Origin of the sequence: Sphingomonas trueperi, from assembly GCF_011927635.1 — a bacterium.
GTDB classification, from domain to species: domain Bacteria; phylum Pseudomonadota; class Alphaproteobacteria; order Sphingomonadales; family Sphingomonadaceae; genus Sphingomonas; species Sphingomonas trueperi.
In genome coordinates this window covers 1-54350 of record NZ_JAATJB010000006.1, presented here as the reverse complement: position 1 = coordinate 54350, position 54350 = coordinate 1, and the positions used below count along the sequence as shown (strand labels likewise).

General features: G+C 67.7%; 53 protein-coding genes, 1 other RNA gene and 1 pseudogene. 29 read left to right on the top strand and 26 right to left on the bottom strand.

Annotation, left to right across the window (positions count from 1 at the left end):
- Nucleotides 1-88: 88 nt before the first annotated feature.
- The gene (locus GGR89_RS11440) at nt 89-466 is read right to left on the bottom strand and encodes a response regulator (RefSeq protein WP_125976886.1); all 378 of its coding nucleotides are present in this window, start codon (nt 464-466) and stop codon (nt 89-91) included.
- 33 nt (nt 467-499) lie between these two features.
- Here GGR89_RS11440 and GGR89_RS11435 point away from each other — a divergent pair, with 33 nt between their 5' ends.
- The 4 genes from GGR89_RS11435 to GGR89_RS11420 all read left to right on the top strand — a co-directional run bounded on the left by GGR89_RS11435 (nt 500) and on the right by GGR89_RS11420 (nt 2893).
- A complete protein-coding gene (locus GGR89_RS11435) occupies nt 500-766 on the top strand; it encodes a DUF3572 family protein (RefSeq protein ID WP_125976887.1) in 267 nt (88 codons plus the stop codon).
- A complete protein-coding gene (locus GGR89_RS11430) occupies nt 763-1374 on the top strand; it encodes an HAD family hydrolase (protein WP_125976888.1) in 612 nt (203 codons plus the stop codon). Before GGR89_RS11435 ends, GGR89_RS11430 begins: the two co-directional genes overlap by 4 nt.
- Before the next feature lie 42 nt (nt 1375-1416).
- Nucleotides 1417-1881, top strand: coding sequence for a RidA family protein (locus GGR89_RS11425; RefSeq protein WP_125976889.1), 465 nt, complete (start codon nt 1417-1419; stop codon nt 1879-1881).
- 232 nt (nt 1882-2113) lie between these two features.
- Nucleotides 2114-2893 carry a TorF family putative porin gene (locus GGR89_RS11420; RefSeq protein WP_125976890.1) on the top strand — a complete coding sequence of 260 codons (780 nt, stop codon included), beginning with the start codon at nt 2114-2116 and terminating at the stop codon, nt 2891-2893.
- A gap of 110 nt (nt 2894-3003) precedes the next feature.
- Here the strand turns inward: GGR89_RS11420 and GGR89_RS11415 are convergent, their stop codons facing one another.
- The 7 genes from GGR89_RS11415 to GGR89_RS11385 all read right to left on the bottom strand — a co-directional run bounded on the left by GGR89_RS11415 (nt 3004) and on the right by GGR89_RS11385 (nt 12499).
- Nucleotides 3004-3417 carry a DUF3035 domain-containing protein gene (locus tag GGR89_RS11415; protein WP_125976891.1) on the bottom strand — a complete coding sequence of 138 codons (414 nt, stop codon included), beginning with the start codon at nt 3415-3417 and terminating at the stop codon, nt 3004-3006.
- On the bottom strand, nt 3410-3931 hold the full coding sequence (gene lspA, locus GGR89_RS11410; RefSeq protein WP_125976892.1) for a signal peptidase II: 522 nt from the start codon (nt 3929-3931) through the stop codon (nt 3410-3412). The genes GGR89_RS11415 and lspA overlap by 8 nt, the downstream gene beginning before the upstream one ends.
- On the bottom strand, nt 3931-6837 hold the full coding sequence (gene ileS, locus GGR89_RS11405) for an isoleucine--tRNA ligase (RefSeq protein WP_125976893.1): 2907 nt from the start codon (nt 6835-6837) through the stop codon (nt 3931-3933). Before ileS ends, lspA begins: the two co-directional genes overlap by 1 nt.
- Before the next feature lie 212 nt (nt 6838-7049).
- Nucleotides 7050-7817, bottom strand: a complete 768-nt coding sequence (locus GGR89_RS11400) for a class I SAM-dependent methyltransferase (protein ID WP_125976894.1) — start codon at nt 7815-7817, stop codon at nt 7050-7052.
- A 2-nt stretch (nt 7818-7819) separates the two neighbouring features.
- On the bottom strand, nt 7820-8947 hold the full coding sequence (prfB, locus tag GGR89_RS11395; protein WP_125976895.1) for a peptide chain release factor 2: 1128 nt from the start codon (nt 8945-8947) through the stop codon (nt 7820-7822).
- An 81-nt stretch (nt 8948-9028) separates the two neighbouring features.
- Nucleotides 9029-11527, bottom strand: coding sequence for a penicillin-binding protein 1A (locus GGR89_RS11390; RefSeq protein WP_125976896.1), 2499 nt, complete (start codon nt 11525-11527; stop codon nt 9029-9031).
- Nucleotides 11528-11605: 78 nt separating this feature from the next.
- Nucleotides 11606-12499 carry an N-acetylmuramoyl-L-alanine amidase family protein gene (locus GGR89_RS11385; protein ID WP_241218027.1) on the bottom strand — a complete coding sequence of 298 codons (894 nt, stop codon included), beginning with the start codon at nt 12497-12499 and terminating at the stop codon, nt 11606-11608.
- A 502-nt stretch (nt 12500-13001) separates the two neighbouring features.
- Here GGR89_RS11385 and GGR89_RS11380 point away from each other — a divergent pair.
- From GGR89_RS11380 to GGR89_RS11355, 6 genes are all read left to right on the top strand, one after another.
- A complete protein-coding gene (locus GGR89_RS11380) occupies nt 13002-15656 on the top strand; it encodes an Rne/Rng family ribonuclease (protein WP_241218026.1) in 2655 nt (884 codons plus the stop codon).
- A 106-nt stretch (nt 15657-15762) separates the two neighbouring features.
- A complete protein-coding gene (locus tag GGR89_RS11375) occupies nt 15763-17142 on the top strand; it encodes a M48 family metalloprotease (protein WP_125976897.1) in 1380 nt (459 codons plus the stop codon).
- Entirely contained in the window at nt 17142-17906 is a 765-nt protein-coding gene (locus tag GGR89_RS11370; protein ID WP_125976898.1) for a DsbA family protein, read from the top strand. Before GGR89_RS11375 ends, GGR89_RS11370 begins: the two co-directional genes overlap by 1 nt.
- Before the next feature lie 245 nt (nt 17907-18151).
- Nucleotides 18152-19078, top strand: coding sequence for an ABC transporter ATP-binding protein (locus GGR89_RS11365; protein WP_125976899.1), 927 nt, complete (start codon nt 18152-18154; stop codon nt 19076-19078).
- On the top strand, nt 19075-19845 hold the full coding sequence (locus GGR89_RS11360; RefSeq protein ID WP_125976900.1) for an ABC transporter permease: 771 nt from the start codon (nt 19075-19077) through the stop codon (nt 19843-19845). Before GGR89_RS11365 ends, GGR89_RS11360 begins: the two co-directional genes overlap by 4 nt.
- Before the next feature lie 235 nt (nt 19846-20080).
- Nucleotides 20081-21445, top strand: a complete 1365-nt coding sequence (locus GGR89_RS11355) for a methyl-accepting chemotaxis protein (RefSeq protein ID WP_125976901.1) — start codon at nt 20081-20083, stop codon at nt 21443-21445.
- Between the two features lie 58 nt (nt 21446-21503).
- On the opposite strand, the gene GGR89_RS11350 is transcribed toward GGR89_RS11355, so the two are convergent.
- Together GGR89_RS11350 and glpX are read right to left on the bottom strand one after the other, a co-directional pair.
- Nucleotides 21504-23351, bottom strand: coding sequence for a CocE/NonD family hydrolase (locus tag GGR89_RS11350; RefSeq protein ID WP_125976902.1), 1848 nt, complete (start codon nt 23349-23351; stop codon nt 21504-21506).
- Nucleotides 23352-23434: 83 nt separating this feature from the next.
- The gene (glpX, locus tag GGR89_RS11345) at nt 23435-24403 is read right to left on the bottom strand and encodes a class II fructose-bisphosphatase (RefSeq protein ID WP_126002790.1); all 969 of its coding nucleotides are present in this window, start codon (nt 24401-24403) and stop codon (nt 23435-23437) included.
- Between the two features lie 157 nt (nt 24404-24560).
- Between glpX and GGR89_RS11340 the strand changes: the two genes are divergently transcribed.
- Complete coding sequence (locus GGR89_RS11340) at nt 24561-24917, top strand: hypothetical protein (protein WP_125976904.1); 357 nt, start codon at nt 24561-24563, stop codon at nt 24915-24917.
- Nucleotides 24918-24996: 79 nt separating this feature from the next.
- A complete protein-coding gene (locus GGR89_RS11335) occupies nt 24997-25326 on the top strand; it encodes a hypothetical protein (RefSeq protein WP_125976905.1) in 330 nt (109 codons plus the stop codon).
- A 19-nt stretch (nt 25327-25345) separates the two neighbouring features.
- On the opposite strand, the gene GGR89_RS11330 is transcribed toward GGR89_RS11335, so the two are convergent.
- The 3 genes from GGR89_RS11330 to GGR89_RS11320 form a co-directional block, all read right to left on the bottom strand.
- Nucleotides 25346-26638 carry a homoserine dehydrogenase gene (locus tag GGR89_RS11330; RefSeq protein WP_125976906.1) on the bottom strand — a complete coding sequence of 431 codons (1293 nt, stop codon included), beginning with the start codon at nt 26636-26638 and terminating at the stop codon, nt 25346-25348.
- 134 nt (nt 26639-26772) lie between these two features.
- Nucleotides 26773-27723: an isopenicillin N synthase family dioxygenase gene (locus GGR89_RS11325; RefSeq protein WP_125976907.1), complete on the bottom strand. Its 951-nt coding sequence runs from the start codon at nt 27721-27723 to the stop codon at nt 26773-26775.
- Nucleotides 27724-27822: 99 nt separating this feature from the next.
- Nucleotides 27823-28308 carry a hypothetical protein gene (locus GGR89_RS11320; RefSeq protein WP_125976908.1) on the bottom strand — a complete coding sequence of 162 codons (486 nt, stop codon included), beginning with the start codon at nt 28306-28308 and terminating at the stop codon, nt 27823-27825.
- Nucleotides 28309-28412: 104 nt separating this feature from the next.
- On the opposite strand from GGR89_RS11320, the gene GGR89_RS11315 reads away from it, so the two are divergent.
- From GGR89_RS11315 to GGR89_RS11305, 3 genes are all read left to right on the top strand, one after another.
- Complete coding sequence (locus GGR89_RS11315) at nt 28413-29648, top strand: multidrug effflux MFS transporter (protein WP_125976909.1); 1236 nt, start codon at nt 28413-28415, stop codon at nt 29646-29648.
- Nucleotides 29649-29727: 79 nt separating this feature from the next.
- Nucleotides 29728-30069 carry a DNA primase gene (locus GGR89_RS11310; protein ID WP_125976910.1) on the top strand — a complete coding sequence of 114 codons (342 nt, stop codon included), beginning with the start codon at nt 29728-29730 and terminating at the stop codon, nt 30067-30069.
- A 39-nt stretch (nt 30070-30108) separates the two neighbouring features.
- On the top strand, nt 30109-30780 hold the full coding sequence (locus tag GGR89_RS11305; protein WP_342449844.1) for a hypothetical protein: 672 nt from the start codon (nt 30109-30111) through the stop codon (nt 30778-30780).
- On the opposite strand, the gene GGR89_RS11300 is transcribed toward GGR89_RS11305, so the two are convergent.
- Nucleotides 30781-30987: a hypothetical protein gene (locus GGR89_RS11300; protein ID WP_125976911.1), complete on the bottom strand. Its 207-nt coding sequence runs from the start codon at nt 30985-30987 to the stop codon at nt 30781-30783.
- 69 nt (nt 30988-31056) lie between these two features.
- Here GGR89_RS11300 and GGR89_RS11295 point away from each other — a divergent pair, with 69 nt between their 5' ends.
- The 5 genes from GGR89_RS11295 to GGR89_RS11275 all read left to right on the top strand — a co-directional run bounded on the left by GGR89_RS11295 (nt 31057) and on the right by GGR89_RS11275 (nt 35167).
- Entirely contained in the window at nt 31057-31458 is a 402-nt protein-coding gene (locus tag GGR89_RS11295; RefSeq protein ID WP_125976912.1) for an acyl-CoA thioesterase, read from the top strand.
- A gap of 68 nt (nt 31459-31526) precedes the next feature.
- Nucleotides 31527-32216 carry an extensin family protein gene (locus GGR89_RS11290; protein WP_167712906.1) on the top strand — a complete coding sequence of 230 codons (690 nt, stop codon included), beginning with the start codon at nt 31527-31529 and terminating at the stop codon, nt 32214-32216.
- A 39-nt stretch (nt 32217-32255) separates the two neighbouring features.
- Nucleotides 32256-33131, top strand: coding sequence for an LOG family protein (locus GGR89_RS11285; RefSeq protein ID WP_125973812.1), 876 nt, complete (start codon nt 32256-32258; stop codon nt 33129-33131).
- A gap of 216 nt (nt 33132-33347) precedes the next feature.
- On the top strand, nt 33348-34157 hold the full coding sequence (locus GGR89_RS11280; RefSeq protein WP_125973814.1) for an ATP-binding protein: 810 nt from the start codon (nt 33348-33350) through the stop codon (nt 34155-34157).
- 383 nt (nt 34158-34540) lie between these two features.
- Complete coding sequence (locus GGR89_RS11275; protein ID WP_125973816.1) at nt 34541-35167, top strand: PEPxxWA-CTERM sorting domain-containing protein; 627 nt, start codon at nt 34541-34543, stop codon at nt 35165-35167.
- Between the two features lie 89 nt (nt 35168-35256).
- Here the strand turns inward: GGR89_RS11275 and GGR89_RS11270 are convergent, their stop codons facing one another.
- From GGR89_RS11270 to GGR89_RS11255, 4 genes are read right to left on the bottom strand one after another with little or no spacing between them, the layout of a single operon-like run.
- A complete protein-coding gene (locus GGR89_RS11270) occupies nt 35257-35790 on the bottom strand; it encodes an NUDIX hydrolase (RefSeq protein WP_125973818.1) in 534 nt (177 codons plus the stop codon).
- A 10-nt stretch (nt 35791-35800) separates the two neighbouring features.
- Nucleotides 35801-36472: a TPM domain-containing protein gene (locus GGR89_RS11265; protein WP_125973820.1), complete on the bottom strand. Its 672-nt coding sequence runs from the start codon at nt 36470-36472 to the stop codon at nt 35801-35803.
- A 2-nt stretch (nt 36473-36474) separates the two neighbouring features.
- On the bottom strand, nt 36475-37356 hold the full coding sequence (locus tag GGR89_RS11260) for a TPM domain-containing protein (protein WP_125973822.1): 882 nt from the start codon (nt 37354-37356) through the stop codon (nt 36475-36477).
- 26 nt (nt 37357-37382) lie between these two features.
- Nucleotides 37383-37973, bottom strand: coding sequence for a LemA family protein (locus GGR89_RS11255; RefSeq protein ID WP_125973824.1), 591 nt, complete (start codon nt 37971-37973; stop codon nt 37383-37385).
- 145 nt (nt 37974-38118) lie between these two features.
- Between GGR89_RS11255 and mscL the strand changes: the two genes are divergently transcribed.
- Complete coding sequence (gene mscL / locus GGR89_RS11250) at nt 38119-38577, top strand: large conductance mechanosensitive channel protein MscL (protein ID WP_125973826.1); 459 nt, start codon at nt 38119-38121, stop codon at nt 38575-38577.
- Here the strand turns inward: mscL and GGR89_RS11245 are convergent.
- On the bottom strand, nt 38574-39005 hold the full coding sequence (locus GGR89_RS11245) for an RrF2 family transcriptional regulator (protein ID WP_066721336.1): 432 nt from the start codon (nt 39003-39005) through the stop codon (nt 38574-38576). The two genes, mscL and GGR89_RS11245, sit on opposite strands and share 4 nt — an antisense overlap.
- Nucleotides 39006-39063: 58 nt before the next feature.
- On the opposite strand from GGR89_RS11245, the gene ssrA reads away from it, so the two are divergent.
- Nucleotides 39064-39409: a transfer-messenger RNA gene (ssrA, locus tag GGR89_RS11240) on the top strand.
- A gap of 61 nt (nt 39410-39470) precedes the next feature.
- Here the strand turns inward: ssrA and mnmA are convergent.
- The gene (mnmA, locus tag GGR89_RS11235) at nt 39471-40580 is read right to left on the bottom strand and encodes a tRNA 2-thiouridine(34) synthase MnmA (RefSeq protein WP_125973828.1); all 1110 of its coding nucleotides are present in this window, start codon (nt 40578-40580) and stop codon (nt 39471-39473) included.
- 156 nt (nt 40581-40736) lie between these two features.
- On the opposite strand from mnmA, the gene GGR89_RS11230 reads away from it, so the two are divergent.
- The 3 genes from GGR89_RS11230 (at nt 40737) to GGR89_RS11220 (ending at nt 41748) form a co-directional block, all read left to right on the top strand.
- Nucleotides 40737-40964 (top strand): hypothetical protein, encoded by a 228-nt coding sequence (locus GGR89_RS11230; RefSeq protein ID WP_241213320.1) that lies wholly within the window; start codon nt 40737-40739, stop codon nt 40962-40964.
- 103 nt (nt 40965-41067) lie between these two features.
- Nucleotides 41068-41367: a CtrA inhibitor SciP gene (gene sciP, locus GGR89_RS11225; protein ID WP_125973832.1), complete on the top strand. Its 300-nt coding sequence runs from the start codon at nt 41068-41070 to the stop codon at nt 41365-41367.
- A gap of 123 nt (nt 41368-41490) precedes the next feature.
- Complete coding sequence (locus GGR89_RS11220; RefSeq protein WP_064310489.1) at nt 41491-41748, top strand: GlsB/YeaQ/YmgE family stress response membrane protein; 258 nt, start codon at nt 41491-41493, stop codon at nt 41746-41748.
- A 70-nt stretch (nt 41749-41818) separates the two neighbouring features.
- Here GGR89_RS11220 and GGR89_RS11215 read toward each other — a convergent pair whose 3' ends face one another.
- A complete protein-coding gene (locus GGR89_RS11215; RefSeq protein ID WP_125973834.1) occupies nt 41819-42559 on the bottom strand; it encodes an SIMPL domain-containing protein in 741 nt (246 codons plus the stop codon).
- 269 nt (nt 42560-42828) lie between these two features.
- Here GGR89_RS11215 and GGR89_RS11210 point away from each other — a divergent pair, with 269 nt between their 5' ends.
- The 3 genes from GGR89_RS11210 to GGR89_RS11200 all read left to right on the top strand — a co-directional run bounded on the left by GGR89_RS11210 (nt 42829) and on the right by GGR89_RS11200 (nt 48439).
- On the top strand, nt 42829-44010 hold the full coding sequence (locus GGR89_RS11210) for an efflux RND transporter periplasmic adaptor subunit (RefSeq protein ID WP_167712904.1): 1182 nt from the start codon (nt 42829-42831) through the stop codon (nt 44008-44010).
- Nucleotides 44011-44022: 12 nt separating this feature from the next.
- Complete coding sequence (locus GGR89_RS11205; protein ID WP_167712902.1) at nt 44023-47187, top strand: efflux RND transporter permease subunit; 3165 nt, start codon at nt 44023-44025, stop codon at nt 47185-47187.
- Nucleotides 47188-47440: 253 nt separating this feature from the next.
- A complete protein-coding gene (locus tag GGR89_RS11200) occupies nt 47441-48439 on the top strand; it encodes an LLM class flavin-dependent oxidoreductase (RefSeq protein ID WP_167712900.1) in 999 nt (332 codons plus the stop codon).
- A 3-nt stretch (nt 48440-48442) separates the two neighbouring features.
- On the opposite strand, the gene GGR89_RS11195 is transcribed toward GGR89_RS11200, so the two are convergent.
- The 3 genes from GGR89_RS11195 to GGR89_RS11185 all read right to left on the bottom strand — a co-directional run bounded on the left by GGR89_RS11195 (nt 48443) and on the right by GGR89_RS11185 (nt 50930).
- Nucleotides 48443-49750 (bottom strand): sensor histidine kinase, encoded by a 1308-nt coding sequence (locus tag GGR89_RS11195; protein ID WP_167712951.1) that lies wholly within the window; start codon nt 49748-49750, stop codon nt 48443-48445.
- Between the two features lie 124 nt (nt 49751-49874).
- Nucleotides 49875-50543, bottom strand: coding sequence for a response regulator transcription factor (locus GGR89_RS11190; RefSeq protein WP_064310484.1), 669 nt, complete (start codon nt 50541-50543; stop codon nt 49875-49877).
- A 42-nt stretch (nt 50544-50585) separates the two neighbouring features.
- On the bottom strand, nt 50586-50930 hold the full coding sequence (locus tag GGR89_RS11185; RefSeq protein ID WP_167712898.1) for a hypothetical protein: 345 nt from the start codon (nt 50928-50930) through the stop codon (nt 50586-50588).
- A 117-nt stretch (nt 50931-51047) separates the two neighbouring features.
- On the opposite strand from GGR89_RS11185, the gene GGR89_RS11180 reads away from it, so the two are divergent.
- Nucleotides 51048-52832, top strand: coding sequence for an ABC-F family ATP-binding cassette domain-containing protein (locus GGR89_RS11180; RefSeq protein ID WP_167712896.1), 1785 nt, complete (start codon nt 51048-51050; stop codon nt 52830-52832).
- 67 nt (nt 52833-52899) lie between these two features.
- Here GGR89_RS11180 and GGR89_RS11175 read toward each other — a convergent pair whose 3' ends face one another.
- Both GGR89_RS11175 and GGR89_RS11170 read right to left on the bottom strand, forming a co-directional pair.
- A complete protein-coding gene (locus GGR89_RS11175) occupies nt 52900-53181 on the bottom strand; it encodes an ETC complex I subunit (RefSeq protein ID WP_084584007.1) in 282 nt (93 codons plus the stop codon).
- A gap of 11 nt (nt 53182-53192) precedes the next feature.
- Nucleotides 53193-54215, bottom strand: a pseudogene (locus GGR89_RS11170) (ATP-dependent helicase C-terminal domain-containing protein); the annotation flags it as partial.
- Nucleotides 54216-54350 lie beyond the last annotated feature (135 nt).

Genomic DNA, 54350 nt, shown 5'->3' with positions numbered 1-54350 from the left:
CGCCGCCGGGCGCGCTGGCCGCGCCCGCGCTGTTTGATCGCATCGCGCCGGATCCTCGCGGGTCCGGCGTTTTCGCTGCATCGATCGTCTATTCGTCGATTTCGGCCATCAGCTTTTCGACCTGATCGACGAATCGCGCGAGCGAGATCGGCTTGGCGACATAGGAGCGCGCGCCCGCCGCGCGAATCCGCTCCTCGTCCTCGTGGCTCGAATAGGCGGTCACCGCCATGATCGGGATTCGGCCGAGCACGGGATCGGCCTGCATCTGGCCGATCAGCTCGAAGCCGGTGACGTGCGGCAGTTGCACGTCCATGATCACCAGGTGCGGCTTGAACCGCCGCGCGCTGGACACGGCCTCGCGCCCGTCGCGGACCGGCTCGGCTTCATAGCCGTGCGCGCGCAACAGGTCGCAGAACAGCTTCAGGTTCAATTCGTTGTCCTCGACAACGAGTACTCTTTTTGGCACGCGCTACCTCAACTCTGCGGGGCGGTTTAGGCGATGGCGGGCGACGTGACAAATCCCGAAACGGCGGCGCTGCAGGCACTCGTCTGGATTCTAAGTGATTCCGGCCGAGCCGCCCGGCTGCTCGACCTGACCGGACTCGATCCGGACACGCTGCGCGCCCGCGCCGGCGATCCCGCGCTGCTCGCCGCCGCGCTCGGCTTCCTCGAATCCTACGAGCCCGACCTGATCGCCTGCGCCGACGCGCTCGACCTTTCCCCCGCGGCGCTGGTCGATGCCCGCCGTCAGCTGGAATCCGCATGAAACCGCTGCTGATCACCGATTGCGACGAAGTCCTGCTGCACATGGTGCGGCATTTCGGCGAATGGCTGGGCGACACCCATGACATCGACTTCGCGCTCAACGGCAGCGCGTTCGAAGGCGCGATGCGGCGGCGCGGCGACGGCAGCACGCTGCAAGGCCCGGAGATGTGGGCGCTGCTCGACGGCTTCTTCCCCGGCGAGATGGCGCGCCAGACGCTGGTGCCGCACGCCCGCGAGGCGCTGGCCCGCATCGCCGAGGTGGCCGACATCGTCGTGCTGACCAACCTGCAGGACCATTGCCGCGATCACCGCATCACCCAGCTGGCGAATCACGGCATCGTCCATCGGGTGGAATGCAACCAGGGCGGCAAGGGCAACCCCGTGGCGCGGCTGGTGGCGGAGCATGGCGCATCGGTCGCGGTGTTCGTCGACGATCTCGCCACCCATCACGAATCGGTCGCCAAGCATGCGCCCGACGTGTTCCGCCTGCACATGGTCGCCGAGCCGAGCCTCGCGCCCAAGGTGCCCCCTGCCCCGCACGCCCATGCCCGGATCGACGACTGGCGCGACGCACAGGCCTGGATCCTGGAGCGCTTCGCCCACGCCTGAGCGCCCCTTGACCCTGCCCGCGCCCGGTGGTTGGGTCGCGCCATGACCACTGTGATCGATCGCAAGCTCGCCGAGCTCGGCCTCGCCCTTCCCGAGGCCGCCGCTCCTGTCGCCGCCTATGTTCCGGTTGTCGAAGCCGGCGGGCTGCTCCATGTCTCGGGCCAGTTGCCGTTCAAGGACGGCGCGCTGATGACCGGCCGCCTCGGCGAGGACCGCGACGTCGCCTTCGGCACCGAGGCGGCGCAGCGCTGCGGCCTGATGCTGGTCGCGCAGATCAAGAAGGCGCTCGACGGCGACCTCTCGCGGGTCAAGCGGGTGGTGAAGCTGGGCGTGTTCGTCAACTCGACCGCCGACTTCACCGACCAGCCCAAGGTCGCCAACGGCGCATCGGAGCTAATGCAGGCGCTGTTCGGCGAAGCCGGCCGCCATGCCCGCAGCGCGGTTGGCGTTGCCGCCCTGCCGCTGGGTGCCGCCGTCGAAGTCGACGCGATCATCGAACTCGCCTGAACCTCCGCCGCTTCTTCGGCCCGTTCCAGGCTGAGGAAGCGGCGTGCCTGTGGCGCGCCAGCAACACTACGTTACAATCTTCACGCGGAAAACGGGCAGCTATTGTGTGCCGCTGCCCGGCTCTGGCAATCTTTTGTTGCAATTCGGAAGTCGCCCGGGACGTAGAGCCCAGCCGCATGCGATGCCGACTGCAGCAGGTGAGGAACCCTTTGTTTCCAATGAAAGGGATTCCATGCGCTTCTCCTCGATCAGCCTCGGCGCGCTGCTGCTCGCCACGACCGCGCCCGCGATGGCGCAAGAGACCGCCCCGCCGCCCAGCATCACCATCAACGGCAGTGCGACGCTGATCAGCGACTACAAGTTTCGCGGCGTCTCGCAGACCGACGGCAATTTCGCGGTGCAGGGCGGCGCAACCGTCAGCCATGCCTCGGGCTTCTACGTCAGCTTCTGGGGTTCCTCGGTCGACAATTACGTCACCGCGCACGGCACCGCGCACCAGGAGATCGACCTGATCGCCGGCTACAAGCACGGCTTCAAGAATGGCGTCACACTCGACGTCGGTGCGCTCTATTATGTCTATCCGGGCACCCGCCCCGGCGGCGACCATACGTCGTCGGACTTCATCGAGCCCTATGCCTCGCTATCCTATGCGCTGGGGCCGGTGACCGCAAAGGGCACGGTCAACTATGCGCCGAAGCAGAAGGCGCTCGAGCTCGACCAGGGTGCCAATCCTGCGACGCCGAAGCAGGACAATGTCTATATTGCCGGCGACATCTCCGCCGCGGTCCCGAAGACGCCGATCAGCCTCACCGCGCATATCGGCCACACCTTCGGGCCCGACTGGCTGGCGATCGGCAAGGAATATACCGATTGGAGCCTCGGCGCCGCCTATACCTACAAGGCGCTCACCTTCGGCGTGTCCTATGTCGATACCGACGCCACGCTGATCACCCCGAGCGGGCACGATGCCGCCAAGGGCAGCATCCTGGGTTCGGTGGGCGTCAGCTTCTGACCGCAAGGGCTTGCGGGGCCGCTCCCGATTGCATCTTCCCCCGCATGTACAAAAAAGCGCCGGCCCGCATTGTGGGGACCGGCGCTCTTTGTGTGACGTGAGGCGCGCGCTTACTGCGGCGTCTTGACGCTCGCGTCCTTGTTGTCGCCCTGGGGCGACTTGAGGATGTCCTGGGTCGTGGTCCCCTTGTCGACGACGGTGGTCGACGGGCTGCCGGCGTTGCTGCGCACGCCGGCATCGGCGCTGGCGGCTCCTGCCTGGTCGAGCGTCGCGGTCTCGGCCGGGCTGCGCGCCGCGGTGCCGCCAAACAGCGCCTCGAGCGCCTGATCAGACGGGTTGGTATCCTGCGGGCGGGCCGCACCCGGCTGCGGCGGACGCAGCGAGAAGTCGGGCGGGATCACCAGCGGCGCCTGGCGGGCCACCGCGAACTCGTCCGGACGCGCCCGGTCATACCCCTTCTTGCCGCATGCCGAGAGCGAGGCCACCAGGGCGACGCCGGTCGCGACGAGGATCAACTTACGCATTGAATTTCTTCTCCACAGGGGCAGGCGACTTGGGGTTCTTGTCGCGAACGAGCAGGGCACGGAGCAGCAGGATCACCACGCCGATGGTAATCGCGGCATCGGCCACGTTGAAGACCAAAAAGGGGCGCCACTCGCCGAAATGCAGATCAGCGAAATCGACGACATAGCCGAGGCGGCTGCGATCGAGGATGTTGCCGCACGCCCCGCCCAGCACCAGGCCGAGCGCGACGACATCGCCCGCCTTCTTCTCGCGCAGCATCCACACGCAGACGCCGACCGCGATGCACGCGGTCATCAGCACCAGCAGCCAGCGCATCGTCGGGCTGTTGGCCGAGAGCAGGCCCAGCGACACGCCGATATTCTTGACGAAGCGCAGGTCGAAGAACGACGTGATCGTCATCGAATCATTCTGCACCACCAACCCCAGCGGGCCGGTGACGATATACTTGGTCAGCTGGTCGAGCACGAACACAGCCAGCGCCGCGGCGAAGCCATAGACGCGAACCTGCTTCATCACGACACCACCTCTGCGCAACGGTCGCACAATGCCCCATCCTGCGTCACTTCGGGAAGATGGCGCCAGCACCGGCCGCATTTGTGGCGATCGGTGGGCGTGACCGTGACATCGGCCGCCTGGTCCACCTTCGCCACGATGAACAGCTCGGTGAGTTCCTCCGCCGGCATCGGCAGCGTCGGCACGGTCACTTCGGCCTCGAGGCTGGAGCGCACCTTCTTCTCGCGGCGATAGGGCTCGATCGCCTCGGTGACGGTCTGGCGCAGTGCGCGGATCGCGGTCCAGTCGTGCTCGACCGAGGCGCCCTCCGGCAGCACCGGCCATTCCAGCTCGTGGACCGATCCGTCCTTGCTCGGATAGCGGCTCTGCCACACTTCCTCGGCGGTGAAGGCGAGGATCGGCGCGGCGTAGCGGACCAGCGCGTGGAACAGCGTGTCCAGCACGGTGCGATAGGCGCGGCGCTTGGGATCGGTCGCCGCGTCGCAGTAGAGGCAATCCTTGCGGATATCGAAGAAGAAGGCCGAGAGGTCCTCGTTCATGAAATCGCCGAGCGCGCGCGCATAGCGGTTGAACTCGAACGCCTCCGCCGCCGAGCGCAGTTCCGCATCCAGCGCCGCCAGCTTGTGGAGCACATAGCGCTCCAGCTCGGGCATGTCGGCGACTGCCACCTTCTCGGCCTCGCCGAACCCGTCGAGCGCGCCGAGCAGATAGCGGAAGGTGTTGCGGATCTTGCGGTACGCGTCGCCGGTGCCGGCCAGCACTTCCTTGCCGATGCGAACGTCGTCGAAATAGTCGGTCTGCGCGACCCAGAGGCGCAGGATGTCCGCGCCGCTCTCGCCGATGATCTTCAAGGGATCGACGACATTGCCGAGCGACTTGGACATTTTCTTGCCCTGGCCGTCGAGCGCGAAGCCGTGGGTGAGCACCGCGTCATAGGGCGCCCGGCCGCGCGTGCCCGACGATTCGAGCAGCGACGACTGGAACCAGCCACGATGCTGGTCCGATCCTTCGAGATAGAGATTGGCGCGGACACCCTCGCCGTAGCGCGCCTCGATGACGAAGCTGTGGGTCGAGCCGCTGTCGAACCACACGTCGAGAATGTCGGTGACGACCTCATAGTCCTCGGCCCGGTAGTCGGGGCCGAGCAGCGCCTGGTGGTCGGCCTGGAACCAGGCATCGGCCCCGCCGGCGCGGAAGGCGTCGAGGATACGCGAGTTGACCGCCGGATCGCGCAGATAGTCGCCGGTGGCGCGGTTCACATAGAGCGCGATCGGCACGCCCCAGGCGCGCTGGCGGCTGATCACCCAGTCCGGGCGGCCCTCGACCATCGCGCGGATGCGGTTGATCGAGCGCTCCGGCACCCAGCGGGTGTGCTCGATCGCATCGAGAGCGATCTCGCGGAGCGTGGGGGCGTTGCTTTCCGCTCCCCCTCCCGCGTGCGGGAGGGGGCTGGGGGGTGGGCCCCCGGCATCCGCGAGCGCTTCGCTGGTGGAGAGCGAGGGCCCACCCCCGGCCCCTCCCGCAAGCGGGAGGGGAGAGGGTCTATCCATCGGGATGAACCACTGCGGCGTCGCGCGGAAGATGATCTTCGCCTTGCTCCGCCAGCTGTGCGGATAGCTATGCTGGAAGTCATCCGAGGCGGCGAGCAGCGCGCCGGCCGCGCGCAGGTCCGAGCAGATCGGGCCTTCGGCGCTCACGAACTTCTTGTTGATCACCGATCCCTGGCCGCCGAGCCACAGCCAGTCGGCACGGTACATGCCCGCGCCGTCGACCGCGAACACCGGATCGATGCCGTGCGCCTTGCACAGCAGGAAGTCGTCCTCGCCATGATCCGGCGCCATGTGGACGAGGCCGGTACCCGCATCGGTGGTGACGAAGTCGCCGGGCAGGAACGGCCGCGGCCTGGCGAAGAACCCGCCGAGCGCGTGCATCGGGTGAAGGGCGACGGCGCCGGCGAGCTGGGAGCCCTTCAGCACGTTAGCGAACATCAAGCCCGCATCATCGGCGGGCAGCGAAGCCTCGTCACGGAGACTCAAACCGGTCCGCTTGAGGAATGCATCAACGAGATCAAAAGCAACGAGGTAGGTGCGTCCATCGCTCGCAGGTACGCGAGAGTAAGCGATCCCCTCGCCATAGGCCAACGCCTGGTTCACCGGGATCGTCCACGGCGTGGTCGTCCAGATCACCGCATGCGCGCCGACCAGCTCGGGGGCGTTGGGCGCGTGCGTAATCTCGAACGCCACGTCGATCTGCGTCGAGGTGATGTCCTCATATTCGACCTCGGCCTCGGCCAGCGCGGTCTTCTCCACGGGCGACCACATCACCGGCTTGGCGCCGCGATAGAGCTGGCCGCTCTCGGCGAACTTGAGCAGCTCAGCCGCGATCCGCGCCTCGGCGTCGAACTTCATGGTCAGATAGGGATCGTCCCAGTCGCCCAGGATGCCGAGCCGCTCGAACTGACCGCGCTGCACCGCCACCCATTTTTCGGCATAGGCGCGGCATTCGGCGCGGAAGGCGACGGGGTCGACTTCGTCCTTGTTGAGCTTCCTGGCGCGGTACGCTTCCTCGACCTTCCACTCGATCGGCAGGCCGTGGCAGTCCCAGCCGGGGACATAGGGCGCGTCCTTGCCCATCAGGCTCTGGCTGCGGACGACGATGTCCTTCAGGATCTTGTTGAGCGCATGGCCCATGTGAATGTCGCCATTCGCATAAGGCGGGCCGTCGTGCAGCAGGAAGCGCTCGCGGCCGGCGCGGGCCTCGCGCAGCTTGCTGTAGAGCTTAATGCGCGCCCAGCGCTCGAGGATGGCGGGTTCCTTGGCGGCAAGCCCGGCCTTCATCGGAAAATCGGTCTTCGGCAGGAAGACGGTGTCGCGCCAGTCGCGCTGGGTGTCGGTTGCGTCAGTCATGGGTCGCGCGGGATTAGCCGGTGTGGCGGGGGAAGTCATCCCTGCTCTTCTTCTAAGCCCCTCCCCTTCAGGCGCATCAGGTGAACAGCGCGGGGCGCTGTTCACCTGATGCGGGGTTGGGGTGGGGCTGTGTCTCACAGAGACCAACGCACGTTCTGGCATCCCTCCACCCCCCAACCCCTCCTCCCAGGAGGAGGGGCTAGAAGAGAAGGTTACTCGTGCGCCCCGTTGGGCTTGGGCGTCACCGCCTTGGCATGCGCGCCGGACTTGCAGGCGCGGATCGTCTCGGGCTCGGGCCGCGCGCCGCGCGCCTCGAACACCGCCATGTACCCGCCCGCCGACGCCATCGGCAGCATCGACACCTGCACATAGCCCACCGCCGCGAACTCGCACTTGAGCAACGCCGGCGGCGTGCCGTGATTCTCGGTGGCGCGATCGGCATCCACCACCACCACCTGCCCGCCCGGCGCCAGCGAGGGGCGCAGCCGCCACAGGAACTCGTAGGGCGATTCGATCTCGTGGTACATGTGGACCATCAGCACGCGGTCGAAGCTGTTCTCGGGCAGCCGCGGATCGGCGGGCAGGCCGAGGCGGACGCTGACATTGTCGAGCTTCTCGCGCACCACGCGCGTCGCCAGCGCGCTGATATAATCGGGGACGATGTCCTCGGCGACCACCCGCCCCTTCGGCCCGACGCGCTGGCCGAGGCGGATCGTGTAATAGCCCTCGCCCGCGCCGATATCGGCGACGGTCATGCCGGGCTTGATGCCGGCCAGGTCCATCACCTTGCTCGCCTCGTTCAGCCGGTCGCGCTCTTCCTCGCTCGACCAGCGCGAGGAGACGATCGTCGCCACCGGCCGGTCCGCCGCCGGGAAGCCCGAATTGGCCGGATCATGGCGCTCGTTGCGCACCGCCCGCGGACTGCCGTCGCACGCCGCCAGCAGCAGCGTCACGCCGAGCAGCAGGGGCCGCGCGCGCAAGCTCAATCGACATCCTCCACCGCGACGGCCTCGCCCGTCACGCGCTGTGCTAGCGCGGCGGCCATGAAGCTGTCGAGATCGCCGTCGAGCACGTCGCTCGGCGCGGTGGAGGTGACGCCGGTGCGCAGATCCTTCACCAGCTGGTAGGGCTGGAGGACGTAAGAGCGGATCTGGTGGCCCCAGCCGATATCGGTCTTGGTGGCGTTCTGCGCGTCGGCCACCGCCTCGCGCTCGGCCAGTTCGCGCTCGTAGAGACGGGCGCGGAGCTGGTTGAACGCCTCGGCGCGGTTCTTGTGCTGCGAACGCTGGTTCTGGCACTGCACCACGATACCGGTCGGCAAGTGGGTGATGCGCACCGCCGAATCGGTGGTGTTGATGTGCTGGCCGCCCGCGCCCGAGGCGCGATAGGTGTCGATGCGCAGCTCGCTCTCGTTGATCTCGATCTCGATATTGTCGTCGATCACCGGATAGACCCAGACGGATGCGAAGCTGGTCTGGCGGCGCGCGTTCGAATCGAACGGGCTGATGCGGACCAGGCGGTGGACGCCGCTCTCGGTCTTGGCATAGCCGTATGCGTTCTCGCCCTTGAACAGCAGCGTCGCGGACTTGATGCCCGCCTGTTCGCCGGCGTGATAGTCGACCAGCTCGACCTTGTAGCCGTGGCGCTCGGCCCAGCGCGTGTACATGCGCTGGAGCATTTCGGCCCAGTCGTTCGATTCGGTGCCGCCCGCGCCGGCGTTGATCTCGACATAGGTGTCGTTGGCGTCAGCCTCGCCCGAGAGCAGCGCCTTGACCTTGTCGGCATCGGAACGCTCGGCGAGTGCACGCAGGCTCTCGGTGCCGTCGGCGGCCATTTCCTCGTCGCCCTCGGCCTCGGCCATCTCGATCAGCTCGACCGTGTCGCTCAGCTCGCTCTCGATCGCGCGCGTCGCGGAGATCGATTCGTCGAGGCGGCGACGCTCGCGCATCACGTCCTGCGCCTTCTTGGCGTCGTTCCACAGCGTCGGATCCTCGACGCGCGCGTTCAGCTCGTCGAGGCGGCGCAGCGCGCGGTCCCAGTCGAGCGAGCGGCGCAGCAGCGCGAGGGCCGCGTTGATCTTGTCGACATATGCCTGCGCTTCAGCGCGCATGTTCCAAACCTTCCGAAGTATCCGCCGGCCGCATCCCGGACGATGCGGCGATCTCAAGCCATATAGGGTGTGGCGGCCTCGCTAGTAGATTCCGCCCTGTTGTTGCAAGAAGTCGCTATCGCCCTGGCGATCGGCCTTGCGCTGCACCGGCGCCGCCGCGGCGGGTGCCGCTTCGGTATTGGCGGTGCGGCGGGTGCGGCGCGGATCGCTGTCCGGGCGGAAGGCCTCCCAGATGATCGAGGAGAGCGGATCGTCGGTCGGCCAGCCATATTGCACCGGGCGCCCGCTGCCGCGATCGATGCGCACCATGCGGATCCCCGGCGGCGCGACGAAGGGCAGCGGATCCAGCCCTGCATAGGCAGGCACCGCGAATTCCTTGAAGATCGGCGCGGCGATCGAGCCGCCCTGCGCATAGCCGCCGAGGTTCGAGGGCGTGTCATAGCCGAGATACAGGCCGCCGATCATCTGCGGGGTGCCGCCGACGAACCACACGTCGGTCGGGCCGGTGGTGGTGCCGGTCTTGCCCATCATCGGGCGGCCCAGATCGCGCAGCACGGTCGCGGTACCGCGCTGGACGACGCCCTCGGTGATATGGACCATCTGGTAGGCGACCATCGGGTCGATCACCTGCCGCGCACGGACGATCGGGCGCGGCATCGCCTTGCCGTCCCAGTCGCGCGCATTGCAGCCCGAGCAGGCGCGCCAGCCGGCCGGGAAGATCACCTTGCCGCGACGGTCCTGGACGAAGTCGATCAGGGTGGGATTGAGCGCGCGGCCCTGGTTCACCAGGATCGAATAGGCGTTGACCATGCGCAGCACCGTCGTCTCGCCCGCGCCCAGCGCATAGGAGAGATAGGGCGGCAGCCGGTTCTTGGAGACGCCCAGCCGCTGGATCGTGTCGACCACCTTGTCCATGCCGGTGGCGTTGGCGATCTGCACGGTCATCAGGTTGCGCGACTGTTCGATGCCCCAGCGCAGCGTGTGCGGACCGGCGCCGCGGGCATTGCCGAAGTTGCGGAAGCACTTGTTGCCCAGCCCCGCCCCTTGCCACACGCAGAAGGGGCCATCGACGACGATCGAAGCCGGGGTCATCCCGTTCTCGAGCGCGGCGGCATAGACGATCGGCTTGATCGTCGATCCCGGCTGGCGGGTCGCCTGGGTGGCGCGGTTGAACGCCTGGAGGCGCGAATCGAAGCCGCCCTGCATCGCGAGCACGCGGCCGGTCGAGGGATCCTCGACAACCATGCCGCCCGATACCTTGGGCACGCTGCGCAGGCCCCAATTGCCGCCCTCGGGCGCCACGGCGAGAATGTCGCCGACCTTGATCGCGTCGAAGGCATGGCCGCCCTTGCCGCGGATCGGCATCTGTGCGGCGCTCTCGGGCAGCGTGCCGCTGTTGCCATCGTCGAAGCCGAGTTGGACGCTGCGCGAATCGCGGGAGATCACCACGGCGGCGCGCCAATTGTCGTAGTCGACGCCGATATTCTTGGAGACGAAGGCCGAATACCAGCCATCGCCTTCAAACTGCACCTTGCCGATCGGACCCGACCAGCCGCGGCCGCGGTCGTAGCGCAGCAGGCCGTCGCGCAGCGCGCGCTGGGCATAGGCCTGGAGCCGCGGATCGAGCGAGCTGCGCACCCACAGGCCGCCGTCATAGACACTGTACGGCCCGTCCTCGCGCTTCTCGCCGAATTGGCGGGCGAGCTGGCGGCGGACCTCCTCGACGAAATAGCCCCCCACCCGCTCGAAGCGCGGCGTCTGGCGCGGCACCGTGCCGAGCGGCGAGGCCACCGCCTCGTCATGCTGCGCCTGGTTGATGAAGCCGTTGCGCAGCATTTCGCCGAGCACCCAGTTGCGGCGATCGAGCGCGCGCTGGGTGTTGCGATCGGGGTCGTAATTGGCAGGGCCCTTGGGCAGGATCGCCAGATAGGCCATCTGCGCCAGGCTCAACTTGTCGAGCGGCTTGCCGAAATAGGCCTCGCTCGCCGCCGCCACCCCGCCCGAATTGCGCCCGAGTTCGATGGCGTTGAGGTACAATTCCATGATCTGCGGCTTCGACAGCGTATCCTCGATCCGCCAGGCGAGGATCGCTTCCTTCAGCTTGCGGGTATAGCTCGCCTCGTTGCCCACCGCGAGGTTCTTGGCGACCTGCTGGGTGATGGTGGAGGTGCCGCGCGGGGTCTTGCCGCGAAGGATCCCTTCGCCCACGGCGCGCACCAGACCGGGGAAATCGAGCCCGTGGTGCGAGAAGAAGGTACGATCCTCGGCCGCCATATAGGCGCGGACCAGCAGCGGCGGGAACTCGTTGTAGCTGAGCTGCACGCGGCGCATCTGGGCATAGGCATGGATCGGCGTGCCGTCGGCCGAGCGGACGTAGCTCGGCAGCTGCGGCTCGTAGCTGCGCAGCTTGTCGACCGAGGGCAGGTCGCGCGCGACGAGCAGCCAGACGGCGAACACCAGCAGTCCGGCGAGCAGCGCCAGGATCGCGAGCACGCGGAACCACCAGCGCCGCCGCAGCCGCGCCCAGCGTCCGGGCGTGCGTTCGATACGGATGGTTTGGGGAGTGTCGCCGTCGGCCATGCGGCGCGCGGTGTAGCACCTTTTCGGGCGGAAGAAAGGGAGCCGCGCCCGGCGCCTATCTCAATCCAGCTTCCCGCGTCAGCGCGTGGCGAGGAAGATTTCGGTCGCCCGCCGCACCGCTGCGGCGAGCCGTGCGCGCGCCTCCACCGAGCCGAGCGCCTGCGCATCCTCGGCATTGGAGACATAGCCGAGCTCGAACAGCACCGAGGGCATGTCGGGCGCCTTGAGCACCATCAGCGCCGCCATGCGCCGGGGCCGGGCATGCAGCCGCATCGCCGGCGCTACCTCGCGGGCGAGCAGGTCGGCATAGCGCGCGGACACCGCCATGGTGCGGCGCTGAGCGAGATCGATCAGCAGCGAGGCGATATCGGCACGCTCGCTCCCCAGATCGACGCCGGCGAGCAGGTCCGCGCGATTCTCGCGCGCCGCCATCCGCGCCGCTTCCTTGTCCGAGGCGACTTCGGACAGTGTGTAGAACGTGCCACCCGCCGCCAGCGGATCGGCCGCGCTGTCGCAGTGGAGCGACAGGAACAGCGCCGCGCCCAGCCGGCGGCCGATATCGGCACGCTGCTGCAGCGGCACGAACGAATCGCTATCGCGCGTCATCGCCACGCGGACGCGGCCCGAGGCGAGCAGCGCGTCGCGGATCGCACGCGCGGCTTCGAGCGTCAGTGCCTTTTCGGTGATGCCGTCGACACCCGGCGCACCGGGATCACGCCCGCCATGGCCGGGATCGAGCACCACCAGCGGCAGCCCGGCCGCACCCTGCACGCGCGGCAGCGGCGCCCCCTTGGCTGCCACCGGTTCGGGCATCGCGAGGCTGACGCTATAGGCCTCCACGCGCCAGGCGAAGCGCGGGCCCGCCTCGCCCTCGAGGGGCACGATCAGCGCGCCCTCTTCCACCCGCACGCGCTCGGCAAGGCAGATCCAGCCGGGCAGACCGGTCAGCCAGCCGGCGAGCAGGAACAGCATCCAGGACACGGCCTCGCTATGCCGCGCCCGCCCCCGACCGGTCCAGCCTCCAAATGGAGGCGAAGGACTTGGTTAACCGGATGCGAAGAACCATTTGCTACGGCGAGGGATCGAAATCCTCCCAAATGCTTTTTGGCGCTCGGGGGACCCAAATCTTCCAAAGCCGAGCCGGTTGCCGCAACGACACAGCGGTGCTAGGCAGGATATGCTTCCGGCACTGCGCCGGATCAGGCACGCGACGCTTCTTTTGTCGCGACAGTTCAGGTTGACGTTCGCATGAGGCAATTTCCCCACCGTCCGCATCGCCAGGCCTTCGCGGCCGGCAGCGTGGCGATGGTGGAGCAAGGGGACCGCTGGTCCGCTCGTGCCCGTGCAGCAACAGCAGTTTTTGAAACCCGCGCCACCCGGATCGGCCTCGCCGATCGTCTGGGGCGCTTCTTGTATCGCGCGCTCGCGCCCCATTCCCTCGAGGAACTGTGCCGGCGCGCCCGGAGAATCATCAATGACCATGCGTATGCTGATCGACGCACGCCACCGGGAGGAAACCCGCGTGGCCGTCGTCAAAGGGAATCGAATCGAGGAATTTGACTTCGAGTCCGCTGAGCGCAAGCAGCTCAAGGGCAATATCTATCTCGCGAAGGTGACCCGCGTCGAACCGTCGCTGCAGGCGGCCTTTGTCGATTACGGCGGCAACCGCCACGGCTTCCTCGCCTTCTCGGAAATCCATCCCGACTATTACCAGATTCCCAAGGAAGATCGCGAAGCCCTGCTGCGCGAAGAGGCCGAGCATGCCGCGCAGGAAGCCGCGCTGCGCGAAGCCGATGGGGATGACGACGACGATCGCCACGATCACGACGACCATGATCACGACGACCATGAAGACGGCGTCGAGATGGTCGAGCGTGCGCATGACGACGAGGAAGCCGCGGAAGGCGAAGACGCGCCGCAGGGCGGCCGCCGCCGTCGCGGTCGTGGCGGCAATGGCGACGAGGCGGAGGCGCTGCGCCAGCGCCGCATGAACCTGCGCCGCCGCTACAAGATCCAGGACGTGATCCGTAGGCGTCAGGTGCTGCTGGTCCAGGTCGTCAAGGAAGAGCGCGGCAACAAGGGCGCGGCGCTGACCACCTATCTCAGCCTCGCCGGCCGCTACTGCGTGCTGATGCCGAACACCGCGCATGGCGGCGGCATCTCGCGCAAGATCAACTCGGCGGCCGATCGCAAGCGCCTCAAGGCCATCATGGCGGACCTCAAGCTGCCCGCCTCGATGGGCTGCATCGTCCGCACCGCCGGCCTCCAGCGCACCAAGACCGAGATCAAGCGCGACTTCGACTATCTCGCCCGCCTGTGGGACGAGATTCGCGAGAAGACGCTGACCTCGTCCGCGCCCGCGCTCGTCTATGGCGACAGCGACCTGATGAAGCGGGCGATCCGCGACATCTACAATCGCGACATCGACGAGGTGATCGTCGAGGGCGAGGAAGGCTATCGCCAGGCCAAGGACTTCATGAAGCTCCTGATGCCGAGCCATGCCCGCAAGGTGCGCCAATATGCCGATGCGGTGCCGCTGTTCCAGCGCGCCGGGGTCGAGGAGCAGCTGTCGGCGATGTACCACCCGGTGGTGCAGCTCAAGTCCGGCGGCTATCTCGTGATCAACCCGACCGAGGCGCTCGTCTCGATCGACATCAACTCGGGCCGTTCGACGCGCGAGCACAATATCGAGCAGACCGCGACCGCGACCAACCTCGAGGCCGCCCAGGAAATCGCTCGCCAGCTCCGCCTGCGCGACATGGCGGGCCTGGTCGTGATCGACTTCATCGACATGGACCATTCGTCCAACGTCCGTAAGGTCGAGAAGGCGATGAAGGAGGCGCTGAAGAACGATCGCGCCCGCATCCAGGTCGGCCGCATCTCGCCCTTCGGCCTGATGGAAATGAGCCGCCAGCGCCTGCGCACCGGCGTGCTCGAGGCCTCCACCCGCACCTGCCCGCATTGCGAGGGCACCGGCCTGGTCCGCACCGCCTCGTCGGCGGGCCTGTCGGCGCTGCGCATGATCGAGGACGAGGCCGCCCGCGGCCGCGGTTCGCAGATTCTGCTGCGCGCCAGCCAGGAAGCGGCCTTCTACGTGCTCAACAAGAAGCGCAGCGAACTGGCCGAGATCGAGGATCGCTACGGCGTGCTGGTCGAGGTCGAGGCGGACGGCGAGCTGGAAGGCGCGCGGATGACGGTGGAGGCCTCGGGCCCGCCGCCGGCCTATGCGCCCAAGATCGAGCCGCTGCTCGAGGAGCCGGAAGAGGACTTCGTCGAGGAGATCGAGGAAGAGGAAGAAGAGCTCGAAGCCGAGGCGGAAGCCGAAGCCGCCGAGCCGCGCGAGCGTGGCGAACGTCCGGAGCGTGGTGACCGCGAGGGCGAAGGTCGCGGCAAGCGTCGCCGCCGCCGTCGTGGTCGTGGCCGCCGAGGTCGCGAGGAAGGCGAAGCCGGTCAGGACGAACAGGTCGAGACCGAAGGCGCCGAGGGGGACGTCGAGGCAGACGAGGCCGAGCCGGCCGAAGTCGAGGCGACTGCCGAGACCGAGGAAACCGCAGCCCAGCGCGAGGAAGGCGAGCGCAACCGCAAGCGCCGTCGTCGCGGCCGTCGCGGCGGCCGTCGCGGTGCCGGTGAAGAGGGTACCGAGCAGGCAGCCGACGATGCTGGGGAGGCCGACGAGGCCGAAGCGCCTGTCGCCGCCCCCGAGCCCGTCGCCGAAGCAGCCCCTGCCCCGGCAGAGGTAGAGGCCGAGCCGGAAGCCCCGGCCAAGCCGAAGCGCACCCGTCGCAAGAAGGCGGACGTCGAAGCGGAGGCCGCTCCGGCCGCCGTCGAGGCACCCGCCGAAGAAGCGCCGGCCAAGCCGAAGCGCACCCGCCGCAAGAAGGCAGACGTTGAGGCGGAAGCCGCGCCGGCTGCTGTCGAGGTGCCCGCCGAGGAAGCGCCTGCCAAGCCCAAGCGCACCCGCCGCAAGAAGGCGGACGTCGCCACCGAAGCGGCCCCCGAGGCACCCGCCGTGGAGGCACCGGTCGCACAGGGCGTGACCCCGGCAGCCGAAGAACCGGCCGCCGAGGAAGCCTCGGCCGAGGACGGCCAGCCCCGTCGCGGCTGGTGGCAGCGGACCTTCGGCGCCTGAGCAAGTTCCCCGGCGCGACCAGCCCGGTCGCGCCGGGGGCTTTCAGTGTAGGTTAAGGGCGTTGTTGCCAGGGCAGCCCTTCGAACGAGTCCCCGGGAGTAGGATCATGGCGCGCATCCACCGATTGGCCACGCTGCTCGCGATGCTGTGCCTCGCATCGTTCGCGTCGCGCCCGGCAATGGCGCAGTCGGTGCTCCGTGACGCCGAAACCGAAGCGCTGCTGGCCGACATGGCCAAGCCCTTGTTCGCCGCCGCCGGGCTCAACCCCGCCAACGGGAAGGTGGTGCTGATCGGCGATCCCTCGATCAACGCCTTCGTGGCAGGGGGGCAGATCGTCTATGTCAATTCCGGCCTGATCGATGCGGCCGACACCGCCAACCAGGTCCAGGGCGTCGTCGCCCACGAAATCGGCCATATCGTCGGGGGGCACGCGGTGTTCCAGCGCGACGGCGGCTATGGCAACATCTCGATCCTCAGCCTGCTGCTCGGCGCAGCAGCGATGGCGGCGGGCTCGGCCGAGGCCGGCACCGGCATCCTGATGGCCGGTCAGCGCGCCGCGATCGGCAAGTATCTCGCCTATAGCCGCGTCCAGGAATCCTCGGCCGACGCCGCCGGCGTGCGCTTCCTCAACACCGCGGGCATTTCGGGCAAGGGCATGCTCGGCTTCTTCGAGAAGCTGACCCAGGAAATGCACCGCTACGGCTATTACAGCACCGATCCCGAGGTCGATCCCTTCGCGCAGACCCACCCGATGTCGCAGGATCGCGTCCAGACGCTGAAGGCCGACCTCGAAGGCTCGCCCAACTGGACCAAGCCGCTCGACCCCGATCTCGAGCGCCGCTTCAAGCGCGTCCAGGCGAAGCTGCGCGGCTATACCAACGATCCCAAGAAGACGCTGCGGATCTACCCCTTAAGCGACCAGTCGATCCCGGCGCATTATGCGCGCGCCTATGCCTATCACCAATCCGGTTACCCCGAGCAGGCGGCGGCCGAGACGGCGGCGCTGGTCAAGCTGGCACCCAATGATCCCTATTTCCTCGAGCTGCAGGGGCAGATCCTGCTCGAATCGGGCCAGCCCCAGGCCTCGCTCGATCCGCTGCGCAAGGCGACGCAGCTCTCGAACAACTCCCCGCTGATCGCCAGCACCTTCGGCCACGCACTGGTCGCGACCGAGGACAAGGCAAACCTCAAGGAAGCCGAGCAGGTGCTGCGCGATTCGCTGACGCGCGACCGCGACAATCCCTTCGCCTGGATCAACCTCGGCACCGTCTATGATCGCGAGGGCGACGAGCCGCGCACCGCACTCGCCACCGCCGAGCGCGCCAACCTGATCGGCGACGCGCGCACCGCGATGGTCAGCGCGCGGCGGGCGATGGGCGGACTGCCGCAGGGCTCGCCCGAATGGATCCGCGCGCAGGACATCGCGATGGTCTCCGAACAGGCAATGAAGGACGACAAGCGCAACAAGGGACGCAACCTCCAGTAATGACTCGATCGAGGCTTTTTTTCGCCAGCGCGCTGCTGCTGGCCGCGGTCCTCGGTGGCCTGGTGGTGCTCGGGCTGCAGGCGCTGCTGCCGGGGATCGGCGGCAACAAGGCGCAGGTCGAGCGCATCGTCCATGGTTATCTGCTCGAGAACCCGGCGATCCTGCGCGACATGATGGAGAAGCTTCAGCAGCAGGAGAGTGCCGAGGCGGCGAAGTCCCAGGAAGCTGCGCAGGCATCCGTGCCCGCTGCGCTGCCCGCGCTGACCACGCCCTTTGCCAGCGCCTGGGCAGGGAATCCCAACGGCGACGTCACCGTCACCGTGTTCATGGACTATGCCTGCGGCTATTGCCGCGCGAGCCTGCCGGGCCTGGCCGAACTGATCGCCAAGGATCCGAATGTCCGCATCGTCTATCGCGAATATCCGGTGCTGGGCGAGGCGAGCGTGGTCGCCGCACGCTTTGCTCTGGCCGCCGCCCAGCAGGGCAAGTTCCGCGCCTTCCACGACGCGCTGTTCGCCAGCGGGGGCCCCAGCAACGCAACGATCAGCGACGCGCTCGCCAAGGCGGGGCTCGATCCGGCTGCAACGCAGAAGCTCGCCAACAGCGATGCGGTCGCCAAGGAAATCGACGCCAACCACCGGCTCGGCGCCAAGCTGGCGATGAACGGCACGCCCGCCTGGGTGGTGGGCAAGCAGATCCTGTACGGTGCGCGCGACTATCAGGCGCTGGTCGACGCCGTCGCGATCGCGCGGAAGACGAAATAGCCTCCGCAACCTAAAGCGGGAAGTGTTTCCTCCCCCGCCGGGGGGAGGTGGCGCCGAAGGCGACGGAGGGGGAGGATGCCAGAACATCTCGAGCCGTCGCGCTTCCTCCCCCTTCGTCGGGCTGCGCCTGACACCTCCCCCTGGCGGGCGAGGAAACGGCTTCGAATCAAACGTCTTCGAGCACCTTGCCCCAGGATGAACGCCACCCTAGCTAACGGGCTCCTTCCGGCCGGGGCTCCATTTCCATGCAACCCATCCTGTCGCTACGCCAGGTCTCCAAGACCTACGCGTCGGGCCATACCGCGCTCGACCATGTCGATCTCGACATCCACCGCGGCGAGATCTTCGCCCTGCTCGGGCCCAACGGCGCGGGCAAGACCACGCTCATCTCGATCATCTGCGGCATCGTCACTCCCAGCACCGGCACCATTCTGGTCGACGGGAACGACGCGATCCGCCAGCCGCGCGCGGCACGCTCCAAGATCGGCCTGGTGCCGCAGGAGATCGCGGTCGACATGTTCTCGCGCGTCGGCTCCGCCGCCCGCTATTCGCGCGGACTGTTCGGCAAGGCGCCGGACCATGCTTATTGCGACCAGCTCCTCAAGGACCTGTCGCTGTGGGACAAGCGCGACGCCAAGATCATGGAGCTGTCCGGCGGCATGAAGCGCCGGGTGATGATCGCCAAGGCGCTCAGCCACGAGCCGGACATCCTGTTCCTCGACGAGCCCACTGCGGGCGTCGACGTCGAACTGCGCCGCGACATGTGGAAGCTGATCGGCCGCCTGCGCGACCGCGGCACCACGATCATCCTGACCACGCATTACATCGAGGAGGCCGAGGAAATGGCCGACCGGGTGGGCGTGATCAACAGGGGCAAGCTGCTGCTGGTCGAGGAAAAGACCGCGCTGATGAAAAAGCTCGGCAAGCGCGAGCTGGACCTCAGCCTGGTCGAGCCGCTCGCCGCCATTCCCGCCGAACTCGGCGAATGGCAGCTGAGCCTCACCGACGACGGCCACCGGCTGCGCTACACCTTCGACGCGCAGGCCGAGCGCACCGGCATCCCGTCGCTGCTGCGCAAGCTGCACGACCTGAACATCGCCTTCAAGGATCTCGACACGTCCAAGTCGAGCCTGGAGGACATCTTCGTCGACCTGGTGGGGGCACAGGCATGAACGGCATCAACTTTCCCGGCATCTGGGCGATCTACAAGTTCGAGATGGCGCGCACGCTGCGCACGCTGTGGCAGTCGATCGCGACCCCGGTGATTACCACCTCGCTCTATTTTATCGTGTTCGGCGGCGCGATCGGCAGCCGGATCGATGCGATCCACGGCGTGAACTATGGCAGCTTCCTGGTGCCGGGCCTGATCATGCTGTCGTTGCTGATGCAGAGCATCGCCAACGCCTCGATCGGCATCTACTTCCCCAAATTCACCGGCACGGTGTTTGAGCTGCTCTCCGCACCGATTTCGGCGATCGAGCTGGTGGTGGGGTTCGTCGGCGCCGCGGCCACCAAGTCGGTGGTGATCGGGCTGATCATCCTCGCCACCTCGGCGCTGTTCGTGCCGCTGCGGGTGGACCATCCGGCGGCGATGCTGGCGTTCCTGGTGCTGACGGCGGTGACGTTCAGCATGTTCGGCTTCATCATCGGCATCTGGGCGAAGAGCTTCGAGCAGCTCAACATCGTGCCCTCGCTGCTGGTGACGCCGCTGACCTTCCTGGGCGGTGCCTTCTACTCGATCGACATGCTGCCCGAGCCCTGGCACACGGTGAGCCTGTTCAACCCGGTCGTGTATCTGGTGAGCGGCTTCCGCTGGAGCTTCTTCGGGCACGGGGATGTCGACATCACTTGGAGCCTGGGGTTCACCGGCATCTTCCTGCTGCTGTGCCTGGGGCTGATCGTGTGGATCTTCCGCACGGGCTATAGGCTGAAGAACTGAAAGTCCTGTTTCCAAGGCGCGCCGCCGACATCAGCCGGCGGCGCTGCCATCTACGTAGCAGCACAACAGACCTTCGCAGCATTATCGTAACCATAATTAGAAAGGTTCATCGACCCGGCCCGTCTTAAGCAAGTATTACATGCTTTTTACGGATGTTCCTGAGCTGACCCGACCACCTGACCAAGCTATTCCTCGGCATCGAATCGCATCAGAAACAACGTGTGAGGATCGCCCGATGCATTGGTTTGAGTCCAACGCGCCCATCCGCCAGAAGACGCTGATCGCGTTTGGGTCTTTGGCATTCATCGGGCTCTTAACTGCGATCGTCGCCGCCGTGCTACCTGCGCTTTGGGGTATCGGCGTTGCCTTCGCCGGATCGGGCAGCGCGATGCTGCTGGGCCTGCGCTACCGCCGGGCCATCTGCGATCCCTACGTCACGACCGTGGTGCGGATGGAAGCGCTGGCGGCGGGCGACCTGCAAAGCGAGATCCGCTTCACCGACTATACGGACTGCGTAGGTCGCATGACCAAGGCGATGTTCACCTTCCGCGACGCGGCGATCGTCCAGCAGAAGATGGCCGAAACGCAGGCCGAGGTCGTCCGCGTGGTGGGCGAACATCTCGCAGCGCTCGCCCAAGGGGACCTGACACGCCCGATCGAGGAACGGTTCCCAACCGATTATGAAACGTTGCGCGAAAATTATAACGGTACGCTGGATGCGCTGGGGGCGCTGATCGGCGCAGTCTCGCGAAGCACCGAATCAATCCGCACGGGCTCGGTCCAGATCGCCTCCGCGTCCGAAGAGCTGGCACAGCGAACCCAGAGCACCGCCGCCAATCTGGAGCAGACCTCCGCGGCCGCGACCCAGATGGACCAGCGGCTGCGGGTGAGCGCGGCCGCTGCGGTGGACACCGCCCAGAGCGCGAGCAAGGCGATCACCACCGTGTCGACCGGCCGAACCATGGCCGAAGAGGCGGTCAACGCGATGACGCGGGTCAGCGAAGACGCCAAGGGCATCGACAGCGTGATCGAAGGGCTCGACAAGATCGCCTTCCAGACGCGGGTGCTGGCGATGAACGCAGCGGTCGAGGCGGGCCGCGCAGGCGAGGCCGGTCGCGGCTTCGCCGTGGTCGCCGACCTGGTTTCGGCGCTGGCGATGCGTGCCGAGGAAGAGGCGAAGCGCGCCAAGGAGCAACTCACCGTCACCCAGACCGGCATCCTGTCCGCCGTGGACGTCGTCCGCCGCGTAGACGGCGCGCTGATCGACATTTCGGGCAATGTGCAGACCGTCCACGAACTGGTCGAGCGCATGGCCGCCGACAATCAGGAGCAATCCTCGGCGATCACCGAAATCACCGGCGCGATCGCGTCGATGGACCATGGCACCCAGCAGAATGCCGCCATGGTGGAAGAAGCCTCGGCAGCCGCGCGCAACCTCAGCGCGGAAGTCTCGATCCTCGCCGAAAACGCGGCGAAGTTCACCGTGGCAGGCGGGTCCTCGCCGCACCACCCGGCCCTGCGGACGCCCCGTCGCAGCCCCCCGGCCCTGCAGTCGCGCCCCGCCCGGCAGGCACCCGCAGAGGCCTGGGCGTCCTTCTGACGTGCCGCAGCGGGGCCGGCCCGGGCACCTCGCCCGGGTGGTCCCGCACAGCGGTTCGTCAGCGCACCACCGGCAGCGTCACCGCCGAGCCGCTGCACACCCGCTGCGTCGCCTTGCGATAGTCCCCTGGCTTGGCCTTGTAGATGTTCGGCACGAAGGTCTGCGGGTTGCGGTCGATCACCGGGAACCAGCTCGACTGGACCTGGACCATGATCCGGTGGCCCTTCTTGAACACATGGTCGTGGTCGCGGAGGGGAAAGTCCCAGGCGGTCACCTGGTCGGGCACCAGCGGCGTCGCCTGCTCGAAGCTCTTGAGGTAGCGGCCGCGGCGGATCTCCATCGCGATCGGCAACTCATAGCCGTTGAGGCCCTTGGCATAGGCGCCGAGCGCGGTCGGGGCCTTCTCATAGTTCTCCGGAAACACGTCGATCAGCTTAACGACGAAGTCGCTGTCGGTGCCGCTGGTCGAGGCCATCAGCTTGGCGGTGACCTCGCCGGTCACGATCAGGTCACTCTCCAGCGGCGCGGAGACATAGCTGAGCACATCGGGCCGATCGTCGACAAAGCGCTGGTCTTCGGCTTCCCACCAGCGCCAGTCGGGGGTGGCATAGGTGGCCGACATCGGCCGCGGGCGGAACGGCACCGGCCGCGCCGGATCGCTCACATAGTCGCGGCACGCCTCACCCGCCGCCGGGGCGGTGAAGCTGAGCGAGCCGTCGCCATGCAGGTACAGGCTGGTCGCCTGCGCGTTGGCGAGCGGGTAGGTCTGATAGGTCTTCCACTGCCACGAGCCCGACTGGAAGCTCTTGAGCGCGAAGTCGGGCTTGGTGCCGGTGCCGTGCAGCCAATAGGCGAAGAACGGCGCCTCGATCTGCTCCACGAATTGCGTGCCGCTGTCGACGCCGAACGGGATGCGCCCCAGGCTGTTCGCCGGCGACTGCCAGCTGCCGTGCGCCCAGGGCCCGGCAACCATCAGCGCCAGCTTGTTCGGATCGTTGGCGCGCTGCTTTTCCCAGATCTTCCAGCTGCCCCAAGGATCCTCCTGGTCCCAATAGCCGGCGACGTTGAGCGTCGGCACGGTGGTCTTGCCGAGCGCGTTCGACCAGACCTGCTTCTTCCAGTGCTCGTCATAGTCGGGGTGCTCGATCATCTCGCGATAACGCGGCACCCGCCCCTTGAAATACTTCCTCTCGATCGCGTCGGGCGAGCCGGCGTGGAGGAACCAGTCATAGGTATCGTAGCGGTCGTACAGGTCGATTCCGTCGTTGGTCTTGTCGGCTTGGAGGCTGTTCACCCAGTCGCTGGCATAGGTAAGCCGCATCGCGCCCCAGCGGTGGAGATCGTCGTTCTTCCAATAATCGATCCACGCGGCCTGCGGGCTGGTCGCCTTGAGCGCCGGATGCGGCTTGGCGAGGGCAATGGCAGCAGTGAAGCCGGGGTAGGAAACGCCCCACATGCCGACCTTGCCGTTGTTCGGCCTCACGTTCTTCACCAGCCAGTCGATCGAATCATAGGCGTCGGTCGCCTCGTCGACCGCGCCCTTGCCGGTCTTCACTTCGGTGGAGAGCGTGAACGGCCCGCCTTCGGACGTGAAGCGGCCGCGCATGTCCTGGAACACGAAGATATAGCCGTCGCGCACCAGCGGCGCCCAGCTGTTCGGCACCCGGCCCGGCGCGGCATCGGGCGAGCCATAGGGGCCGCGCTGGAACAGGATCGGCAGCGGGCCGGTGGCGCCCTTGGGCCGCAGGATGACGGTGTGGAGCTTCACCCCGTCGCGCATCGGGATCATCGCCTCTTCGAAGGTGAAGGGCGCCTCGGTTGCGGTGGGGGTAAGCTGCGGCGGCGCGGCGGCCGCGAGTGGGGCAGCCAGCGCCGCGAGTGCTAACGTAACCAGCCAGTGCCGCATGTTCGTCGATCCCCCAGAAAGCGAGGGCGACGTGGTGCGACAAGACGCCGCCGGGATCAAGCCGGCGGCGCCCGTGTCACCTGTTAGTCGATGCGGTGTTCGCCCTTCACCCAGCGCACCGTGCCGGAGCTGGCGCGCATCACCACGCTCTCGGTGGTCATCTTGCCCTTCACCCGCTTCACGCCGGCGAGCAGCGAGCCGTCGGTCACGCCGGTCGCCGCGAAGATGCAATCGCCCTTGGCGAGTTCCTCGAGCGCATAGACCTTGTCGAGATCCTCAATGCCCCATTTCGCCGCACGCGCACGCTCATCGTCGTTGCGGAAGACGAGACGGCCCTGGAACTGACCACCGACGCAGCGCAGCGCGGCGCAGGCGAGCACCCCTTCGGGCGCGCCGCCCTGGCCCATATAGACGTCGATCGTGGTCGTCGGATCGGTGGTGGCGATCACGCCCGCCACGTCGCCGTCCGGGATCAGCATGATGCCGCAGCCGATGCCGCGCAGCTCGGCGATCAGCTTTTCGTGGCGCGGACGGTCGAGCACGCAGGCGATGATCTCGCTGGGCTTCACGCCCTTGGCGGCGGCGATCGCCTCGACATTCTCGGTCGGCGTCTTGTTGAGGTCGATCACGCCCTGCGGATAGCCGGGGCCGACCGCGATCTTGTCCATGTACACGTCGGGCGCATTGAGCAGATTGCCCTCCTCCGCCACGGCGAGCACCGCCAGTGCGTTCGGGCCGGCCTTGGCGGTGATGGTGGTGCCTTCCAGCGGATCGAGCGCGATGTCGATCTTCGGGCCCTTGCCGATCGCCGAGCCGACCTTCTCGCCGATATAGAGCATCGGCGCCTCGTCGCGCTCGCCCTCGCCGATCACCACGGTGCCGTCCATGTAGAGCTGGTTCAGTGCCTCGCGCATCGCTTCCACCGCGGCGGCATCGGCGGCCTTCTCGTCGCCGCGGCCGACCAGGCTGGAGGCGGAAATCGCCGCCGCTTCGGTGACGCGCACCATTTCGAGCACGAGGACACGGTCGAGAACATGGCTTGCGTTCGGCATCGGCTGGGGATTCCCTTTACGATTTGTGCACCGCGATACGGGGCCGGTTCCGCCCTGTCGAGCGGTGCTAGCGTTGTCAGGCCACTTGCCAAAGACCTTTAGTGATTTACGAAGAGTTTTAGGCTATGATTGCGTGGAATCGCGGGGGATTGACACGATGTTGCTGTCGCTGCTGCTGCTCGTTGCCCAACAAAACGCCGTGTCGACGCTAGTCGCTGACTATCGGGCGCGTACGCAGGCAGAAATTCCGTGCCGGACGCCCGCGGACCAGAGCGAGATCGTCGTCTGTTCGCGCCGGGAAGCTGACCGGTACCGGGTTTCCTTCGTCACCTCGAACCTGGGCAAGGATTCCGATGCGGCACGGCTCAATCGGCTGATCGGCGATCCCGTCCAGCAGGGTATCACGCCCTGCGGCGAGGGCGCCTTCGCGGTGAAATGCGGGAAGGTCGGCCTCTCCGCGACAATGGGCTTGGACGGCACCGTGAAGATGCAGCAGCGGGAGCTTGCGCCATGATCACACGGCTGCATTTGCAGGATTGCGCAACCAGCGGCGCCTCGGCGCGTTGCTTTGGCGGGACACAACAGGAGGGCTTATGTTGTTGATCGCACTGGCGCTCCAGAGCGCCACCATGGCGGGTGCCGTGCGCGCGGCTGAAGTCGCGCAGCCACGGGTGATGCGCGCGACGCTCAAGCGCTCGGCGCGGCCGCATGCCGAACTCTCGCCGCTGATCAACGCCTGCGATATAGAGCGCGACTGCGGCACCCGCCAGGCGCGCAACCGCTTCCGCCTGACCAGCGCACAGGAGCCGCTGATCGACCGCAAGCTCGAGATGGTCCGCGCGGCGCAAGGGCCGAGCTGCAACCGCACCGGCATGCCGGTCTGCCCCGGCAGCGGCCGGCGGCTGCTCAAGCTGAGTTACTGAACCGCCGCCGCAACGCGGCTCATGCGTCGAGAATGTGCATCCACATCGGCTCGCCGGTGAGGCTCTGCGACCCCCGCAGCTTCTCCAATGCCTGGGCGATGCTCCGTTCCGGCGCCTCGTGCGTGACGATCGCCACCAGCGCGCTGCCGTCCGGGCTGACGCCGCGCTGGATCAGGCTTTCGATCGAGACGCCGGCATCGCGCATCGCCGCCGCAATCTCCGCCAGCACGCCGACGCGGTCCGCCACGGTGAACCGCACATAGGAACGACCGCGCCGCTCGCCGCTGTCCGCGGCGGGCTGCGAGACAAGCGCGGCTGCCGGCATCGCGTAGGGCGGGCCGAATTCGCCGCGCGCGATATCGATCAGGTCCGCAACCACCGCGCTCGCGGTCGGGCCGTCGCCCGCACCGGCGCCCTGGAACAGCAGGCGACCGACGAAATTGCCCTCGGCCACCACCGCGTTGGTTGATCCGGTGACGTGCGCCAGCGGGTGGCCGAGCGGCACGAGATGCGCATGGACGCGCTGGAATAGGCCGTGCGGTCCGGCATCGGCGATGCCGAGCAGGCGGACGCGGTAGCCCAGCGTCGCCGCCTCGGCGATGTCGGCGGCGAGGATGTGGCGGATGCCGCTCGCCTTCAGGTCGTCGAACGCCGGCTGGGTGCCGAAGGCGATGCTGGCAAGGATCGACAGCTTGTGCGCCGCGTCGATGCCGTCGATGTCGAAGGTCGGGTCCGCCTCGGCATAGCCCAGCGCCTGCGCCTCGGCGAGAATTTCCGCGAAGTCGCGGCCCTCGGCCTCCATCTTCGAGAGGATGAAGTTGCAGGTGCCGTTGAGGATGCCATACACGCGGCTGATCTCGTTGGCCGCCGCGCCTTCGCGCAGGCCCTTGATCACCGGCACGCCGCCGGCCACCGCCGCCTCGAACTTGAGCGCGACCTGCGCGGTTTCCGCCGCATGGGCGAGTTCGAGCCCGTGATGCGCAATCATCGCCTTGTTGGCGGTGACGAAGCTCTTGTTCGCGCCCAGCGCCGCGCGCGCAAGCGCCAGCGCCGGGCCATCCGACCCGCCGACCAGCTCGACCACCACGTCCGCCTTGGCATGCCGGGCGAGTTCGACGGGATCGTCCACCCAGTCGAAGCGCGACAGGTCGATGCCGCGATCCTTGGTGCGATCGCGGGCGGAAACGGCGACCACCTCGACGGGGCGGCCGGCGCGGCGGCTAATCAGCGCGGCATTGGCGTCGAGCAGGCGAATCACGCCGCCGCCTACCGTACCGAGCCCCGCCAGTGCCACGCGCAACGCTTCCGCCATTCCTCGTTCCTCTAAAACTCTACAGCACGACGGCGGCAGAGCACTTCGCCCGACCGCCGCCTTCCGTCCCTAGCGTCTCTCCTTCGTAGAAGGAAAGACAGATTTTGTCGTGACGGCGCGCCGCCACACTATGTTTATTTCTTGATCAAGCCGATCTCGACCAGTCGCTCGTGGAGATAATCATGCGCGGTGATCGGCTCCGGATAGCGGTTCGGATTCTCCGCGCTGATGCAGCCGGGCAGCGTCTTGATCAGAAAGTCTGGCGCGGGATGGAGGAAGAACGGCATCGAGTAGCGCGAATGGCCGCGCCGCTCCGCCGGCGGGTTGACGACGCGGTGCGTGGTCGAGGGCAGCACATGGTTGGTCAGGCGCTGCAGCATGTCGCCGACGTTGATCACCATCGCGCCCTCGGGCGGCTTCACCGCCAGCCACTTGCCGTCGCGGTCGAGCAGTTCGAGCCCGGCTTCCTCGGCGCCCAGCAGCAGCGTGATCAGGTTGATGTCCTCATGCGCGCCGGCGCGGACCTCGGGCGCATTGGCGGCGACCGGCGGATAGTGGAGCAGGCGCAGCACCGAATTGCCGTCCTTCACCGCGGTGTCGAACCAGTCGGGCGCGAGGCCGAGATAGCGCGCCACGGCCGAGAGCAGCTTGTCGCCCGCAGTGTCGAAGGCGGCGAACAGCTCGATGAAGGTTTCGCGGAAGCCCTCGGGTTGGGCCGGCCAGACATTCGGCGCCATCACGTCGCCAAAACGGTGCCCGGCAGCCAGTTCGCGCCCGATATGCCAGAACTCCTTGAGGTCGACATGGGTCGCGCCCTTGGCGATCTCGGTCTTGAACGGGGTATAGCCGCGCGCGCCGCCGCCGCCGGGGAGGAAATAGCCGCGCTTCTCCTCCTCGGGCAGCTCGAAGAACGCCTTGGTCAGCGCCCAGGCGCGCTCGATCAGCGCCTGCGACACGCCGTGATCGCGCACCACGGCGAAGCCGAAGCGCTGGAACGATCCGCCGAACGCCTGGGCAAAGCTCTCCGGATCGTTCGCCTGCGCCGCCAGCGACAGCACCGGAATTTCGGCCAGGGTATCCAACATCACAGTCTCCGAACGCAAAAACCGGCGGTTAGTCCCGCCACCACCGGCCCCACAAGCCTGGGAAGATTCCCAATGGCCGGCGCCCTGTCCCGATCGGGATCAGCGGCCGACCTGCATCAGCCCCTTGGTCTTGGCATCGCCGCTCGCGCTGAGCTGCAGCGCGAAGGGCTGGCCGTCATCGGTGGTACCGATCAGGTTATCGTCCTTCGTCGTCACCTTGAAGCCCTGCTTGGTCATGTTGTCGCGGAACCAGTCGCGCACCACCGTCGGCGCGGCCGGGCTCTCGAACTCGACGATCACCTGGCCGTCCTTGTCGCCGGTGCGGTCGTTGACCTTGAGGTTCTTCAGCGTCGACCCAGGATACAGCGTCACCCCGTCGATATCGAAATTCTTGGCGTCGAGCGGCATCTTGGGCAGCGTGATCGAGCCCTGGATGCCCGGCGCCTTGATCTGGATTCTGCCGTTCGAATCGGTGGAGATGACGCTGTTGCCGTCGCTGTCGTTGCCGTCGAAGTTGATGTTCGCGCTGCCATGGCACGCGGCGAGCGCGATCGGCAGCAACAGGGGTGCGAAACGGCGATTCATGCGGATACTCCTGCGGCGGTTGCACGTCGCAATGTTGTTGCGTGGGTACCTACGTCAACCGGAAAAAGGGTGACCTTAAGGAAGGCTTGGGCCATGAGCCGGGCATGAACGCCCCGCACCTGAGCACCGCCGCCGCCGGCCAGGCGCCACTGCGCTTCGCCGAGTTCGTCGCCCTTGCCGCCGCGCTGATGGCGCTGACCGCGATCGGCATCGATTCGATGCTCCCCGCGCTGCCGGCGATCGGCACCAGCCTGGGCGTGGAGTCGGCCAACCATCGCCAGTTCGTGATCACCGCCTTCCTGATCGGCTTCGGCACCGCGCAACTGCTCTACGGGCCACTTTCGGACCGGTTCGGCCGGCGCCCGGTGTTGATGATCGCGCTCGCCACCTATGTGCTGACCAGCGCGGTGGCGGCGATCGCGGGCAGCTTCACGCTGCTGCTGGTCGCACGCGTGGCTATGGGCACCGCGGCGGCGGGGTCGCGGGTCATCACCGTCGCGCTGGTCCGCGACTGCTATGCCGGGCGGGCGATGGCGCGGGTGATGAGCCTGGTGTTCATCATCTTCATGGCCGCGCCGATCTTCGCGCCCACCCTCGGCCAGATCGTCCTCGCCGCGGGCGGATCGTGGCGGACGATCTTCTGGGGCATCGGCGGGGTCGGCGGGCTGGTACTGCTGTGGTTCACGGCGCGGATGCCGGAGACGCTCGCGGCCGACGCCCGCCAGTCGCTGGTGCCCGCACGGGTGCTCGCCGACTATGGCGTGATGCTGCGCGACCGCGCGGCCGTGGGCTATACCATCGCCACCGCGCTGCTCTCCGGCGCGCTGTTCGGCTTCATCGGATCGGTGCAGCAGGTGATGGCCGACGTATTCCACCGACCCGAGCTGCTGACCACCATCTTCGCCGGGGTGGCGGGGACGATGGCGGTGGGGTCGTTCCTCAACGCCCGCATCGTGATGCGGCTCGGCATGCGGATGATCTCGCACACCGCCGTCAGCCTGCTCACGCTGATCGCCGGCCTGCATCTCGCCGTGGCGGTGCTGGGGCTGGAGACGCTGTGGAGCTTCGCCGCGCTGCAGGCGCTGATGATGGCGTGCTTCGGCCTCGCCACTTCCAACTTCTCGGCGATGGCGATGGAGAAGATGGGCGCGATCGCCGGGACCGCCTCCAGCCTGCAGGGCTTCGTCACCACCATCGTCGGCGCGCTGATCGGGGCGGCGATCGGCCAGGCCTTCGATGGCACCACCATCCCGCTGTACAGTGGTTTTCTGCTGATGGGTGCGCTCTCGCTCGTGGTAGTAGCGGTAACGGAACGCGGACGGATGTTCCGCCCGAGCTGAGTCGGAACGCAGCCGGGGCCAGCGCCGTTGCGCATTCGAACCCCGGCGATCCCCGCCGGGCCAGTGATGAGGTTTGGCGATGAGCGGCATTCAGGGTCCCGGCGATGACGGCTATGACGCGGAAGGCTATGACGAGAGCCAGCGCGCCGAAATTCTCGAAGTGACGGGCGACGGGCCGGACGACGGCGCGTTGCTGACCGACCTCAACCCCGACCTCGGCGGCAGCGAGGACGACGACGACGATCTCGACGAACTGTCGATGGCGGATGACGAGATCGGCGAGGAAGACGACGACGCCGACGAGGATGAGGACGACCTCGACGAGGACGACATCCAGGACGATTTCGACGACGAGGATCTGGACGAGGACGATCTCGACGAGGAACTCGACGATCCGGACGACGTCGCGCTGCGGCCCTGAGGCCGGCGGGGACAACCCCGCGCGGAACCGGCGCATCCGGTGGCTCGTTCGCACATCCCCGATGTGGAAGAGACCCGGATGCGCCTGACCCCTGCCCTGCTTGCCGCCTGCTCGCTCGCCGCCTGTTCCTCGGGCCTGCCGCCCGCGGCGGACAACACGACCAACGCCGCGAGCACCGCCGAGATCAACCAGACCGCGCCGGCGGCGACCGAACGCGCGGCGGGCAATTCGCAGCTCGAACCGCTCAACCCGCCTGCCCCCGGCCAGCCCGGCGGCCTGCCCGACGACCGCACCCCGGTGAGCGAAGCCAAGTTCACGCCGGACAGCGCGCAGGGCGCCGCCAATGTCGTGCAGACCTATTACGCGCTGATCGAAAGCGGCCGCTATGATCAGGCCTGGGCGCTGTGGAGCGACGACGGCAAGGCCTCGGGCGACGACGCCAGCACGTTCGCGGCACGCTTCGCGCCCTATTCGGAATATCACGCCAATATCGGCGCGCCGGGGCAGATCGAGGCGGGTGCCGGGCAGCGCTATGTCACCGTGCCGGTGCAGGTCTATGCGCGCATCAAGGCAACGGGCAAACCCTTCTACCAACTCGGCGAGGTGACGCTGCATCGCGCCGGCGACATCGACGGTGCCACGCCCGAGCAAAAAGCCTGGCACATCCGCGCGATCAAGTTCCGGGACGATCCGGGCAAGCCGGCGCAGTAATCAACCGCCGATGACGTTGCGAAGCAGCGCCAGATCGTCATTGTCGATCGGCTGCCCCGTCACGTCGGTGGCGTTCTCCGCCGGCACCGCATGGCTCGGCGCCTTGCCGACACCCGCGACGCTCACCGCGGTCCACAAAACGCCCGCCGCCCAGAGCAATGCCGCCCAGCGGCTGCGGAACAGGGCGGAGGGGCGGCGCGGCAGCATCGCGCGGACCCTGCTCCCCTTTCGGTGAACGCCGCGCTACGCTCCATGGTTACCGCCTGAGGATTCGTGATGCCCCGTTTCTCCCGCCAGATCACCGCGACGCCTGCCGACATCGATGTGCTGGGCCACGTCAACAATGCCGTCTGGGTGGCGTGGATCCAGGACATCGCGGTGGAGCATTGGGACAGCCTCGCCACCCCCGAGGACCAGGCCGCCTATGTCTGGGTGATCACCCGCCACGAGATCGACTATCGCGGCAACGTTCGCGTCGGCGAGACGGTGACCGGCGAGACCTGGGTGCCCGAGCCGCCGCGCGGCGCACGCTTCAACCGCCATGTCCGCTTCCTTGGGCAAGACGGCAAGGTGCGGGTGGAGGCGGTGACCACCTGGGCGCTGCTCGACCGCGCTACCGGCCGGCTGCTGCGCGTGCCCACCGAACTTGGCGAGCGCTTCGTCGAGGCGACACGCTGACCAAGCGAGTCGCCGATGCGACGAACCGTGGTTCGCGCCGTCGCCGAACTCGACTAGGGTGCACCCCCATGGCGTTCTCGCGTGTGTTCCCGTTGGCAGTGCTGGCCCTGCCCCTGCTGCTATCGGCCTGTATCTTCGGCAGCGGCAGCGGCGACAAACGCCCGGCCCCCACCCGCCCGCGTGGCAGCCCGCCGATCACGCTCAACCGGCCGACGCCGCGCGAGACGCAGCAATGCTTCACCGATCTGTCGCGCGCCGGCGTGCGGTTCAGCGCGATGCCCGATCGCGACTATGGCGGCGGCTGCATCGTCGAGGGCGCGGTGCAGCTGATCGACATCGGCGTGCCGGTGGGCGGCATCAAGGGCATGCGCTGCCCGCTCGCCCGCGCCTTTACCGGCTGGGTGCAGTATGCCGTGGCGCCGGCAGCGCGGCAGATCCTGGGCAGCGATCTCGTCCGGGTGGACACGTTCGGCACCTATGTCTGCCGCGCGATCGTCGGCAGCCCGCAGGCTTCGACCAAGCTTTCCGAACATGGCCGCGCCAACGCGGTCGACGTCTCCGGCTTCGTGCTCAAGGACGGGCGGCGGATCACCATCCTCAAGGACTGGCAGAATCCCGACCCGGCGATCCACAAGTTCCTCGAAACCATCCACGGATCGGCCTGCAGACGTTTCGCTACCGTATTGAGCCCGAACTATAATTACGTCCATCGCGATCATTTCCATCTCGATATGGGGCGTGGCCCCTTCTGCGCCTGAGGCTTTCCAACCGTCCCGGATGCGCCTAATCCGCGGTCAATGAGCGATACGAGAGTCCCGTCGCGCGTCTTCCGCCCTGCCCAGCAGGAGGCCGAAGCCGCCAACACCGCCACCGGCACCCCGCAGACCGAGCATCCCGCCTACCGGCTCGCCTTCCAGGACATGGACTTCCTGCTGCGCGAGGATTTGCGGCCGGTGCGCTTCCAGCTGGAGCTGCTGAAACCCCAGCTGCTGCTCGACGAAGCGAACATCGCGTCGACCTTCGTCATCTACGGCTCGGCGCGCATCCCCGAGCCGGCCAAGGCCGAGGCCGTGCTGGCGCTCGCCGAGACCGAGCAGCAGAAGCGCATCGCCGAGAGCCTGGTCGCCAAGTCCAAATATTACGACGTCGCCCGCGAGCTGGGCCGGCTGGCGAGCAACTTCCCGGTCGACGCCGCCGGCAAGCGCCACTTCGTCGTCACCTCGGGCGGCGGCCCCTCGATCATGGAAGCGGCGAACCGTGGCGCACGCGACGTGGGCGCCGAGACGATCGGGCTCAACATCGTGCTGCCGCACGAGCAGGCGCCGAACCCGTATGTCACGCCGGGCCTGAGCATGCAGTTCCACTATTTCGCGCTGCGCAAGATGCACTTCCTGCTGCATGCCCGCGCCGTCGCGGTGTTCCCGGGCGGCTTCGGCACCTTCGACGAGAGCTTCGAGCTGCTGACGCTGATCCAGACCGGCAAGGTCGATCCGATCCCGGTGCTGTTCTACGGCAAGGAGTTCTGGAACCGCGTCGTCAACTTCGAGGCGCTGTGCGACGAGGGCGTGATCTCGCCGCGCGACCTGAACCTGTTCCGCTTCTGCGAAACCGCCGAGGAAGGCTGGGAAATCGTCCAGGACTTCTGGCGCAACAAGGAAACGACGGGGGCATGACCGTCAGCTGAAAAATACCGAAGCTCGCGCATATGCACGATAAACGCGCGTGAAGATTGGCGGCGGGGTCAAAGAGCGGCCAAGCAGGTGTGCGGCGTGGGAACATGTGGGGAACTTCGGGAGACGGACAAGGGGCGCTTCTAATCCCCCTCCCGCAGATGGGGGGGCAGAGCAGAGCCCCCTCGCACCCGCGCCTGGTTGCGCTATAGCGCCGCCATGACCGATCCGCTGATCCGCATCGCCGAGGCGCTCGAACGGCTCGCCCCGCCCCCTGCCCCACCCGCCGATCTGGAGGCGCACCCCGCCTATGTCTGGCGCGGGCGCGACATCGTGCCGGCGCGTGCCTTCGCCCCCACCCCGCTCGCGCTGCTCCAGGGCGTCGAGAAGCAGCGGACGGCATTGCTCGCCAATCTCGAACGGCTCGCCGCCGGCCATGCCGCGCAGGACGTGCTGCTGTGGGGCGCACGCGGCACCGGCAAGTCGGCACTGGTCAAGGGCGCCGTCGCCGAGGTGCAGGCGCAGGGCGGACGGCTGGCGCTGGTCGAGGCGGCGACGACGCATCTGGACACCCTGCCCGACCTGTTCGCGCTGCTCGCCACCACCGCTCGGCCCTTCGCGATCTTCCTCGACGATCTCGGCTTCGATGCCGCCGCCGATGCCCGCGCGCTGCGCTCGCTGCTCGAAGGCGGCGCCGAGGCGCGTCCGGCCCATTGCAGGCTGCTCGTCACCTCCAACCGCCGCCATTTGCTGCCCCGCGACCTGGAGGCCCAGTCCAGTGCGATCAACCCACGCGACTCGATCGACGACGATCTCGCGCTCGCCGATCGCTTCGGCCTGTCGCTCGGCTTCCACGTCGTCGACCAGGACACCTATGTCGCGATCGTGCGCGGCTATGCCGAGGCGCATGGGCTGGTCTTCGATCCGCAGGATGCGATTCAGTGGGCGACGCGGCGCGGCAGCCGCTCCGGACGCGTCGCCTGGCAATATGTCGTCGAACTGGCGGGTCGGCACGGCAAGCGGCTGTGACCGTCCGCAACGGAGTTAAATTTCGGCGGTTTTGTCTCAAAAAAACACAGATTTCCGCATTTCGCCCGACGCGCCGGTCCGTGACATCGCGATTGCAGCAACGTTGCGCTAACGTTTCGACTTGCACGATGCTGCAACGTTTTCCCTCCTGCCCGAGCAACTAAGCGCCATCGTTTGCACCTGCAATGCCCGCGCAACGCTCGCAAATTCGACGTTCCGCACTCGAATGGAACGGCGCCGCACAATGCACATCTTCGCATCTTCATTGATGAGAACGTTATTGTCGTTCCGTTTCATAAACTTAACGTCGGGTTAACGGCCGCAGAAGCCGAGTCGCTCACCGAGTCGCTCACATCGCCGTTATCAAAGGAAAGGGTGCGCCAATGCGTATTCATACGAAGCTTGCTGCCGCGGCAGCCTTGTTGTGCGCGGCCGTCCCCGCGCAGGCCGCGCAGATCCTGGGACAGATCAGCTTCAACGGCTTCGTCCGCCCGGTCGGTGCGACCAGCATGGGCGCTGCCACCGGGCTCGACTTCTACAACTTCGCCATACCGGGCACGTCGGCCGGCGACGGCGGCGCGCCGGGTACCATCTTCACCGCGCTGGGCACATCGGGCGTGTTCTCGGGCATCACCTGCGTCGGCCCGTGCGGCACGATCAAGGACCTGCCGACCTTCACGGGCGGGCCGATCGCGTCGTTCTTCGACATCGGGTCGTCGATCTTCTTCGACCTGAGCTCGATCCAGTCGGTCACCTACACGGCGGACGGCGCCGGCGGCAGCCTGAAGCTGGTCGCATCGGGCACCTTCCGCATCACGGGCTATGACGACACGGCAGCCCTGCTGACCCTGACCACCCAGGGGGACGGCCTGACCAGCTTCTCGGCAACCGCGCTGTCGGCGGTGCCGGAGCCGGCGAGCTGGGGCCTGATGATCGCCGGGTTCGGCATGATGGGCGGCATGCTCCGCGCCTCGCGCCGCACGGTGAAGGTCCGCTACGCGAAGAACTGAGCTCCCAGCCTCCCTGGTAGCGCGAACCCCGCCGGAGCGATCCGGCGGGGCTTTTCGTCGGCGGCTCGTCGTAGCCGATGGGCGCCGGGTCAGCCGTTGCCGCGCCCGAGCAGCGCGCCGCTGAGCACCAGCAGCATCTTCACGTCGACGCCCATCCCTCGCGCGCGGCAATCCGCGATGAACATCGGCAGCTCGGCCATTGGCACATGGTGAACCTTGATGTCTTCGCCATCCACGCCGCCGCCGGCGCCGATGCGGGTCAGGCCGTGGACGCGGACCAGCGTGAAGCTTTCGCTGACCATGCCGGGCGAGGCGAAATACTCGCCGAGTTCCTCCACCCGCTCGCAGGCATAGCCGGCTTCTTCCTCCAGCTCGCGCCGGGCGGCGGCCTCGATCGTGTCGCCTTCCTCGGTATCGCCGATCAGGCCCGCCGGCAGCTCGATGCAGCGGCGGCCGAGCGGCACGCGATACTGCTCGACCAGGATCACCCGGTCTTCCGCGTCGATCGCGACGATCACCACGGCGCGGATGCCGCCGGTGCGCCCGACATATTCCCATTTGCCCTGGCGGAACACGGTGATCCACTTGCCCGCCCAGGGGGTCTCGATCGCTTCGTCGGTCATGGGCAGCCCCTTAGAGCTCGATCAGCCGATCGGGAAGCTCGTTCACATCGCCGGCGGCGCGCGGGAAATGCTCGGCGAGGACCATGCCGATCTGCGCGACCGCCGCCGCCATGCCCTCGGCCACGCGGCCTTCCTTCACATGCCCGAGCAGCGCCGCCATTGCCGCGCCCCACACTTCGGGGGTGACGCGCGAGTGGATCGCCGAATCGGCGAGGATCTCGGCGCGGTGCTCGGCGAGGCTGAGGTAGAGCAGCACGCCGGTCGAACCGGTCGTGCGCTTCTCGGCCGCCGTGCGGAACAGCGCGAGCGCACGGGCATGGACCCGCCGCGTCTTGGTCGATCCCGGCGCCAGCGCGATCCGCAGCGCATCCTTGGCGAGCACGATCCGCACCGCGAAGAAGCTGAGCGCGGTCACCACCAGCGCGGCGGTGAGATACCAGTGCGCCGGCACGGTCTGCGCCCAGGGATCGATCATCCGGCTGTGCAGCCATTCGATCGGTCCGGGCTGCCAGGCGAGCAGCGCCAGCACCAGCAGCATGGCGAGCACCGCCCAGTGCAGCGCGACATCGGCATAGTCATCCGAGCGCCGGGCGAGCACCGTGACGATCTCGCCGCTGGTGCCCCGTTCGGCCTGCGCCACGGCTTCCGCGACGCGGGCGCGGTCCTGATCGGTCAATCGCATCCTCACCAGCTCCCCGAAGCGCCGCCGCCGCCGAACGACCCGCCGCCGCCGGAGAAGCCGCCGCCACCACCGCCGCCGCCCCACCCGCCGCCGCCGCCCCAGCCGCCATGGTCGTCGTCATCGTCGCGGTGGCTTGCCGCGCGACCGATCTCGTTGGCGATGGTCCACAGCACGATCGGCAGCATGCCGCTGTCGTTATCCCGCGCGCGATAGGCCTGGCCATCCCAAGGGCCGGGCCGCCGCCGCCCGCCGAAGCGCGCGAGCATCGGCACCAGGATGACGACCAGGATGATGAACCAGAAGAGCAGCCCGATCGGCAGCCCGCCGCCCTGCCGCTTGCGCGCGGAGGATTTGGTCGCGGCATCCTGCGCCGCCTTGGCCTTCTGCTCGGCAGCCTCGAGCGGCTGCTTCATCTGCTCGCCGATCGCCTGCGCCCCGGCGACGATGCCGCCCGCCATGTCGCCGGCCTTGAACTTGGGCAGAATGACCTGGTTGATGATCTGGCTCGACAGCGCATCGGTCATGATCGGTTCGAGGCCGTAGCCGACCTCGATCCGTACCTTGCGCTCGTTGGGTGCGACGATCAGCAGGATGCCGTTGTTCGCCTCCTTCTGCCCGATCCCCCAGGCGCGGCCGAGCTGATAGCCATAGTCGGCGATGTCATAGCCCTGCAGGTCCGGGAGGGTCGCGACGACGAACTGCCGGCTCGACGCCTGCTCCACCTCCGTCGAAAGCTGGGTGAGCTGCGCGACCTGCGCGGGCGAGAGCAGATGCGCGTCGTCGACGACGCGGCCGGTCAGCTTGGGGAAGGTCGGGTCGGCCAGCGCACTCGTCGCCCCGGCCAGCAGGGCGACGAGCAGCACCAGAAAACGCAGCACACGCATCAGCGACGCTCCGGGGGCGGGACGGATCAGTTGCCGTTCCCGAAGTTCACCGTCGGGGCGACGTCGGCGCCGGCCTTTGCCTGGAACGGCGTCATCGGCTTGGCGCCGTAGAAGATCTTGGCGCCCACCGCGTCGGGGAAGGTGCGGATGCGGGTGTTATAGTCCTGCACCGCCTGGTTGTAATCGCGGATCGAGATGGTGATCCGGTTCTCGGTGCCTTCCAGCTGGCTCATCAGCGTGGTGAAGTTGCCCTGGCTCTTGAGGTCCGGATAGGCCTCGACGCTCGCGAGCAGGCGCGACAGCGAGCCGCCCAGCTGCTGCTGCGCCTGCTGGAACTGCTGGACCTTGTTCGCGTCGGTCAGGTCGTTGGCGGTAACCTGGATCGACGTCGCCTTGGCGCGGGCACTGATCACGTCGTTCAGGATCTTGCCCTCGGAAGCAGCGGCGCCCTTCACCGTCGCGACGAGGTTCGGCACCAGATCGGCGCGGCGCTGATACTGCGCCTGCACGTCCGCCCACTTCGCCTTGGCATTCTCCTCGGCGGTCGGGACGCTGTTGAGCCCGCAGGCCGAGAGCGACAGGGCTGCGATCGGCACGAGTGCGGTACGAAACTTCATGGGGAAGCAACCTCCAAATCCCATCAACGGAGTGTCTTATACGACGCCTACACCGCGGGGAGGAAGCGAAATCGGTCGTCGGGGGTTGGCGGGGCTGCGCGACTTCGGCAAGGTCGCGATGCCTTTGCAAAAGGAGAGGTGGCGAATGTTGAAGGAATTCCGGTCGTTCATCGCGCGCGGCAACGTGCTCGATCTCGCGGTGGGCGTGATCATCGGCGCGGCGTTCGGCAACATCACCAAATCGCTGACCGACGACATGATCATGCCGCTGGTCGGCTGGATCTTCGGCGGGGTGGACTTTTCCGGCTATTTCCTGCGGCTCGGCGCGATTCCGCCCAGCTATACCGGCTCGCCGTCCAATTACGCCGCGCTCAAGGCCGCGGGCGTGCCGCTGATCGGATTCGGCGCGTTCATCACCGTGGTGATCAATTTCCTGATCCTCGCCTTCATCGTCTTCCTGCTGGTGCGCACGGTGAACAAGGTGATCGCCGCCGCCGAGCGCGACAAGGCCAAGGGCGAAGCGCCGCCCGCCGCCGATCCGGCCGATGTCGTGCTGCTGCGCGAGATTCGCGACGAGCTGAAGAAGCGCAACGCGGGGGCTTAGGCCGCCGCCAGTTCCTCCGCCGCGGCATCGGCCAGGCTGGTGCCGTCGAGGATGCGCGCGGTTTCGTCGCGCACCCGCGCCATCGCGCGGCGGATCGCGCAGGCGGCCTCGTCCTTGCAGTCGTTGCACGGGCGATAGGCGGTGCGGCTGACACAGGGGACCAGCGCCAGCGGCCCCTCGATCACGCGGATGATCTCACCGAGCGAGATCAGATGCGCGGGCCGCGCCAGGCGATAGCCGCCCATCTTGCCGCGGGTGGAGACGAGGAAGCTCGCCTCGCGCAGGTCGGCGAGGATCAGCTCGAGAAATTTGCGCGGCACGTTCGCCTCGGCAGCGATGCGGTTCATCGGCACGGGCGCGCCGGCGATCGGCTGTTCGGCAAGGAAGAGCATTGCGCGGAGCGCGTAGCGGGAACGCTGCGTCAACATGATGCACTCTCCATGCCAACCGAATGGGGCGGTGGAAAGGCCATATTCCTTCCAACCTGACCTTTTCATTAAGCGCAAACCGCCTATATGGGTTCGTGCCGGGTTCGCCCGGCTATGGCGATAAACAATGGCGTATAATAGATGCAGCGGACCCGGGGGCAGTACCCGGCGGCTCCACCATAACCGGTGGTGTATCTGGACACCGTTTCTGACGGGGCCGAACCAGGATCGACGTGTATTGAAAAGCGCTGTCTTCGCTCGGAATGGGACCACCGCAACGGCCCATTACACAAGTGCCAACGATAACGAAGCACTCGCTATTGCGGCGTAACCCCAAGGCCTAACGGCCTAAGGTTATTCTAAAATGCGCGGTCGGGCCACACCGGGCAACAGAAGTGGACTCCAGCGGCCGCCAGGGGGGCCGGGCAACAGAACCCCCTGGACCTACTTTCACGATCGGACGAATCAAGCGGCGAGCGCCTCCGCCCGCTCTGTCTTTGCGATCCAGCCGCCGCCGAGCACGCGGTCGCCGGCATAGAGCACCGCCGCCTGGCCCGGCGCCACCCCGTACTCGGGCGTCTCGAACACCACCCGGTCGCCTTCCATCCGCGCCGGCACCGGCTTGGCGAGGCTGCGGACCTTGGCGGTCATCGGCCCTGCATGGTCGCCGCCCAGCCAGTTGATATTCTCCAGCCGCGCCGCCGCGACGGCCAGCGCGCGGCGCGGGCCGACTACGACGCGCTTTGTCTCCGGCTCCAGCCGCAGGACGTAATAGGGTTCGGGTGCGCCGCCGATCTCCAGCCCTCGGCGCTGGCCGACGGTGAAGTGGATCAGCCCGCGATGCTCGCCCAGCCTTGCGCCGCTCTCGTCGACGATCTCGCCGCCCGCCTCGGCCTCGGGGCGCAGCTTCTTGACCAGGGTCGCATAGTCGCCGTCGGGGACGAAGCAGATGTCCTGGCTGTCGGGCTTGCCGGCAACGCCCAGCCCCAGCTCGGCGGCGAGCGCGCGGACCTCGGGCTTGGGCAGGCCGCCCAGCGGGAAGCGCAGAAAGTCGAGCTGGCTCTGGGTGGTCGCGAACAGGAAATAGCTCTGGTCGCGCGCCGGATCGGCGGCGCGGTGCAGCTCGGCACCCTGCGCGCCCTCGACGCGGCGGACATAATGGCCGGTGGCGAGGCAATCGGCGCCGAGGTCGCGCGCGAGCGCGAACAGATCGGTGAACTTCGGCCCCATGTTGCACTTCACGCAGGGGATCGGGGTGCGCCCCGCCATATATTCGTCGGCGAAGTCGTCGATCACCTGGGTCTGGAAGCTGCTCGCATGGTCGAAGACGTAGTGCGCGATGCCCAGCTTGTCGCATACCGCGCGCGCGTCGCGGATGTCGCGGCCGGCGCAGCAGCTGCCGGCGCGGCCTACCGCCTCGCCATGATCGTAGAGCTGGAGCGTGATGCCGATCGTCTCCGCCCCGCTGCGCGCGGCGAGTGCTGCGACGACGGAGGAATCGACGCCGCCCGACATGGCGACGACGATGCGCCGCCCGGAGAGCGGCTCGGCTAGCTGGAAATCACCGGGGTTCATGGCCGCCCAGATAGGGCAGGCCCGTACCGGATGCCACCCGGGTGCTTCGGAAACCTCGCAGACACGGAAGTTAAGCCGAGGTTTTCGCCGCCTTTACGGCCCTTTCAGCACTCGCGGTTTATACTGCGCGCTCGAAGGACGACTGGAAACGCATTGGTGGACTTGAGTTTTGCCCATCCGAACCGCGACTTGGGCACTGCGACGCTCCCGACGGGACTCGCCGTGCTGATGGCGATGGTGACGAGCCGGCAGGCCGCCAGCTTCACCGCGCGACTCCAGACCCGGCTTTCGATGCCGCTTCCCGTGGCAGCGCTGCTCGCGCCGGCCGATGGCTGTTTCCATCGCGCCGCCGCAACCGCGCTGCACCAGTGGGGAGAGGGGTGAAGCGCGCGTTTACCTTGCCATTTTAGCCGATGTTCAAGGCAGGCGGGTAAAAGTCGTTTCACGGTTGCGTAACAGGGGCGGCCGGCCCCGAAGAGGTTGGTAGATGATTGAGAACCAGAAGATCCGTCCTGCCAAGGTGATCGGTCCGCTCGGCGAGCCGCTGACCCTGGACAGCCTGCCGCCGCCCAACACCACCCGCTGGGTGGTGCGGCGCAAGGCCGAAGTCGTGGCCGCCGTCAATGGCGGGCTGCTGACCGTGGACGAGGTGTGCGATCGCTACGGCCTCACCATGGAGGAATTCGCCGGCTGGCAGCGCGCGATCGATCGCTCGGGCATGCCGGGGCTGCGGGTCACGCGCATCCAGCATTATCGCTCGCTCTACGAACGCCAGCAGAAGTTCTGATTTTTTCGTTTCGCGTGCCGAAAGTTCCCTTGACAACGCAAAAAATCGCTTCGGAACCAAAGCGACCATTCGCGGATTTTCCATTACGTCGCCCGGGTCGCCGGGCAAGTAAAGGAGGGACGAATGGTAGGCTTTATCGTTTGGCTCGTCATCGGCGGCGTCGTCGGCTGGCTTGCGAGCATCATCATGCGGACCGATGCCCAGCAGGGTATCTTCCTGAACATCGTCGTCGGCATCGTCGGCGCGTTTGTCGGCGGTCTGCTGTTCGGTGGTAACATCAACAGCGGCGTGATCACCCCGATGACCTTCCTGGTCTCGCTGGTGGGTGCGGTCATCCTGCTGGCGATCGTCAACCTGGTGCGTCGCGGCGCGGTGCGTTAAGCATCCCGCTTCCACCAGACCAACAAAAAGGGCCGTCCCAGCCGGGGCGGCCCTTTTTTTCATGTCCGGATCATTTCAGCAGGAAGCGCACCGAGACGCTGGCGGTGACCTTCTGCTCGCCGGGCACGATCGCGGTATCAGCCTCGGCCATCATCGCCTTGCCGCGCATCAGCATCGGTACGGGCTGCGGCATCTGCGGCATGCCCGCCTCCGAGATCAGCAGGATGCGATCGACCTTGAGCCCGGCCGCCTGTGCGTAGAGCGCGGCCCGCGCCTTGGCCCTGGCGATCGCGTCGCGCCGCGCCTCGTCGAGCGCACCGTCCTCGTCGGCGAGGGTGAGGTTGGGTCCGGCGATGTTGTTCGCCCCCTGCGCGACCAGCGCATCGAGGATCGTGCCGCTCCTGGCGATGTCGCGGAAACGCACGGTCAGCTGGTTCGATGCCTGATAGCCGGTGATCACCGGCGGCTTGTTCTCCTGGTAGCGATATTGCGGCGCGAGGTTGACCGCGCTGGTCTGCAGGTCGCGCTCGGCGATGCCGGCCTTGCGCAGCGCAGCCAGCACCGCCGCCATCCGCGCGGCATTCTGCTGCATCGCCTCGCCCGCCGTGCCTGCGGTGGTGACCACCCCGGCCTGGATCAGCGCGAGATCGGGCACGCGGGTGCTGGTCCCCTCGGCAACGATGTCGAGCACGGTGCCGTCGGCGGGGATCGGCTGCGCGGCCGGCTGCACCTGGGCGAGTGCCTGGGGGGCGAAGGCCAGGGGTGCGGCGGCGAGCGCGAGCAGCGCGGCGAGCGGCAGAGAGCGGGTCATGGGGATGTTCCTCCTGTGGTTTGTCGTCATCCTGCACCGGCTTGTCGACGCCTGCACACGAACGCAGGCTGAACGAATAACCCGACCGCAAACGATTGCTATTACTTGCAAGGTCCGACAGCTACGCGCTTATTCCTTGCGGTCACTTGCGCGAGTACATGCAACCGGGCATGTCACCGCGCGTTGCTGCACCGGCCTTGCCGCCGGTGATATATTCCTATAATACAGTGCGACGAGGGGCGTGTACGCGCCCCGAACGAGGTGGGCGCATGAATTACGAGGCAGGGATGTTGGATCGGCAGGAGCAGCTCGGGTTCGAGGGGGAACCGGCGCGGCGTGGGCGGCGGTGGCTTTGGATCGGCCTCGGCGCCTTCGTGCTCGTCGTGATCGCCGGCTTCCTGCTGATGGGACGCCCAGCCACCAAGCCGCTGCCCGCCGCCAAGGGCGCCAAGGGCCAGGGCCAGCTGCTCACCGTCACCGTCTCGGCGCCGGGGCAGCAGACCGCGTCGACGATCGTCACCGGCACCGGCAGCCTCGCCGCCAAGCGCGAGATGCCGGTGGGCGTCGCGGGCGAAGGCGGCCTCGTCACGCGCGTGCTGGTCGATGCCGGCAGCTGGGTGAAGAAGGGCCAGGTGCTCGCCGTGGTCGATCGCTCGGTGCAGGCGCAGACTGCCGAGTCGCTCGCCGCACAGATCCGCGTCGCCGAGGCCGATGCCAAGCTTGCCCAGGCGAATCTCGACCGCGCGCAGCAACTGGTCGGAAACGGATTCATCTCTCGCGCCGATATCGACCAGCGCGTTGCCACACGCGACCAGGCGCTCGCCCGCGTGCGCGTCGCCAAGGCGCAGCTCGCCGAGACCCAGGCGCGCAACCGCCGGCTCGACATCCGCGCGCCGGAAGCGGGCCTGGTGCTCGCCCGCCAGATCGAGCCGGGCCAGATCGTCAGCTCGGGCTCGGGCACGCTGTTCCGCATGGCGATGGACGGCCAGTTCGAGCTGCGCACCCAGCTTTCCGAAGCCGATGTCCAGAAGCTGCACGTCGGCGCGCCGGCGGAAGTGACCCCGGTCGGCACCCAGACCAGCTTCAAGGGCCAGGTATGGCAGGTCTCGCCGGTCATCGACCCGACCAGCCGCCTCGGCATTGCCCGCATCGCGCTGCCCTATAACCCGGCGCTGCGGCCCGGCGGCTTCGCCAGCGCGCGGATCGTCGCGGGCGCGGTCACCTCGGTGATCCTGCCGCAATCGGCGGTGCAGAGCGACCAGCAGGGCACCTATGTCTATATCCTCAACGACAAGAACGAGGCGGTGCGCCGCGACGTGAAGACCGGCGACGTGTCCGACGACGGCGTGCGGATCACCAGCGGCCTCACCGGCAACGAGCGCGTGGTGATGACCGCGGGCGCGTTCCTCAATCCGGGCCAGAAGGTCATTCCCCAGCTCCAGAAGAAGTAAGGGATCGGCGCGATGAGCTTTCGCAACATCTCGGCCTGGGCCATCCGCAACCCGGTTCCGCCGATCGTCCTCTTCCTGTTCCTCACCGTCGCGGGGCTGGTCAGCTTCAGCCGGATGGACGTGAACAACGATCCGGACATCGACTTCCCGATCGTGTGGATCTCGATCAGCCAGCCCGGCGCCGCGCCGAGCGAGCTGGAGACGCAGATCACCCAGAAGGTCGAGTCGGCGGTGCGCAGCCTGCAGGGCATCGACGAGATCAACTCCACCGTTTCCGAAGGCAACAGCCAGACGGTGGTGCAGCTGGCGATCGGCACCCCGATCGACCGTGCGGTGGAGGACGTGCGCAGCGCGATCCAGCAGATCCGCGGCAATTTGCCCGACGGCATCCTCGAGCCGCAGGTCGGCCGTGTCGACAGCGCCAGCAGCAACGACGTCGCCAGCTTCACGGCGACCGCGACCGACATGACCGTCGAGCAGCTCTCCTGGTACATCGACAACAGCGTGTCGAAGGAGCTGCTGTCGATCAGCGGGATGGCGGCGGTGCAGCGCAACGGCGGCGTCAGCCGCGAAGTCAGCGTGGTGCTCGATCCGGTGAAGCTGGCCAGCTACGGCCTCACCGCAAGCCAGGTGAACCAGCAGCTGCGCCAGGTGAACCTCAACGCCGCCGGCGGCCGCGCGCAGATCTCGGGCTTCGAACAGTCGCTGCGCGTCGTCGGCAACGCCAAGGATGCCTATTCGCTGGGCCAGACCCAGATCGCCACCGGCACCGGCGGCACCGTGCGGCTCGCCAACATCGCGACGGTGAAGGACGGCTATGCCGAGCGCCGCAACTTCGCGCGCTATGACGGGCATCCGGTGATCTCGTTCGACATCCAGCGCGCCAAGGGCGCCTCGGACGTCACCATCTACGAGGAAGCGCAGAAGAAGCTGCAGGCGCTCGAAAAGGCCAATCCCAAGGTCCGTTTCGAGCTGCTCGACAACTACAGCAAATACGCCAAGGAGCAGTTCGACACCGCGATGGAGGCGATGATCGAGGGCGCGGTGCTCGCCGTCATCGTCGTGTTCCTGTTCCTGCGCGACTGGCGGGCGACGGTGATCTCGGCGCTGGCGATCCCGCTCTCGGCGATCCCCAGCTTCTGGTTCATGGACATGATGGGCTTCACGCTCAACCAGATGACGCTGCTCGCGCTCAGCCTGGTCGCGGGCGTGCTGGTCGACGACGCGATCGTGGAGATCGAGAACATCGTCCGCCACATGCGGATGGGCAAATCGGCCTATCAGGCCTCGATCGACGCCGCCGACGAGATCGGCGTGGCGGTGCTCGCCACCACCATGTCGATCGTCGCGGTGTTCCTGCCGGTGGGCCTGATGCCGGGCATCTCGGGCCAGTTCTTCAAGAATTTCGGCCTCACCGTCGTTGCGGCGGTGCTGATGTCGCTGGCGGTGGCGCGCATGCTCACGCCGATGATCGCGGCCTATTTCCTCAAGGCGCACGGCCATGTCGAACATGGCGGCGGGCTGATGATGCGGCTGTACATTCGCCTGCTCGAATGGACGCTGATGCACCGCTGGGTGGCGATCCTCGCCTATGTGCTGTCGCTCGGCGGCACGATCGGCCTGCTCGTCACCATGCCGCAGACCTTCCAGCCCGCACAGGACCAGGACAGCGTGACCGCCACGGTCGAGATGGTGCCGGGCACCACGCTGGAGCAGACCGACCGGGTGGTCCAGCAGGTCGCGGGCATCCTGCGCGCCGAGCCGGGCGTCGAGCATACCTATGCCCGTACCCTGGTCGGCAGCGGCCGGGTGACCGCCGATCTGGTCGAGAAGAAGAACGGCCGCACCGAGACCAGCACCGAGTTCGAGAAGCGGGTGGCGCCCAAGCTGCTCGCCATCCCCGATGCGCGGGTGAATTTCCGCTCGCAGTTCGGCTGGGGCTCGTCCGGGCGCGACATCACGATCACGCTGGGCGGCGAGGATCCCGAGCTGCTCAACAAGACCGCGCTCACCCTGATGAAGCAGATGGAGGGGCTGAAGTCGCTCGTCGCACCGCGCATCTCGGGCGATCTGCAGCGGCCGGAGATCGTGATCTCGCCGCGGCTCGACCTCGCGGCCGACCTGGGCGTGACCACGGCGGCGCTGTCCAACGCGATCCGCGTCGCGACGCTGGGCGACATCGAGCAGAACAGCGCCCGATTCTCGCTGTCCGATCGCCAGATCCCGATCCGCGTCGCGCTCGACCAGGACTCGCGCACCAAGCTCGATACGCTGCAGAACATGCGCGTGCAGACCCAGACCGGCGGCTCGGTGCCGCTCTCCGCCGTGGCGGACATCCGCTTCGCCGCCGGGCCGACCAAGGTCGAGCGGCTCAACCTCCAGCGCCGGCTGGTGGTGGGGGCCGACCTTGCGATGAACCCGGCGACGGGCAAGCCCTATGTCTCGGGCGACGTGATGAAGGAGATCCACAATCTCCCCATCATGAAGCAGCTGCCGGTGGGCGTGGCCGAAATGACCGTGGGCCAGGCCAAGTGGCAGGGCGAGATGATCCAGAACTTCATCATCGCGCTGGCCTCGGGCATCTTCCTGGTCTTCGCGGTGATGGTGCTGCTGTACCGCCGATTCGTCTCGCCGATCGTCAACATGGGCTCGCTGCTCAACGCGCCGCTGGGCGGGCTGGTCATGCTGGCGATCCTGGGGATGCCGGTGAGCCTGCCGGTCTATATCGGCATGCTGATGCTGTTCGGCATCGTCGCCAAGAACTCGATCCTGCTCGTCGACTTCGCGCTGGAGGAGATGGAGAAGGGCGTGTCCAAGATGGAGGCGATCGTCGACGCCGGCCGCAAGCGCGCCCAGCCGATCGTGATGACGACGATCGCGATGGTGGCGGGCATGGTGCCGACCGCGCTGTCGCTCAACGGCGACTCCTCGTTCCGCGCGCCGATGGGCGTGGTGGTGATCGGCGGCCTGATCGTCTCGACGCTGCTGACGCTGGTTATCGTGCCCGCGCTGTTCAGCCTCGCGGTGGGGCTGGAAGGCTGGCTGGGGCCGCGGCTGTCGCGGCGCCTGCTCACCTATCGCCCGGGCGACGACGGCAGCCGCGTGCTGGGGCCGGTGGGTACGCCGGGCGCGATCGACCACAAGCCCGGGGACGACGGGGTGCAGCCGGCGGAGTGAGGCTTCGTCCTCCTCCTCCTCCTCGCCGACGGGGAGAGCGCTGTCGCTTGATCGAATCTTCGTCATCCCGGCGGAAGCCGGGATCCATTGGGGTCTCCGTAACGGCGCTTGCTGATGCCCAGCGGCGAATGGATCCCGGCTTCCGCCGGGATGACGGCTGGCGGAAATGCTTGGCGAGGCAGCGAGCGGTTGGGCGATGGTAGTGGGCGCCAACCCTCTGGCAACGGTGCCCAAGCGTCCCCACATCCTCTCCATGACCGCATATTCCCTGCTCGATCTGGTGCCCGTCGTCCAAGGCGGCACCGTGGGCCAGGCGCTCGCCAACGCCGCCGACCTCGCCGCCCATGCCGAACGCCTCGGCTTCCAGCGCTACTGGATGGCCGAGCATCACGGCATGGAGGGCATCGCCAGCGCCGCCACCGCGGTGGTGATCGCGCATGTCGGCCATGCGACCAGCACCATCCGCATCGGCGCGGGCGGGATCATGCTGCCCAACCATTCGCCGCTGCAGGTGGCCGAGGCGTTCGGCACGCTCGACGCGCTGTTTCCCGGCCGGATCGATCTCGGCCTCGGCCGCGCGCCGGGCTCGGACCAGCGCGTGTCCGCCGCGATCCGCCGCAACTTGGAGAGCGACGGCAACGACTTCCCGCAGGACGTGATGGAGCTGCAAAGCTATTTCGCCGATGACGGCCGCACCGGCATCCGCGCGACCCCGGGCGCGGGCGCGGACGTCAAGCTGTGGATCCTCGGCTCGAGTACCTTCGGCGCGCAGCTCGCCGCCGCGCTGGGGCTGCCCTATGCCTTCGCCTCGCACTTCGCGCCGGGCCTGCTCGACGAGGCGATCGCGGTCTATCGCCGCAACTTCCGCCCGTCCGAGGCGCTGGCCAAGCCGCACGTCATGCTCGGCTTCAACGTCTTCGCCGCCGACAGCGACGAGGAAGCCGAATATCTCGCCAGCTCGCAGCAACAGGCGTTCGTCGCGATCCGTACCACCGGGCGCGGCATCCAGCTGCCGCCGCCGGTGCGCGGCTATCGCGAGAGCCTGGGCACGCAGGGCAATGCCGTGCTCGACCATGTGCTGTCGGCCTCGGCGATCGGCGGCCCCGCCAAGGTCCGGCGCGAGATCGAGGCCTTTATCGAACGCACCCAGGCCGACGAGCTGATGCTGACCAGCGCGATGTTCGATCACCAGGCCCGCAAGCGCAGCCTGGAGATCGCGGCGGAGGCGATGCGCGCGGTCGAGCCGGCCTGAGCCTCAGCCCGCGGCGGGCAGGCGAAGGCGGACGAGCAGGCCGCCCAGGTCCTCGCTTTCCTCCAGGCTGACGGTGCCGCCATAGATTTCGGCGACGTCGCGGACGATCGCCATGCCGAGCCCGGTGCCGGGCTTGCCGGTATCGAGCCGCACGCCGCGATCGAAGATGCGGATGCGATCGGCCTCGGGAATGCCCATGCCGTCATCCTCGACGAGGATCTCGACGAACCCCGAATCGAGCCGCGCGGTGACGAAGACGCTGCCGCCGCCGTACTTGGCCGCGTTCTCGACGAGGTTGCCGAGGATCTCATCGAGATCCTGCCGCTCGATATGCGCGACCGCGTCCTTCACCCCGTCCACGTCGATGCGGACATTGGGATAGAGCCGCGCCACCGCGCGCTCGACCGCCTCGATCGACGGCCACACCTCGGCGCGGCTGTGCGCGCTGCCGCGGCGGCCGACCGCACGCGCGCGGGCGAGATGGTGGTCGATCTGCCGCCGCATTGTCCGCGCCTCGCGGATCACCGTGTCGGGCAGGTCCTCCTGGCCCGCGGCGGCGGCGTTCATGATCACGCTGAGCGGCGTCTTGAGCGCATGGGCGAGGTTGCCGGCATGGCGCCGCGCCTCCTCCGCCTGGCGGTCGTTATGCTCGACCAAGGCGTTGAGCTCGTCGACCATCGGCCCGACCTCGGCCGGCATCGGCCCGCCGACCCGCTGCGTCTGCCCGGCCCGCAGCCGCGCGATCTCGCGCCGCACCTTGCGCAGCGGCCGCAGCCCGTACCAGGTCTGCAGCGCCGCCATCGCGACGAGCCCCAGGCCGAGCAGCGCGAAGCTGCGCACCAGCGTGCGCCGCACGGTGGCGATCTGCGCGTCGAGCATGTCGCGGCTCTCGGCGACCTGGAAGCGCCAGCGCACCGGCGAGCCGGGCAGCTTGAGGTCGCGCTCGGCGATGCGCAGCTTCTGGTCGGGGAACTGGTTGCTGTCGTAGAAATGGATCTCGCGGTCGCTATGGACCTGGTCGACCTTGAGACGCCGGTCCCAGAGCGAGCGCGAGTAGAAGGGCTCGAACCCCTGGCCGCTGATCTGCCAATAGGCGCCCGAATTGGGCTCGAGGAAGCGCTGGTCGGCAAGCTCGCGGTTGAGCACCACCTCGCCGTTCGAGCCGAGCTCGGCCGAAACGATCATCGAGGAGACGAGATAGTCGAGCTGGTCGTCGAAATTGCGGGTGATCGCGCTGGTCAGCACCCGGTCGAGCGCATAGCCGCCGCCGACCAGCAGCAGCAGGATCCACGCGGTCGCGACCAGCAGCATGCGCCGGCTGACCGAGCCGGTGACGCGCACCGGCCGGTTCCCGCGCGGTTCACCCTCGGGGACGCCGGACGCCGCCGTTTCGGGCTCGTCATCGAGAGTCGACGTCGCGTCCACGCAGTGCGCCTCAGGTGAAGCTGGCTTCGTCGAGGCTGTAACCGAGACCGCGGATGGTGGTGATCACGTCGGCGCCCAGCTTCTTGCGGATGCGCGTGACGAACACTTCGATGGTGTTCGAATCGCGGTCGAAATCCTGGTCGTAGATATGCTCGATCAGCTCGGTGCGGCTCACCACCTTGCCCTTGTGGTGGAGCAGGTAGCTGAGCAGCTTGTATTCCTGCGCGGTCAGCTTCACCGGCTCGCCCGCCTTGGTGACCTTGCCCGAACGCGTGTCGAGGCGGATGTCGCCCGCGGTCAGCTCGGCCGAGGCGTTGCCCGAGGCGCGGCGGATCAGCGCGCGCAGCCGGGCGATCAGCTCCTCGGTCTGGAACGGCTTGGCGACATAGTCGTCGGCGCCGGCATCGAGCCCCGCCACCTTGTCCGACCAGCTGTCGCGCGCGGTGAGCACCAGCACCGGCATGGTGCGGCCTTCCTTGCGCCAGCGATCGAGCACGGTCAGCCCGTCGATCTCGGGCAGGCCGAGGTCGAGGATGATCGCGTCATATTGCTCGGTCGAGCCGAGGAAATGGCCTTCCTCGCCGTCGGTCGCGAGGTCGACGGCATAGCCCGCGCCCTCGAGCGCGGTGCGCAGCTGGATCCCGAGATTGGGTTCGTCCTCGACGATCAGAAGTCGCATTCGCTGTCCCGTCCTTTTCTGTGTGCTCTAATTCTGTCTGCTCTAGCTGCCCATGCGGCGGAGGACCTGGCCGGTATGGCCGTCCACCTCCACCCAGATCACCGATCCATTGCGCAGGAACTTGAGCGTGTAAACGTCGTGCTCGGGATCATAGTCGAACCCGAGATATTGCGCGCCCGGCATCTTCGGGATCACCCGCCGCTCGATCTCGCGCGCGGGCAGATTCTGGCCGCGAAGCCGCCGCTCGCGCGCCGCACGCTGGCCGTCATCCTGCTCGGCGCCGACCGGGCGCGCGAGGACCGGGCTCGTGAGCGCGAGGCTCGCAAGACACGCGATCAGAACGGGTTTGACCAACATCGGCATCGGAATGGCATAGGGTCCGGGCATTGAATAGCCCCTGAACATGAACGTCAGTCGCGGTTCGGCAATTGTGGCATTGGTGCATCGCGGTCCGCCATGCCTGGCCGCTTGCGGGGAGGCCCGCCGCCTCCTAGGTGCTGCACCATGGCTGCTCCGGTGCTTTCCTATGAAGGGCTGGGTCTCGTTCAGGGATCCGGCTGGCTTTTCCGCAATCTCGACCTGCATGTCGGCGAACGCGATCGGCTCGCGCTGATCGGCCGCAACGGTGCGGGGAAAACGACGCTGCTCAAGCTGATCGCGGGCGCGATCGACAGCGACGAGGGCCGCCGCACCATCGTGCCCGGCACCCGCGTGATCCTGCTCGAGCAGGAGCCGCGCATGGCCGGCTGCACCACGCTGATGGACTATGTCCTCTCCGGCGACGATGCCCCCGCCCGGCACGAGGCCGAGGCGATCGCCGACCAGCTCGGCATCGACCTGTCGCGCGAGGCCGCGACCGCCAGCGGCGGCGAGCGTCGCCGCGCCGCCATCGCCCGCGCGCTGGCGCAGGATCCCGACGTACTGCTGCTCGACGAGCCGACCAACCATCTCGATCTCGGCGCGATCGAATGGCTGGAAGACTGGCTGACGCGCCACAAGGGCGCCTTCGTCGTCATCAGCCACGATCGTACCTTCCTCACCCGCCTCACCCGCCAGACGCTATGGCTCGATCGCGGTTCCATTCGCCGCGCCGAGATCGGCTTTGGCGGGTTCGAGGCATGGACCGAGCAGGTCTATGCCGAGGAGGAGCGCAACGCCCAGCGGCTCGACGCCAAGCTCAAGATCGAGGAGCATTGGCTCCAGCGCGGCGTCACCGGCCGCCGTCGCCGCAACCAGGGCCGCCTCGCCAAGCTGAAGGAAATGCGGGCCGAGCGCGCCGGCATGGTGGGCCCGCAGGGCACCGCCGCACTCGCCACCGCCTCGGACGGCAACCAGACCAAGGTGGTGATCGACGCCAAGCACGTCACCAAGCGCTTCGGCGAGCGGACGATCATCAAGGACCTGACCTTCCGCGTCACCAAGGGCGACCGGATCGGCATCGTCGGGTCGAACGGCGCGGGCAAGTCCACGTTGCTCAAGATGCTCACCGGCGAGCTCCAGCCCGACGAGGGCACGGTCAAGCTCTCCCAGACGCTCGATGCGATCATCATCGACCAGCAGCGCAGCCTGATGGCGCCCGACAAGCGGGTGCGCGAGGTGCTGGCCGACGGCGGCGACTGGATCGACGTGCAGGGCGCGCGCAAGCACGTCCATGGCTATCTCAAGGAATTCCTGTTCGATCCCAGCATCGCCGAGGCACGGATCGGCACGCTGTCGGGCGGCGAGCGCTCGCGCCTGCTGCTCGCGCGCGAGTTCGCGCGGCCGTCCAACCTGCTGGTGCTCGACGAGCCGACCAACGATCTCGATCTCGAGACGCTCGACCTTTTGCAGGAAGTAATCGCCGATTATGCCGGCACGGTGCTGATCGTCAGCCACGACCGCGACTTTCTCGACCGCACCGTCACGGTGACGCTGGGCCTAGACGGCAGCGGCACGGTCGACGTGGTGGTCGGCGGCTATGCCGATTGGGAAGCCAAGCGGCGCCCGAGGATCGAGCCGAAGAAGACGAGCAAGCCGGCGGCTGCTGCACCGGCTCCCGAGGCGCCCAAGGCACGCACCAAGCTCAGCTACAAGGACCAGCGCGACTACGAGCTGCTGCCCAAGCGCATCGAGGAGATCGACCAGACGATCGCCCGCGACGAGGCGCTGCTGGCCGATCCGGCGCTCTACACCAAGGATCCGGCGAAGTTCGCCAAGCTGAGCGAGGGCATCGCCAAGCTCCGCGAGGAGAAGGACGCGGCCGAAATGCGCTGGCTGGAGCTGGCGGAAATGGTCGAGGGGCTGGCGTAAGCGCCGCCCCCCTGCCCTGCATCGTCAAGCGGTCGCTTCCCCCGCCGGGCGAGGGAAGCAGCGGCGATCAGCGGAAATTGTCGGCGTAGGCCTGCAGCTTGAGCTTGCGCTGCGGTGCCGGCACGACGTGATAGGCATAGCCTTCGCGCTCGGCATAGTCCTTGGCCGCCTCCAGCGTCGGGAAGGAAATGCGGACCTGGTTCGCGGTCTCGCCGCCGCCGGCCCAGCCGGTCAGCGGATCGGGCCGCTGCGGCGTGTGCGGCTCGAACTCGAGGACCCAGTTGTCGGTCCGGGCGCGGCCGGACTGCATCGCGTTCTTGACGCGCTGATAGATGCGAGCGGACTTCATGGGGCCATCCTTTAGCGCGCCCCGCGCGCCCTTGCATCAGCGTTTTTCGTCCGTAGCGTTGCGGAGGCCGCCGCCGGATCCTCGGGCCAGGGATGGCGGGGATAACGGCCGCGCATTTCCTTGGCGACCGCCGCCCAGCTGCCCTTCCAGAAGCCCGGCAGGTCGCGCGTCGTCTGGATCGGGCGCCCTGCGGGCGAAGTGAGGCTGAGGACCAGCGGCACGTTGCCGCCGATCATCGGATGCTCGGCGAGGCCGAACAGCGCCTGGACGCGCACCTCGACGGTGGGCCCGGCTTCGGCGGCATAGTCGATCGCGTGGGAGGAGCCGGCAGGCGTCTCGAAGCGTGCGGGCGCGAGGCGGTCGAGCGTCTTCTGCCCGTCCCAGCCGAGCAGGTTCTGCAGCGCCTGGGTGAGCGATTCGGGGCTCACCGCATCGAGCCGGCGCTTGCCTTCCAGCGCGGCGGGCAGCCAGTCGTCGAGCGTGGCGATCAGCGCTTCGTCGGTCAGCGCCGCGATCCCGGCATAGGCGCCGCGGGTGCGCAGCGCCTGCGCGGTGGCGGACCAGGGGAGCAGGTGGAGGCCATGGGTGCGCACGCCCTCCAGCAGCGCCGATTCGATTTCGGCGGGCGTCGCGCCCGAGTCGCTGCCGCCGGAGAGGCGGACGGCGCCGAGCCGGCGTTCGCGCAGCGCCTCGATGCGGCCGGTGGCGGGATCGAAGCTGACGGTGCGGCGCGTCTCGATGCGGTCGGCGAACAGCGATTCGACCGTGGCGGCGTCGATCGGCGCGGCGGAGAGAATGCGCGCGCCCGCGGCCATGCCCTGCGTCTCGGCCACCGCGAGCCAGTCGGCGCGGGCGAGCGGCGAGGTGGGGTCCAGCTTGAACCCGCGGCCGCCGACCGAGGCCCAGGTCTCGCCCGAGCCGTCGCGGCGCCTGGCGACGCGATCGGGGAAGGCCAGCGCGACGCAGAGGGCGACCTCTTCTCCCTGCGCTCCCCCTCCTGCGCGCGGGAGGGGGCCGGGGGGGGGGGGCCCCCCCCCCCCCCCCCCCCCCCCGGGGGGGGGGGGGGGGGCCCCCGGCGGGGGGGGGGGGGGGGGGGGGCGGCCCCCGGTGGCGCGGCGGCTTGCGCAGCCGCTCAGCCCCTCCAAGCTTCGCTATCCTCCCCCTCAAGG

Coding starts and splice junctions, on each gene's coding strand:
- GGR89_RS11210 (WP_167712904.1), top strand. CDS start 42,829: ATGAATTACGAGGCAGGGATGTTGGATCGGCAGGAGCAGCTCGGGTTC.
- GGR89_RS11295 (WP_125976912.1), top strand. CDS start 31,057: ATGCCCCGTTTCTCCCGCCAGATCACCGCGACGCCTGCCGACATCGAT.
- GGR89_RS11220 (WP_064310489.1), top strand. CDS start 41,491: ATGGTAGGCTTTATCGTTTGGCTCGTCATCGGCGGCGTCGTCGGCTGG.
- GGR89_RS11435 (WP_125976887.1), top strand. CDS start 500: ATGGCGGGCGACGTGACAAATCCCGAAACGGCGGCGCTGCAGGCACTC.
- GGR89_RS11350 (WP_125976902.1), bottom strand. CDS start 23,351: ATGCGGCACTGGCTGGTTACGTTAGCACTCGCGGCGCTGGCTGCCCCA.
- GGR89_RS11330 (WP_125976906.1), bottom strand. CDS start 26,638: ATGGCGGAAGCGTTGCGCGTGGCACTGGCGGGGCTCGGTACGGTAGGC.
- GGR89_RS11275 (WP_125973816.1), top strand. CDS start 34,541: ATGCGTATTCATACGAAGCTTGCTGCCGCGGCAGCCTTGTTGTGCGCG.
- GGR89_RS11195 (WP_167712951.1), bottom strand. CDS start 49,750: ATGCTGCTGGTCGCGACCGCGTGGATCCTGCTGCTGCTGGTCGGCGGC.
- GGR89_RS11280 (WP_125973814.1), top strand. CDS start 33,348: ATGACCGATCCGCTGATCCGCATCGCCGAGGCGCTCGAACGGCTCGCC.
- GGR89_RS11390 (WP_125976896.1), bottom strand. CDS start 11,527: ATGGCCGACGGCGACACTCCCCAAACCATCCGTATCGAACGCACGCCC.
- GGR89_RS11270 (WP_125973818.1), bottom strand. CDS start 35,790: ATGACCGACGAAGCGATCGAGACCCCCTGGGCGGGCAAGTGGATCACC.
- GGR89_RS11325 (WP_125976907.1), bottom strand. CDS start 27,723: ATGTTGGATACCCTGGCCGAAATTCCGGTGCTGTCGCTGGCGGCGCAG.
- mnmA (WP_125973828.1), bottom strand. CDS start 40,580: ATGAACCCCGGTGATTTCCAGCTAGCCGAGCCGCTCTCCGGGCGGCGC.
- GGR89_RS11425 (WP_125976889.1), top strand. CDS start 1,417: ATGACCACTGTGATCGATCGCAAGCTCGCCGAGCTCGGCCTCGCCCTT.
- GGR89_RS11290 (WP_167712906.1), top strand. CDS start 31,527: ATGGCGTTCTCGCGTGTGTTCCCGTTGGCAGTGCTGGCCCTGCCCCTG.
- GGR89_RS11260 (WP_125973822.1), bottom strand. CDS start 37,356: ATGCGTGTGCTGCGTTTTCTGGTGCTGCTCGTCGCCCTGCTGGCCGGG.
- GGR89_RS11180 (WP_167712896.1), top strand. CDS start 51,048: ATGGCTGCTCCGGTGCTTTCCTATGAAGGGCTGGGTCTCGTTCAGGGA.
- GGR89_RS11340 (WP_125976904.1), top strand. CDS start 24,561: ATGTTGCTGTCGCTGCTGCTGCTCGTTGCCCAACAAAACGCCGTGTCG.
- GGR89_RS11255 (WP_125973824.1), bottom strand. CDS start 37,973: ATGAAGTTTCGTACCGCACTCGTGCCGATCGCAGCCCTGTCGCTCTCG.
- GGR89_RS11200 (WP_167712900.1), top strand. CDS start 47,441: ATGACCGCATATTCCCTGCTCGATCTGGTGCCCGTCGTCCAAGGCGGC.
- lspA (WP_125976892.1), bottom strand. CDS start 3,931: ATGAAGCAGGTTCGCGTCTATGGCTTCGCCGCGGCGCTGGCTGTGTTC.
- GGR89_RS11415 (WP_125976891.1), bottom strand. CDS start 3,417: ATGCGTAAGTTGATCCTCGTCGCGACCGGCGTCGCCCTGGTGGCCTCG.
- GGR89_RS11245 (WP_066721336.1), bottom strand. CDS start 39,005: ATGTTGACGCAGCGTTCCCGCTACGCGCTCCGCGCAATGCTCTTCCTT.
- GGR89_RS11265 (WP_125973820.1), bottom strand. CDS start 36,472: ATGCGATTGACCGATCAGGACCGCGCCCGCGTCGCGGAAGCCGTGGCG.
- GGR89_RS11370 (WP_125976898.1), top strand. CDS start 17,142: ATGACTCGATCGAGGCTTTTTTTCGCCAGCGCGCTGCTGCTGGCCGCG.
- GGR89_RS11315 (WP_125976909.1), top strand. CDS start 28,413: ATGAACGCCCCGCACCTGAGCACCGCCGCCGCCGGCCAGGCGCCACTG.
- mscL (WP_125973826.1), top strand. CDS start 38,119: ATGTTGAAGGAATTCCGGTCGTTCATCGCGCGCGGCAACGTGCTCGAT.
- GGR89_RS11175 (WP_084584007.1), bottom strand. CDS start 53,181: ATGAAGTCCGCTCGCATCTATCAGCGCGTCAAGAACGCGATGCAGTCC.
- GGR89_RS11185 (WP_167712898.1), bottom strand. CDS start 50,930: ATGCCCGGACCCTATGCCATTCCGATGCCGATGTTGGTCAAACCCGTT.
- GGR89_RS11420 (WP_125976890.1), top strand. CDS start 2,114: ATGCGCTTCTCCTCGATCAGCCTCGGCGCGCTGCTGCTCGCCACGACC.
- GGR89_RS11365 (WP_125976899.1), top strand. CDS start 18,152: ATGCAACCCATCCTGTCGCTACGCCAGGTCTCCAAGACCTACGCGTCG.
- prfB (WP_125976895.1), bottom strand. CDS start 8,947: ATGCGCGCTGAAGCGCAGGCATATGTCGACAAGATCAACGCGGCCCTC.
- GGR89_RS11300 (WP_125976911.1), bottom strand. CDS start 30,987: ATGCTGCCGCGCCGCCCCTCCGCCCTGTTCCGCAGCCGCTGGGCGGCA.
- GGR89_RS11285 (WP_125973812.1), top strand. CDS start 32,256: ATGAGCGATACGAGAGTCCCGTCGCGCGTCTTCCGCCCTGCCCAGCAG.
- GGR89_RS11375 (WP_125976897.1), top strand. CDS start 15,763: ATGGCGCGCATCCACCGATTGGCCACGCTGCTCGCGATGCTGTGCCTC.
- GGR89_RS11430 (WP_125976888.1), top strand. CDS start 763: ATGAAACCGCTGCTGATCACCGATTGCGACGAAGTCCTGCTGCACATG.
- GGR89_RS11360 (WP_125976900.1), top strand. CDS start 19,075: ATGAACGGCATCAACTTTCCCGGCATCTGGGCGATCTACAAGTTCGAG.
- GGR89_RS11335 (WP_125976905.1), top strand. CDS start 24,997: ATGTTGTTGATCGCACTGGCGCTCCAGAGCGCCACCATGGCGGGTGCC.
- GGR89_RS11310 (WP_125976910.1), top strand. CDS start 29,728: ATGAGCGGCATTCAGGGTCCCGGCGATGACGGCTATGACGCGGAAGGC.
- glpX (WP_126002790.1), bottom strand. CDS start 24,403: ATGCCGAACGCAAGCCATGTTCTCGACCGTGTCCTCGTGCTCGAAATG.
- GGR89_RS11215 (WP_125973834.1), bottom strand. CDS start 42,559: ATGACCCGCTCTCTGCCGCTCGCCGCGCTGCTCGCGCTCGCCGCCGCA.
- GGR89_RS11320 (WP_125976908.1), bottom strand. CDS start 28,308: ATGAATCGCCGTTTCGCACCCCTGTTGCTGCCGATCGCGCTCGCCGCG.
- ileS (WP_125976893.1), bottom strand. CDS start 6,837: ATGACTGACGCAACCGACACCCAGCGCGACTGGCGCGACACCGTCTTC.
- GGR89_RS11380 (WP_241218026.1), top strand. CDS start 13,002: ATGACCATGCGTATGCTGATCGACGCACGCCACCGGGAGGAAACCCGC.
- GGR89_RS11385 (WP_241218027.1), bottom strand. CDS start 12,499: ATGCTGTTCCTGCTCGCCGGCTGGCTGACCGGTCTGCCCGGCTGGATC.
- GGR89_RS11355 (WP_125976901.1), top strand. CDS start 20,081: ATGCATTGGTTTGAGTCCAACGCGCCCATCCGCCAGAAGACGCTGATC.
- GGR89_RS11190 (WP_064310484.1), bottom strand. CDS start 50,543: ATGCGACTTCTGATCGTCGAGGACGAACCCAATCTCGGGATCCAGCTG.
- sciP (WP_125973832.1), top strand. CDS start 41,068: ATGATTGAGAACCAGAAGATCCGTCCTGCCAAGGTGATCGGTCCGCTC.
- GGR89_RS11205 (WP_167712902.1), top strand. CDS start 44,023: ATGAGCTTTCGCAACATCTCGGCCTGGGCCATCCGCAACCCGGTTCCG.